Below are 44,099 nucleotides of genomic sequence, written 5' to 3'. Positions count from 1 at the left end.
ACCATCGCGCAGGGAAGGCCGTGTGTTGGGCTTCACCTGTATGCTGCTGTGCGGTCTCTTTGCGCTACCTTTCGCGCAGCAGACCGCGGGTGCCAGCCGGCACCCGGCCTTCCCTGCGCCCTCTTGGTCAAGAGGGTGGAGTGACCAAGCAAAGCTCGGGCGAAGTGAGCCGCGAGAGCGAGAAGGTGTGCCTTTGATGAACCGCGCACAATTCCATGACCGTCACCCCCGCGCAATGGCGAAGCCATTGTCGCTGGAGGCGCGCGCTCTGCGGCGCATCGCGCCGCAGAGCAAGCCTCGAAGGGCGACAGCCCGGCTGCATCGTGGCCGCTCATCCTTTGAGGCTCCCCATGGGACGCGTTGCGTCCCATGCCTCGCACCTCCAGCGACAACCGCTTCGCGGTTGCGCGAGGATGACAGGGCTGGTAGGGCCGTCATTGCGAGGAGCAAAGCGACGAAGCAATCCAGAATCCCTGCGGTCGGGCCAGGCGCCGTCATGAAATCAGCTATGAACGTCTGTCCATATGTTCTCACTACTGCGGCTCGATTCCGGCCGACTTGATGATTCGTCCCCATTTGCCGATTTCAGCTTTCAGGAACGTTTCGAGCGCTTCCGGGGTTGCGCGCTCGGTCTCGACCGGCGTCATGCTGAGTTCGGCGAAGCGGCTGATCAGGGCGGGATCCTTCAGGGCCGTCTGCAGCGCGCCGACGAGATGGTCGACGACGGGCTTCGGCGTGCCGCGTGGCGCATAGAGGCCATACCAGGTCGTGACATTGAATTCGGGAACTCCGGCTTCTGCCGAGGTCGGTACGTCAGGCAAGGTCGCGACGCGCGTCTTGCTGGTGATGGCGTAGCCCTTGATCGTCTTCGACTGGATGTACGGCGTAGGCCCGGTCGCGGGATCGCAATAGACGTCGATATGGCCGGCTATGACGTCGTTCAGCGCTGGTCCGCCGCCCTTATAGTAGATCTGCGAGAGCTTTGTATCGGTGGTGCTCATGAACATCAGGCCGCAGAGCTGCGAGGCCGAGCCGAGACCGACATTGCCGAAGGTCATCTTGTCGCCCTCGCTGCGGATGCGTGCGATCATCTCGCCGAGATCGTTGGCCGGAAAGTTCGGCCGGGCGACCAGGATCATGGGCACATCGGTCACGAGCCCGATCATGGCGAAGTCGCTGACAGGGTCGAACGGCAGTTTTGCGTAGAGCGCGGGCGCGGTGGCCTGGCCGACATGCATCAGCAGCAGCGTATAGCCATCGGGCGCAGCCTTGGCGACGCGGTTGGTGCCGAGCGTACCGCCGGCGCCGACGACATTCTCGATGACGATGGACTGTTTCAGCGTCGCGCTCATGGCGTTGCCGAGGATGCGCGCGATGACGTCGCCGGGGCCGCCGGCGGAGAACGGCACGATCATCGTGACCGGGCGGGAAGGGTAGTCGTCCGCGATCGCGGTGCCGCAAGGGGAGAGCAGGAACAACAGGATCAGCGATCGTACGAGATACGTCATCGAACACTCCCTGGCGGCAATTTTTTAGTCGTCGGAAGGCGCCGCCTCCTTGGCCGCCGACGATTTTTCAATCATGTCGAGCGCGGCCACGGCGGCCGCGTTGATATGGTCGACGCAGCAGCGCTCGGCGAGGTCCGCATCGCCGCTCTGGATCGCGCGCCAGATCGCGGTGACTTCGCGCAGGCTCTTGTTGATCCGCTTCGGCTGCGACATCGACGTGATCCGCAACAGCTGGATGCGGTCGTGGAGCGGCTTGAGCATGCGCTCGATGAAGGCGTTGCGGCAGCCGCCGATCAGCGCGCCGTAAAAATCTGTCTTTGCTTCCAGGCAGCCGACCAGATCCTGCTTGGCGGCGGCCGCCTTCAGCCGCGCGAGCGCATCACCGATTCGGCGCGCGACCTCGGGGTCGTTGAGCCGGGCGCATTCGCGGCCGGCGTATCCTTCGAGGACCGCGCGTGCCGCGTAGAGCTGCCGCGCTTCCTCCAGGCTGATCGTGGAAACCACGGGGCCTCGGTGGGGGACGGAATTGACCAGCCCGTCAGCCTCGAGGGCGCGCAACGCTTCGCGGATCGAGGGGCGGCTGACACCCATCATTTCGCAGAGCTCGCGTTCGACCAGGCGCTGGCCCGGTTTCAGCGTTCCAGACATGATCGCCTCGCGCAGCTTTTGCGCGACCATCGCCCGGACGGTCGGGACGTCCTCGATGCGGAGTGTCGACTGCAATTCGCTACGTCTTTCCATGTCCGGATCCTGGTTGGGAAAAGTCAGTACCGGTTTACAGGCAGAATCATCATTTCGGCAATTTGAACGTGCGGCGCCTGGTCAAGAGCAAAGACGATGGAGCGGGCGATATCGGCCGGATCGAGCGCCATCCTGAACTGGTCGAAATAGTCCTTTTCCTTCTGCTGATCGCCGCGATAGCGGGTCAGGATGATATTGGTCCGGGTCAGGCCGGGCTGGAGCTCGGTGACCCGAATTGCGGTTTCCGCCAGCTCGCCGCGGAGGGTCTCGGTGAACATGTGCACGCCCGCCTTGCTGGTGCTGTAGGCGGCCATGTCGGGCACGATCCGGACCGCATTGATGGAGCTGATGTTGACGACATGGCCGGTATTGCGCTGGACCATGTCAGGCAGGATCGCCCGCGTGACGCGCATCAGGCCGATCAGGTTGGTCTGGATGATGTTGGACCAGTCGTCCGCCGAGCCGATGTCGAAGCGGGTCCGCCCGCCGATATCGTGGCCGGCGTTGTTGATGAGAACGTCGACCGGCTTGAAATGACCGGGAATGGCGTCCGGGAGGCCATCCACAGCCTTTGCGTCGCTGATGTCGAGCTGGATCGGAAACACGGCGTCCCCGCAGGTCGCTGCCAGCTCCTGAAGTGCCTTGGCGTCGCGATCGACCAGCACGACACGGCGGCCGCTCTCCAGCAGCGCCTTGGTGATGGCGCGTCCCATGCCGCCGGCGGCGCCCGTCAGCACGACGGTCTGGCTCGATTGTTCAGTCATCGCAGCACTCCCATTCCAATGACTTCATGCGACGGACCAACCGCCATCGATCGGCAGGCTGGCTCCGGTGATGTCGTTTGCGGCCGGACCGCAGAGAAAGACGACCATAGCGGCAACGGCATTCATTTCGACGAAACGCTGCGTCGGCTGGCGCTCGCCGAGATATTCACGGGTCACGTCGTCGATCGGACGGCCGCTGTTCGACGCGATCGTCGCGATCTTGTTCAGGATGGCGGGCGTCGGCAGCGTGCCCGGGCAAAGCGTGTTGCAGGTGATGCCGCTACGGGCCGTCTCGATGGCGACGGCGCGGGTGATGCCCAAAATCGCCGTTTTGGTGGTGACGTAGTCAATGCGGTCCTCGACCGCACGGCTCGAATAGATCGAGCCCATATTGATGATCCGGCCCCAGCCCCGCTGCTTCATGGCCGGCAGCGCCAGGCGGATCAGATGGAACGGGGCCGAGAGATTGACGGCCAACGCCTGTTCCCATTTTTCGGGCAGAAACTGCTCGATAGCAGAGAAATGCCGGACCACGGCATTGTTGACGAGGATGTCGACGGAGCCGCAGCGGCCGAGCAGATCGGCCATCATGGCCTCGATCGGCTCGCGCTGGGCGAGGTCGACGCCGGCCGCGATGACCTCCACGCCGAAGCGGGCGCGCAGATCATCCGCGGCCTGCTTCGGCGCTATGAGATCGTGAAGGACGATGTTGGCGCCTGCGCCGGCGAGGCCTGTCGCGATCGCGAGGCCCAGGCCCGCTGTCGCGCCGGTCACGAGTGCCCATTTGTCCTTCATCGCAGCCACGCTCCGTTACTTCTTGTCGAGCTCGGCGAAGACTTCCCTGGCGTTCCGGAATGCGTCGACGCCGGACGGCACGCCGCAATAGATTGCGACCTGCATGAAGACTTCGCGGATCTCCTCGCGCGTTGCGCCATTGGCTAGGGCGCCGCGGACGTGGGTTTTCAGTTCGTGCGGACGGTTGAGTGCGCAGAGCATTGCAAGGTTAAGGAAGCTGCGGGTCTTGCGCGTGAGGCCCTCGCGGCCCCAGACGTAACCCCAGCAATACTCCGTGGTGAGGTCCTGCATCGGGCGATTGAACTCGTCGGCGGACGCGATTGCCTTGTCGACGAATTCGTTGCCGAGCACGCTCTTGCGGATTTCGAGACCGCGGTCGTAAGTCGCCTTGTCCATGATGTTCTCCGTTTCTTGTTAGGCGGTGTCAGTTCTTCGGCCAGAACGGTTTTGCCAGCGCGAGCTCCGGCGGGAACACCGTCACGGGCACGCCGGCCTGCCACTGCACGATGGTCATGCCGGCGCCGACGCGGCGGCCTTTCTCGTCGAACTTGATCTCGCCCAGCGGGTAATATTTTGACGGGCCGGCATCCATGGTCCGCAGCGCCTCGCCGACGGCGACGCGATCGACCTTGCCGGCCTTCTCCAGCGCGTCCTTGATCACCCACATGTCGCCATAGGTGGAGATCGCGTTCTGCGTCATCCACGGCTCATTGTAGCGGGTCTTCAGCTCGGCGATCAGCGCCTCGTGGCCCTTGGCGCCCCAGCTTGCGACGCAGGTCAGCACACCCTGGAGCAGTTCGGGGCTCACGGTCTGCAGCATGTCCGGCTCGGCGATCGCGATGCCGAACGAGATCGTCGGCACCTTGCCCTGGCCGAGGCCGAACTCGTTCATCTTCTCGAGCAGGAGCTTCGCGTCCGAGATCACCGTCGGCAGGAAGAACAGCAGATCGGGTTTCGCTGAGCGGATCTTCTGCACCAGTGACGTCGCGTCCGCCAGCGGCGGCGTGAATGTCTCGTCGACGATCAACTGCAACTGGTTCTCCGCCAGCAGGCCCTCGCGCATCGCTTTTGCGGAGGCGATCGAGGCTCCCGTGTTGTCGGTCAGGATCGCAACCGTCTTCGGCCGCTTGCCGGAGGCCGACTCCGCCAGCTTGATGAGCTGGGGCAACGCTTGCTTTGCCTGCGAACCCGCGGTGGCCGCGGTCTGGAACACGTATTTGAATCCGCGCTCGGTGATGAGGTCGGAGTAGGAGAGGGTGAGCATGGGCAGGTTGGCGCGTTCGGTCACCTCGGTTACGGCGAGCGTAAATGAGGACAGGTATGCGCCGCTGGCCGCGACCAGATCGGTCTCCTGCGCCACCATGCGCTGGGCGGCGTTCTTGGCCTTCTCCGTGGTGTCGCCGGAATCGAGCACGACCAGCTTCAACTTGGCGCCGCCGAGCGCCTTGACGCCCCCCTGCGCGTTAATGTGATCGACCGCCATCTCGGCGCCTTCGCGCATCACCGTGCCCGGCCGGGCATAGATCCCGGAGATCGGGACCAACAGGCCGACCTTCACTTCGGACGGTTGCTGCGCCCAGGCCGAGCGGGATGCGATCAGCGCGCCGGAGGCGCCGGCAAGCAATGTTCGGCGAGTGATCGTGATCTTGCTCTTTGCAGTCATGACAATTCCCCTCCCTGAAAAATCGCGCGACGCCTAGGATTTCTTCGGCCAGAACGGCTGGGCCTGCGCGAGCTCGGGCGGATAAACGGTGACAGGCACGCCCGATTGCCATTGCACGATGACGACGCCAGCGCCGACGCGACGGCCCTTCTCGTCGAACTTGAGCTGACCGCCCGGATAATATTTCGAATCCCCGGCATCCAGCGTCCGTAAGGCCTGCGCGACCGCGTTGCGGTCGGCCTTGCCGGCCTTTTCCAGCGCTTCCTTCATCACCCACATGTCGCCATAGGTCGAGATGACGTTCTGCGTGGCCCAGGGCTCCTTGTACTTGGCCTTGAGCTCGGCGATCAGCGCTTCGTGACCCTTCGCGCCCCAACTCGCGACGATGGTCATGATGCCCTGCACGATCTCGGGGCTCACGCTCTGGAGCATGTCGGGCTCGGCGATGGTGATGCTGAAGGACACCGTCGGGATCTTGCCCTGGCCGAGGCCGAACTCGCTGATCTTCTCCAGCCCGAGCTTCGCGTCCGACACCGCATTCGGCATGAACAGCAGCAGGTCGGGCTTTGCCGAGCGGACCTTCTGGATCAGCGGCGTCGCATCCGACAGCGGCGGGGTCCAGACTTCCTCGAGGACGAGCTGGAGGCCTTCCTGCGCCAACAGCTTCTCCTTCAGCGCCTTGGCCGTGGCGACCGAGGTCGCGGTGTTGTCCATCAGCATCGCCACGGTCTTCGGGCGCTTGCCGGACGCGTTCTCGGCGAGCTTCATCAGGGTCGGCAGGCCGAGCTCGGACTGGCGGCTCGCGGTCGCGGCGGTCTGGAAGATGTATTTGAAGCCGCGGTCGGTCAAAAGGTCCGAGTAGGACAGCGTCAGCATCGGCAATTCGGCGCGCTCGGTCACCTCGGTCACTGCGAGCGTGAAAGAGGAGAGGTAGGAGCCGGTGGCGGCGACGAGATCGGGCTCCTGTGCCACCATGCGCTGCGCCGCGTTCTTGGCCTTCTCGGTGGTGTCGCCGCAGTCGATTACGACCAGCTTCAGCTTGGCGCCGCCGAGCGCCTTGATGCCACCCTGCACGTTGATGTGCTCGATCCCCATCTCAGCGCCCATCTTCATCACCTGGCCCGGACGGGTGTAGATGCCGGACAGCGGTACGATCAGCCCGACCTTCACTTCGGCCGGTGTCTGTGCGCGTGCCACGCCGGCAAGGCCGACGGCGGCGGCGCCGGACAGTACGGTACGGCGCGAGAGTCCTTTCGATGTCTTCCGCATTATGTTCTCTCCCTTTGTCTTTGTTCTTATGTTGGTCACATGCCGAGATAGGCTTTGCGCACGCGGTCGTCGGCGCGCAGCGTGTCGTTGTTGCCCTCGAGCACGACGTGTCCGGCTTCGAGGACGTAGCCTTGGTCGGCCGATTCCAGCGCTTCCGCGACGCGCTGCTCGACCAGCAGCATGGTCAGCCCGGACTGGCGGCGGATCTCGATCAGCCGTTCGAAGATGAAGTCCGCGGTCGACGGTGCGAGCCCCATCGAGGGCTCGTCCAGCATCAGCAGCTTTGGCGAGGAGGCGAGGCCGCGGCCGATCGCGAGCATCTGCTGCTGTCCGCCGGACATCGTGCCGGCAAACTGACCGCGGCGCTCCTTCAGGACCGGGAGCCATTCGAAGATGCGCTCGATATTGGCTTGCCAGTTGCGCCGGCCGCTCTCGGTCATCGCGCCCATCTCCAGGTTCTCCATCACGGTCAGCGACGGGAACACCTGGCGGCCCTCGGGGACGTGAGCGATGCCGAGATGGGCGCGCTGCGGCGGCGGCACTGCGAGCAGATCGACGCCGTCAAACGTGATCTTTCCGCCGCTCGGCTTCACGATGCCGGAGATCGTCTTGAACAGCGTGGTCTTGCCGGCGCCGTTGGGGCCGACGATCGCCACGAACTGGCCGGCGCCGACATTGATCGAGACGTCGTTCAGGACGGGCTTTGCGGAGTAGCCCGCGCTCAATCCCTCAATTCGCAGCATGGCCCACCCACTTCTTGCCGAGATAGGCCTCGATCACGCGGCTGTCGCGCGTCACCACTTCCGGCAGGCCCTCGGTGATGACGGCGCCGTGGTCGAGCACGAGGAAGCTGTCGACCAGGCGGACCATCGCCTGCATGGTGTGCTCGATGATGGCGATGGTCATGCCATCGCGTGCGAGTTGCTGGATCACGGCGACGACCTCGTCCGCCTCGCCGTGCCCGAGGCCCGCGAGCGTCTCGTCGAGCAGCAGAATGCGCGGCTGGCCGGCGATCGCGCGGGCAAGCTCCATCAACCGCAGCTCCTTGGTCGAGAGCTCGCCGGCAACCCGATCGGCGACGGCGGAGAGTCCGACGCGCGCGACGGCGTCGGCGGCCATCTTGCGCGCCTCCTCGTCGGACCGCGCGCGCACATAGGCGCCGACCACGACGTTGTCGAGGATCGACATGCGCAGGAACGGCCGCATGACCTGGAAGGTGCGGCCGATGCCGGCCTCGCAGATCACGTGCGGCCGCTGGCCGGACATGTTGCGGTCGTCGATCAGCACTTCGCCCTGGCTCGGCTTCAGAAAGCCGTTGAGGAGGTTGAACAGCGTCGTCTTGCCCGCGCCATTGGGACCGATGATGCCGAGGATCTCGTTCCGGTGCAGCTTGAAGCTGACGTCCTGCACCGCCTTGAGGCCACCAAAGGAACGCGAGAGATTGCGGACCTCGAGCACGACTTGACCGGTGGCCGCGCGCTGCCGCGCGGCGGGCTTCAGCGTCGTGACGTTGGCGGCTGCCGCTGTTTCCGGCGCGTCGCTGACGGTCGCCTTCAATGCAGTTCGTTTGCGCAGGAGATCGCGCAGTTTCCAGAACAAGCCTTCCGGCGCGAGCAGGATGACGCAGACGATGGCGAGGCCGAAGATGACGCCCTGAATGCCGGGGATCCGCGCGCCGGCCTCGGCGTGCAGGATCTCGGCGAGCGGGATCAGGATCACCGAGCCGATGACCGGACCCCAGACCGAGCCGACGCCGCCGAACATCGCGACCGTCAATGCCTGCGCCGAGACCAGCATGCCGAACACCGATTGCGGGGTCACGACCAGCAGGACCTGCGCATAGAACCCGCCGATGGCGGCGGCGATTGCCCCGCTCAGCGTGATCGCGCGCAGTTTCCAGGCCAGCGTGTTGATGCCGGCGGCTTCGGCCGCGGCTTCGTTCTGCTTGATCGCAAGCAGCGCCATGCCGAAACGCGAGCGCTCGATCACTTGCGTCAGCACGATGGTGGCCAGCATGATGGCGAGCCCCAGCAGCGTGTAGATGTGGGGATCGGCGAACTGCATATAGGCGATGGGCGCGTCGCGCTTGATCGGGAGCGTCACCTCCTGGAAACCGAGCCACTCGAAGACGTAGAGAATGGCGAGCGGATAGGCGAGCATCGCCAGGGCGAAATAGTGGCCCTGCAGGCGGAAGGTCGGAAATCCGATCAGCAGCCCGGCGATGCCGCCGAGCATGGCTGCGATCGGGATCAGCAGCCAGGGGGAAATGTTGAAGTAGATCTGCCCGAGCGCGGTCGCATAGGCGCCGATGCCGAAGAAGGCGGCGTGGCCGAACGAGATCAGCCCGGTGTAGCCGCTGAGCAGGTTCCAGGACAGACCGAACACCGCCCACACCGGCACCAGCGTCAGGATCAGCTGATAGTAGGAGTTGGTGACGCCAAGCGAGATGCCGGCATAGGCGAGCGTGAAGAGCAGGGGAGGCAGAAAGGATCGGATCCGGAGCATGGTCATGTCCTCTCGACCATGCGTCCGAAGAAGCCTTGCGGACGAAAGAAGATGATGAGGAGGAAGACGGCGAATATCGCGGCGTTCTGCAATTGCGTCGGCAGGATCAGCGTCGACATCTGCTGTACGAGGCCGATGGTCATGCCGCCCCAGAAGGCACCGATGATGCTGCCCATGCCGCCGAGCACGACGCCGGCATACATGACGATGACGTATTCGAGACCGACGAAGGGATGAAACGGATAGTTGGTCGCGAGCAGGCCGCCGGCAATCGCGGTGATGCCGCAGCCGAGCGCGAAGGCGGTGCGGTGCGCGCGGTCGACGTCGATGCCCATATAGGTCGCGGCGGTCGGATTATCGGCGGCGGCGCGGAGCGACTTGCCGATGCGAGTGCGCGTGATCAGCAGCGAGAGCAGGATCATCATGGCCAGCGAGACGATCGCGTCGATGCTGCGGGCCTTGTTGAGGAAGATGCTCATGTCGAAGAAGGGGCCGAGTTCCCAGGCCGAGCTCGACAGCGGCGTGCGGATCGAGGCCAGTACCGAGCCGAATACGATGAGGCCGCCGTTCTGCAGGATCAGCGCGATGCCGAGCGTGAGGATGAGCTGGGCGTAGTGGCCTTCGCCTTCGAGCGAGGCGGTGCGCGTCCCCGACACGTGCGAAATCAGCGTCCGATGGACGAAATAGCCGAACACGGCGAGCACGGGGCCAGCCAAAAGAATGGCAACGAACGGTCCGGCCGTGTTGCCGAACAGCGCCTGCACGCCGGCAGCGGTGAAGAGATAGAAGGCGGTATACATGCCGAGCATCATGAAATCGCCATGGGCGAAATTGATGACGCGCATCACGCCGAAGATCAGTCCGAGCCCGACGCACATCAGGCCGTAGACGGCGCCGATCAACAGGCCCGCGGCGAGCGCTTGCAGAAATCCCTCCATCAGCCCCGCCTCCGCGCTGCCGACGATTCTAAGCTGGTCTCCAAGTCGACCATGTTTCCCCCGTACTCTCCGGCACTTCTTATGATGCCGATCGTAAGACCCGTTCCGTTTCCAGGCGGCACTGCGCCGCGATGGCGTCGGCATGACCCAGCCGTTCGCAGTCGTCGATGAGTTGCTCGAGCCGACGTGCGCGGTCCTCGCCGAGGACTCGGGCAGCGGCAGCGCGGAAGCGTGCGCGAATACCTGCAGGCGTTGCGGCGATGACGTCGGACAGGGTGTGCCGGATCGTCCGGCCATCGCGCAGATGAACGGTCACCTCCGCGCCCTGCTTGCCGGGAAAAGCGGCGGTGAAGCCGGCATCGGCCTTGAGGTCCGTCACCGCGACCAGGCGGTTGATGTCGGCATCGTCGAGCTCGGAGTAATTCTCTTCCTCGATCTCGCCCCGCGTCAGTGTCGCGGCGACGCTGAACGGAATGCTCATCTTGGCTTGAAGGGCGTTGCGGTAGGGTCCCATCGAGTCGCAGCCGGGATAGCGCACGGCCGCGTCGGGCACGCCAATGACGATGCGGTCGATCTCCTCGGCACTGGCGAGCTCGTGCGAGACGCGGAGCGCGGCTTGAGCGGCGGTCTGTGCGAAATTGCAGGCCGGGACCGGCTTGTTGTAGACGGCCATGATCTCGCAATTGCCATTCGGGAAGAGCGCGATGCTGTCTGGCGCGGCCTGGCGACGATAGGCGGCGAACAGGCCGGCTTCCCCTTCGAGGATCGTTTCCGAGCCGAAAGCCCCGGCCGCGGCAAGGCCGATCGCCTTGATCGCGTTGCTGGCGGCAAAACCGGGGTGGAAATACATGTCAGAGCCGCCGGCATGCGGCCACTCGTTGAGCCCGCTGGACGTGTTGGCTGCGATTGCGATGGCGCTGGTTGCGGCATCCTCGGACAGGCCGAGCGCGAAACTTCCTGCCAGCGCCGCGCCCGGAGGCGCCACGAGGCCCGTCGGGCGGTAGAGACGCGCGAGGTCGGAGGTCAGGAGCGCGCGGCCGATCCGCGCGCCGGTCTCATAACCGATGATGGCGGCCGCTAGCAGCCTGGCTCCGTGCAACGGCGCTTGTTCCGACAGCGCTAGCAGCGTCGGCCAGATCACGACGCCATGGTGCGCGATGCTCGCTGCATGCATATCCTCGCGGACGAGGCCATGCCCCATCACCGCATTGGCGAAGGCGGCGTCAGCCGGCGAGGAGAGTTGCGAAGTGCCGATGATCGTCGCGCTGCCGCCGGCTTGCGCGATCGCAACGGCCTGACGGCTCCAGGGATGGTTCCCTGCCTCGAAGGCGCAGGACAGGAAGTCGAGCAGGCAGAGCTTTGCCTTGGCGACGACTTCGGGCCCGAAATCTCCGAGATCCCGCGCAAGCACGCTCCGCGCCATCTGGCGCGCCAGCGAGACCTTGCCTGAACCGGTCGGGCCGATCGTCATCGCAATCGTTCCCCCTGACAGCTTGTGCGATTAGGCGCGCATCTCGACGCCAGCCCACTCCTCGAGCACCTTGGCGATCGAGGTGAAATCGGAAGACGCGCCATATTTGGCGTTGGTGATCGCAAGCATCTGCCGCACCACCGCGCCACAGACCATCGGCACGCCCATCGCCTCCGCCTCGTCCACACACAAGCGGACGTCCTTGTAGGAGAGGCCGGTGGCGAAGCCGAAGTCGAACGTGCCGGGCAGCACCGCGCGGGGGAATTTGTCTTCGGAGGCGCTGTTGCGCCCGCTGCTGGCGTTGATGATGTCGATCAGTACCTTCGCATTGACGCCGCCCTTGACGCCCATCGCGACCGCTTCCGAGGTGATCACCAGCGCCGCCGCCGCCATCAGATTGTTGGCGAGCTTGGCCGTCTGCGCCACGCCGGGCTTGTCGCCGGTGTAGAACAACTTGCCAAAGTTCTTCAGGATCGGCTGGACGGTGTCGTAGGTCGCCTGCGGGCAGGACACCATCACGGCCAGCGTACCGTTGACGGCGCCCTTGATGCCACCGCTCACGGGCGCATCGACCAGCGTCATGCCCTTGGCCTTCAGGCCTTCGGCGACGAGTTTTGCTGCGCCCGGACCCGAGGTCGAGAGATCAATCACGATCTTGGCGCGGTTGCCGCTGCTGATGCCGTCCTGTCCGAGCGTGACGGCCTTGACGATGTCGGGTGTCGGCAGGCTGACGAGCACGATGTCGGCGTGCGAGGCGACGTCGGCCGGCGATTTTGCGAGTTGCGCGCCGCGCTTGACCAGCGGCTGTACTGCCTCGGCCTGCGTGTCATAGACGACGAGCGAATAGCCCGCGTCGATCAATCGCCCCGCCATGGGGCCGCCCATGCGACCCGTGCCGATTACGCCGAGGATCTCTCCCGCCATCGTCTACTCCCTGTTGCGCGATCCCCTGCCGGGCGCGCCTTCTTGATCTCGTTGGTCAATCGTTATCGCCGGCCGGCCTCCCGCCGTCGTCGTGGCGGCGGGGTCCCGCGCCAACGGGGCGGATTGTTATGATTGTCAGACAAGCTGTCAAGCATAACATTTGGGGTCGACAGTTTGCCGCGGATCGGCATAAGGTCCGTGAAAACGAGGAAGACGCTCCGCGTGCCGCAAGACCCAACTCCGAGTGTGAGCAAGACGCTCGCCGACTTCGTCGCGTCCTCGTCGTGGGCGAACGTGGAGGCGCAGAGCGTCGAGGCGCGGCGATCGATCCTCAATTTTTTTGCAACTGCGCTCGGCTCAGCGCGCGATCCCGTCGTCATCGCGGCGATGCGCGCGCTGGCGCCGTTCAGCGGCGCCGCGACATCGACGGTGATCGGTCACTCGCAGCCGATGGATGCGCTGTGCGCGTCGTTCCTCAATGCTATCTCGGCCAATCTGCTCGACTTCGACGACACGCATCCCGAGACGATCATTCATCCGGCCGCGCCGGTCGCCGCTGCCATATTCGCGCTTGCGGAGACGCGAAAACTGTCGGGACGCGAGGTGCTGACGGCGTTCATCCTCGGCGTGGATGTGGAATGTCGCATCGGCAATGCGGTTTCGCCGCGTCATTATGCCCGCGGCTGGCACATCACTTCGACCTGCGGCATTTTTGGTGCCGCTGCGGCGTGTGCGAAGCTCCTGGGCTTGCCCGCAGAGGGGATTGCGAACGCGATCGGGATTGCGGCGAGCCAGTCAGCCGGCAATGTCGAAAACCTGCCGAGCGCAGCGAAGAATGTCAGCGTCGGCAACGCGGCGCGGAACGGGTTGTTCGCCGCGCTGCTTGCGCAGCAGGGCTATGAGGCGGCGCCACGCGCCATCGAAGGCCCGCTCGGCTGGGCGCGCACCATGGGCGACGAGCCGGACCTCCCTCGTCTGCTCGACGGTCTCGGCAAGCGCTGGGAGATCGCCAAGAACACCTACAAGCCCTATCCCGCCGGCATCGTGTTCCATTCCGTCATCGATGCCTGCCTGCTACTGCGCGAACGGATCGGTCGCAAGGTCGACCAGATCGAGTCCGTCACCGTGCAGGGCTCGGCGCTGCTGCTCGCGCGCGGCGATCGCCCCGTCAATAGCGAGCGCGATGCGCGCGTCAGCATTCATCATTGCGTGGCTTGCGGTTTGCTGCTCGGCACGGCCGGTGTGACCGAGTTCGCGCACGAAACCGTGGTCCGGCCCGATATCGCGCAGCTGCGACAGAAGGTGAGGGCGGCGCTCGACGCTCAGATGCCGGATGGCGCCGCGCGTGTCACCTTGCGTCTGCTGTCCGGCGAGATCCTGACCGAGACCGTCGTTTCGCCGCGCGGCAGCCAGGCTGCGCCGCTGTCGGACCGCGACATTGAGGAGAAGCTGCGCGAAGGCGTCCGCACCGGTCAAAGCGACTGGGATGCGGACCGCGTCATTGACGCGGTCCGGCGGTTCGATGCGGCGGACGACGTCGGTCATCTCCTGCAATCGCTGCGCCCGGCATTGGCCGTGTGCGATACTTCTTCCAACTAGACTCTCCAAGACCTGAAAGGGACGATCATGAGCAAGACCGAACTGTTCGAAAGGGGCCTCAAGGTTCGCAAGGAGGTGCTCGGCGAGGACTACGTGAACAGGTCGATCGCCGGCGCTGACGAGTTCACGCGCACCATGGCGGAATGGTCGACCGAATTCTGCTGGGGCGCGCTGTGGACCCGGCCCGGCGTTGATCGGCGCACGCGCTCGATCGTCAACCTGGCGATGCTCGGCGCGCTGAACCGCCCGCACGAATTGAAGCTGCACGTCAAGGGCGCCCTGAAGAACGGGCTCACCAAGGAGGAGATCAAGGAAATCCTGCTCCAGGTCGCCGTCTATTGCGGCGTGCCAGCCGGCATCGACGCCTTCCGCAACGCGCGGGAGGCATTTAACGAGGTCGACGCGGCCGGTTCCTGAGCGCGAGTCCCATGGCTGGCCCGGAATACGAGCTCTTCGCCATCCGCTATGCCACGCGGGATGCGCAGCGGAGCGAGCATTTCATCGGCGGCGACCCGCATGATGGGCCGATGCCGATGGACTATTTCATGTGGTTGGCGAGGGACGGCGGGCGGACCTTCGTCATCGACACCGGGTTCAATGCCGAGATCGCCAGGCAGCGCAGGCGGACATTCCTGCGCTGCCCCGTGGAGACGCTCGCGGCGTTCGGTGTTGACGTCGCCGACGTCAAGGACGTGATCCTCACGCATCTGCACTACGACCACGCCGGCAATTTCGACCGGTTTCCGAATGCGCGCTTTCACCTCCAGGAGCGCGAGCTCGCCTATGCCAGCGGGCGCTACATGCAATATCCGCGTCTGTCGCATTCCTTCGAGGTCGAGGATGTCTGCGGGCTCGTGCGGCTGAACTACGCGCGCCGGGTGCTGTTCTACGATGGCGACGCCGAGATCGCGCCCGGGCTTACCGTCCATGCAGCCGGCGGACATTCCGCCGGTCTTCAGTTCGTCCGCGTCAACACGCGCCGCGGCCCGGTCGTGCTCGCCTCCGACGTCAGCCATTTCTATGAGAACATGACCAGCGAGCGGCCGTTCACGACGGCGTTTCATGTCGGCGACATGCTGGTGGGCTTTGACAAGCTGCGTGCCGCAGCGCCCAGCGCGGACCACATCGTCCCCGGCCACGATCCGCTGGTCATGACGCTTTATCCGTCGCCGAGCCCGGACCTGACCGGTGTTGCTGTTCGCCTGGATGTGCCGCCATCCGGACCAGCTCATTCCTAGGACGCCGAGAGGGGCGTAGCGCAACTGGCAGAAAAATCGATTTTCGATTTTCTATTGACCCCCGCCCGCTGCCTTGCAATCATCCGGCCATGGGTCCGCTTCAGTTCCAGTTGTCCGGAAGCCCCGGAGAAGGTCCGCGCAGCCTGACGTCGGCTCTGCATGAGCGCCTGCGCGCTGACATCCTGGCGACGCGGCTGCTGCCAGGGCAGAAGCTGCATATTGCCGGTCTCGCAAAACAGTTTTCAGTGAGCCTTGCCGCCGTGCGCGAGGCGTTGTCGCGGCTCGTCGCCGACGGGCTCGTGCAGGCGTCCGACCAGCGCGGCTTTCGCGTAAGTCCGGTGTCGCTGGCGGATCTTGCCGACGTGACCCAGACGCGGATCGACATCGAGGGGCTTGCGCTGCGCCGCTCGATCGGACGGGGCGATGATGCCTGGCTCGCCTCGGTGAAATCGGCCTGGGCAGATCTGAAGGCCGTTCCTTATCATTATCCCGATGATCCTACCGTGCACTACGAGGAATGGGTGATCCGTCACCGCATCTTCCATCGAGCGCTGGTCAATGCGTGCGGCTCGCCATGGCTGCTCGGATTCCGCGATGTGCTGCACGAGCAGAGCGAGCGCTATCGCCGGCTCTCGATCCGCCGCGAGCTCGGCAGCAAGCCGCGCGACGTCGAAGCCGAGCACAAGGCGATCGTCGCCGCCGTCATCAAGCGCGATGCTCATGCGGCAGTTCGAGCCTTGTCAAAGCATTTCGGCATCACCAAAGAATTCGTCGAGCTCGCCGCCTCGCGTATTGCGGAGGTGAGCCGCACGACCTGACGATCCGGAAAAATCCGGCACACAAAAAACAGAGACCGGGAGGAACAATGAAGATCGATCGCCGTCACGCGCTCTTGTCGCTCGTAGCCGCCACAATTCTGGCCGGCCCCGCGAGCGGCGCCGAGACTGTTCGGGTTGGCTTACCCACGAAGACCTATTGGCCCACGACGATCGCCGAGACGGCCGTGCGGCAAAAGCTGTTCGAGAAGGAAGGCATCCAGGCCGAGCTGACCATCTATCGCAGCGGCGCCGAGACCTTCGAAGGCATGGCCGCGGGCGCGGCCGACATCATCCTCGATCCGCCGTCGCTGGTCTCGGCCGGACGCAAGAAGGGCGTGATGTCGCGGATCGTCGCCAACGCAGCGATGGGTAATTTCGGCTGGCAGTTGATGGTGCCGACCAAGTCGACGCTCGACGTCAAGGATCTCAACGGCAAGAAGGTCGCGATCACGGCGGCCGGCTCCGGCTCCGATCTGCTCGCGCTGTGGACCATCCAGGACAAGAAGATCGACTTCACCCGCGTTCCCGTCGGCGGTGGTGGCCTGGTGCCGAACCTGCTGGCCGGTAACGTCGAGGCCGCCGTGGTTTATTCGCCGCTAAGCTTCCAGATCTCGAAGTCCGGCGAGGCCAAGACCATCCTCGATTATGCGACCGCGGTTCCGCCGAACCTCACCGCCGGCTGGATCGTGCTTGACAAGTTCGCCGATGCGAAGCCTCAACTGGTGCAGAAGGCGGTGAACGCCCTCTACGGCGCCGTCGCGTTCATGCGCGCCAACCGTGACGTCACCGTCAAGCTGATCGCCGAGCTCTACGAGATGCCGCCGGAGATCGCCGGCCTCGAATACGACAACACTATCATGAAGATCGAGACCAGCGGTGACATGGGCGCGGCCAACGTGAACGCAGCCGTGCAGCTCTCGCTCGATCTCGCAAAGCTCGGCGGGCTCAAGGACATCGTGCCGGTCGAGGACGTGATCTCGACCAAGTTCAAGCCCGTCCCGACGAAGTAATAGCATGCAGGGCACGCTCGCCATCAACCTCGCGCGGATCGCGATCATCGTCGCGATCCTGGCGCTGTGGGAAATGTTGTCGCGCACCGGCATCGTCAATCCCCGCCTGCTGCCGTCGGCGTCCGACACGTTCGTGACGCTCGGCGATCTGCTGCAGCGCGCTGCCGTGCAGAAGGATCTGATGGTGACCGCGACCGAGGTGCTGGCCGCGTTCGCGCTGGCTGTTCCCTTCGGCGCGGTGATCGGCTTCCTGGTCGCGGAGAACCGCTACTTTGCCGATGTGGCCAAGCCACTGCTGTTCTTCGCCTTCAGCATCCCGAAGTCGATCTTCCTGCCGATGTTCATCCTCGTGTTCGGCGTCGGCTTCGCCCAGAAGGTCGGTTTCGGCTTCTTCTCGACGATCTTCATCGTGATCATGTCGACCACCACTGCGGTTGAATCAGTCAAGGTCGAGCATCTCACGGTGGCGCGCTCCTATGGCGCTACGCCATGGCAGACCGCGTTCCGCGTCTATCTGCCGAGCATGCTGCCGGTGCTGCTGGAGGCGTTGCGGATCTCCATGATCTTCAACCTCACCGGCGTCATCCTCGCCGAGATGTATGCCTCGCGCGATGGTATCGGCCACCAGATCGCGACCTGGGGCGAGAATTTCCAGATGAAGCAGCTCCTTGCCGGCGTCGTGATGGTCGCCGCGATCGCCATGACTTTCAACGAACTTGTCAGATGGGTGGAAACGCGATGCAGCCATTGGCGAACGTGACCCCGTTGAAGCCCGCCGCGCGGGCTGGCGCGATCGAGGTGAAGAATGTCGGACAGGTATTCAAGACCCGGTCGCAGGACGTCGTTGCGCTGGACGACGTCTCGCTCGAGATCAAGCCCGGCCGCTTCGTCGTGCTGGTCGGTCCGAGCGGATGCGGCAAGTCGACACTTTTGATGATGATGGCAGGCCTGCGCCAGCAGACCTCGGGCACGATCACCATCAACGGCGCGCCGATCCCGCAGCCCGACCCGGACAGGGTCGGTGTGGTGTTCCAGGAGGCCAGCCTGTTTCCCTGGCTGACGGCGGAGGACAACGTCGAGTTTCCGCTGGCGCTGCGCGGTGTGCCCAAGGCTGAGCGCCGCGCCAAGGCGCAGGATGCGCTCAAGCTGGTCGGCCTCGAGGGCTTTGGCAAGCGCCATCCGCATGAACTGTCCGGCGGCATGAAGCAGCGTGTCTCCATCGCGCGGGGGCTGGTGCAGGACCCGCCGGTGCTGCTGATGGACGAGCCATTCGCCGCCCTCGACGAGCAGACGCGCATGACCATGGGCGACGAGCTGTTGCGCATCTGGGCCGCGACCGGCAAGACGGTCGTCTTCGTCACGCACAGTCTCACCGAGGCCGTCTATCTCGCCGACGAGGTGATCGTGATGTCGGCGCGGCCCGGCCGGATCGTCGACCATCTCCAGGTTCATCTGCCGCGGCCTCGCACCTACGAGATGCTGAGTGGCGATGCCTTCGGCGCGCTGCGCGATCGCATCTGGCGGCACATCCGCAAATCGGCGTGAGGCGGAGATGAGCGCCAAAACGCTGCGATATCTGATCGTGATCGGCCTGATTGCGTTGTGGGAGCTCTTGCCGCGCACCGGTCTCATTCCCGAGTTGTTCCTGCCGTCGTTGTCATCGACGCTGATGGCCGGGTGGACGGATGCAGGCGAATACGGTCATGCGCTCGCGGTAACGCTTTACGAGGTTGTGGTGTCGATGGCGTTTGCCTGCGGCGGCGGCATTCTGCTCGGCGCGATCGTCGGCAGCCTCCCACGCCCGCGCGTGCTGATCATGCCGATGGTGTCGAGCCTCTACGCAGTGCCGCTCGTGATCCTCTATCCGGTCTTCACGGTATGGCTCGGTATCGGCTCGGAGTCCAAGATCGCCTTCGCCTCGATCTACGGCTTCCTGCCGACGATGCTCGCCACTGCCGCCGGCATCCAGACCATCGACCCGCAACTTCTGCTCGCCGCGCGCAGCATGGGCGCGACGCTGAGCCAGCGCCTGGTCCGCGTCATCATCCCTGCGGCGATCCCGACGGTGCTGTCGGGCCTGCGCGTCGGCGGCGCGCTTGTCATCGTCGGGGTCGTCGTTTCGGAGATGCTGATCTCCTCGGCCGGCATCGGCTACCTGATCTCGCGCTACCGCACCATCCTGGACAGTCCGCACGTGTTCGCGGGCGTGCTGCTCGTGCTGTTCCTCGCCATCGCCTTCAACGCCGCGATCCGCTGGATCGAGCGCAAGGCGGCGATCTGGCAAACCGGAACCCGCGCCGGCCAGGCCAATGACGAGATCGCGTCGGGCGGGATGCAGCCGGCGACCTGAGGTATCCGCGTGTACGATTTGACCCTGACATTCGACAACGGCCCCGATCCCGACGTGACGCCGCGTGTGCTGGACATCCTCGGCGAGCGCGGGATCAAGACCACATTCTTCGTGATCGGCGAGAAGCTGGCCGACCTCGAGCGGCGTAGCCTTGCGATGCGTGCGCACGGGGAGGGCCACTGGATCGGCAATCACACCTTTACGCACAGCATTCCGCTCGGTCAGCAGAAGGACAGCAAGACGGCGGAGAACGAAATCGGCCGCACGCAGGAAGCGATCGGCGCTCTCGCGCATCCGCAGCGCTGGTTCCGGCCGTTCGGCGGCGGCGGTAATCTGGATGCAAGGCTGTTGAAGCCGTCCGTCGTCGAGCATCTCGTCCGCAACAGGCACAGCTGCGTGCTCTGGAATTCCATTCCGCGCGACTGGGAGGATCCTGACGGCTGGACCGAGCGCGCGCTGGACCAGTGCAGCCAGCAGCCCTGGACGCTGATGGTGCTGCATGACCTCCCGACCGGCGCGATGGACCATCTCGGGCGGTTCCTCGACCGTGCCGAGGCGGCCGGCGCGTGTTTCCGCCAGGAGTTCCCGCCGCAATGCGTTCCGATCCGCGGCGGCGAGATCGCACTTCCGATCAACGACTATGTTTCCTCCATCGAAGAGAGTGTTTGACCAATGAAAGTCGCGAGCTTCACAATCGCCGGCACCGCGAGCTATGGCATCGTCACCGACAAGGGCGTGATCGATGCCGGCCGGCGCCTGAAGGCCTATCCGACGCTGAAGGCGCTGCTTGCAAAGGGCTCGCTCGATGAGTTGAGGAAGCTGGCCGGTGAGACACCCGACTACGCGCTGCGGGATGTCGCGCTGCTGCCGACGGTGCCCGACCCTGACAAGATCTTCTGCATCGGCGTCAATTACGCCACGCATCTGGCGGAGAGCGGCCATCCGACGCCGGCGCATCCGATGATCTTCACCCGCTTCGCCAACAGCCAGGTCGGCCATGGCCAGCCGATGATCCGGCCGCTGGAGTCAGAGCGTTTCGATTACGAAGGCGAGATGGCCGTCATCATTGGCAAGGCCGGTCGCCGCATTTCGCGCGATGCCGCGCTCAGCCATGTCGCCGGCTATGCCTGCTACAATGACGGCAGCATCCGCGACTGGCAGCGCCACACTTCGCAATTCGCGCCGGGCAAGAACTTCGCCGGCACCGGCGGCTTCGGGCCCTGGTTGGTCACGACGGACGAATTGACTGACGTCACCAGGCAGACGCTGATCACGAGGCTCAATGGCGTCGAGGTGCAGAAGGCGCCGATCTCCGATCTCGTCTTCGACGTACAGGCCCTGATCGCCTATTGCTCGACCTTCACCGAGCTCGCGCCGGGCGACGTCATCGTCACCGGCACGACGGGCGGCGTCGGCGCCTATCGCACGCCGCCGCTGTGGATGAAGGACGGCGACACCGTCGAGATCGAGATTTCCGGTATCGGCATCCTCCGCAATCCCGTCAAGGACGAGGAACGCGCGGCGTGAACCGTCGCGCCCAACAACAATAAGAAGGAGAACCCCATGCCCATGCCAACGCATATCCTGCCGACCACGGTGGTCGGAAGCTATCCGCAGCCGGAATGGCTGGTGAATCGCGCCATGCTGTCGAAGGTGGTGCCGCGCACCCGTCTCCACGACATGTGGCGGCTGCCGGCGGAGCATCTGGAGGAGGCGCAGGACGATGCGACCATCGTCGCGATCCGCGACATGGAGCGCGCCGGCATCGACATCGTGACCGATGGCGAGATCCGCCGCGAGAGCTACTCCAATCGTTTCGCGACCGCGCTCGACGGGGTCGACGGCGACAATCCCGCAATCATCGTGGCGCGTACCGGCAACACCCAGACCCCGGTGCCGCGCGTCGTTGGCCCCGTGAAGCGCAAGGGCCCGGTGGAGCTGCACGACATGCAGTTCCTGCGCAAGAACACCGGCCGCGCCGCGAAGATCACACTGCCGGGCCCGTTCACGATGAGCCAGCAGGCCAAGAACGAGTTCTACAAGGACGAGGAAGAACTCGCGATGGCGCTCGCCGAGGCTGTAAATGCGGAGGCGCTCGATCTGCAAAAGGCCGGCGCGGATGTGATCCAGCTCGACGAGCCCTGGGTGCGCAACAATCCCGAACTTGCCAAGCGCTATGCGGTCAAGGCGATCAACCGCGCGCTGAAGGGTGTCACGGTGCCGACCGTCGTGCATCTCTGTTTCGGCTATGCGGCGGTCGTGCCGGGCTCGAACAAGCCGGCTGGCTATTCCTTCCTCGCCGAACTCGACGACACCATTGCAGACCAGATCTCGATCGAGGCGGCGCAACCGAAGCTCGACCTCGGCGTGCTCAAGGATCTCTCGTCGAAGAAGATCATGCTCGGCGTGCTCGACCTCGCGGATCCCGGCATCGAGAGCGTCGAAACCGTGGCCGGCCGCATTCGCAACGGTCTGAAATACGTCTCGCCCGATCGTCTGATTCCAGCGCCCGATTGCGGCATGAAATACATGCCGCGCGCAACCGCATTCGGAAAACTGAAGGCGATGTGCGACGCCGCGGCCAAGGTGCGGCAGGAGATCGGCTGAAGAAGCGCCAGGCTCGGCTACGGCTTCAGGTATCACAGGACGGAAGCAGCCATTTGCGCCGGTATCGAAGAGGCCCAGTTAGGTGTCTCCCGTAAGCCCTGCGGACGCAGCGGAAGCTGGCTGCTCAAGCGGCGGAAGCTGCTCGCGACGTGGCTTGAGGTGGAAGTGATGCGGTGAACGTGGTGATTGAGGCTCAGCCGAAAGGCAGTTAAGGGAAGCCGGTCGGTTTACGCTTCCGTGCAGGAAGCTGTCGAAGCGATCGAGCCACTAAGCTCAAGGCGGCGTCTTTTGGTGATGTCTTCGAGCGCTGGCTCGAGAACTGTCATGTCCGCAGCTGAAGCATTTCATTGAATCGAGCGTGCGCCGCGGTCATTTTCGAGAACCCGGCGCCCATGGTCGCAGGCCCTCTATTGCTCGGGCGTATGACGGCCTGCCGCCGCGCAGGAGGCGTCGCCGCGAAAGGATCTGAGGATGCGGCTGGAAAGCAACGCGTGCTGCATGTGCGCGAGGCTTCGTGGGATCCCAGACCAACACAAGCTCGAGCGCTGGATCAGACGCCGTGTCGAAGAACCCGCCGACATCACTTGCAATGTTTAGTAATTAGTGGTTCACTAAACAAATCGAGCCTGCCGGGCCTATAGAATCCGGGTGGCGCGAGGAAACGCCAGTTTAGTTGTTCAGCTCGTCATGGACTGTGTCGCTCTGCTCGAAGCATTCGAGCGGGTTGGAAAGCCGCGCCATGTCGATGGCCGGCCCACTCGGAGGGAACGTGTAATGAAACAAACGATGAAGACGCTTGTAGTGGCATGCGGGGCTGTTGCCGCCGCGCTCAGTGTCGGAGCGGAGATTTCACCCGCGCAGGCGCAAGGCAAGACCATCACGCTCTGCTGGGCCGCATGGGACCCGGCCAACGCGCTGGTCGAATTGTCGAAGGACTTCACCGCCAAGTCGGGCATCGGCATGAAGTTCGAATTCGTGCCGTGGACCAATTACGCTGATCGATTCCTGAACGAACTCAATTCGCACGGCTCGCTGTGCGACCTCATCATCGGCGATTCACAATGGATCGGCGGCGCCGCGGAGAACGGCCAGTACGTCAAGCTCAACGATTTCTTCAAGAAGGAAGGAATCAGCATGGACGACTACATGCCGGCCACGGTGGTCGGCTATTCCGAGTGGCCGAAGAACACACCGAACTACTGGGCGCTGCCAGCGATGGGCGATGCGGTCGGCTGGACCTATCGCAAGGACTGGTTCGCGCGGCCCGACGTGCAGAAGGACTTCAAGGCCAAGTATGGCCGCGATATCGGCGTGCCGAAGACGCTCGATGAGCTCAAGGACATCGCACAGTTCTTCCAGGGCCGCGAGATCGACGGCAAGAAGGTCTATGGCGCCTCGATCTACACCGAGCGTGGCTCGGAAGGCATCACCATGGGCGTCTCGAACTACCTCTACGACTACGGCTTCAAATACGACGATCCGAAGAAGCCTTATGCGATGGACGGGTTCGTGAACTCGGCCGGCGCCGTGAAGGGGCTCGAGGCCTACAAGGATCTCTACAAGTGCTGCACGCCGCCCGGCGCCTCCAACTCCTACATGTCGGAGGGACTTGATGCCTTCAAGTCCGGCCAGGTCGCGCTGCAGATGAACTTCTTCGCCTTCTTTCCGGGCCTCTACAAGGACCCGAATGTCGGCGGCGACAAGATCGGCTTCTTCGTCAATCCGGCCGGTCCCGCCGGGCAGGCGACGCAGCTCGGCGGACAGGGCATCTCGGTGGTCTCCTACTCCAAGAACCAGGCCGAGGCGCTGCAGTACATCAAGTGGTTCTCCGGCGGCGACGTCCAGAAGAAGTGGTGGGCGCTCGGCGGCTATTCCTGCGCCAAGTCCGTGCTGAACGATCCGAGCTTCCCGAACAGCGCGCCCTTCGCCCAGGAGTTTTTGCAGTCGATGGGAATGGTCGTCGACTTCTGGGCCGAGCCTTCCTATGCCCAACTTTTGCAAGCCGAGCAGAAGCGCGTGCATGACTATGTGGTGGCCGACAAGGGCACCGCGCAGGGAGCGCTCGACGGTCTGGTGAAGGACTGGAAGGCGATTTTCAAGGAAGAAGGCAAGAAGTTCTGATGCAAGCTGCCCGGAGCGCGCGCGCTCGCGCTCCGGGTTTCCTTCGAGACGACCGGAACCGTCGTATCGTCGACGCCGGGTGCCAGGATCGGTCGCTGCAATGAACGAATTGAGTGCCTCTTCGCGGATCACCTATCGGGCCGTCATGGTCCGCCCAGGCGTGGCGCGTCGTATCCGGGGCCTGTCGGACAAGACGCTCGCTTGGCTGTTCATCACGCCGACGATCGTGCTGCTGCTCGCGATCAATATCTTCCCGCTGCTCTGGACGATCTATCTGTCGTTCACAAACTACCGCGCCAACCGGGCCAACGTGCCGACGATCTGGCTGGGCGCCGACTGGTACCAGTCGATCCTGACCGATCCCGACATCTGGGCCGCGATGCAGGTCACCGCGCATTTCGTGATCTGGACGGTGGTGATCGAGACCGTCCTCGGATTTGGCCTCGCCTATCTCATCGACAAGAAGTTCCGCGGCCACGGGATGTGGACCACCATCATCCTGCTGCCGATGATGCTGTCGCCGGCAGTCGTCGGAAATTTCTGGACGTTCCTGTATCAGCCTCAGATCGGATTGTTCAACTACGTGGTCGCCTTCTTCACCGGCCGCGCCGCCTCGTCCTTCCAGATGCTCGGCGACGTCACGCTGAGCCCCTGGGCCATCGTCATCGTCGATGCCTGGATGTGGACGCCCTATGTGATGCTGATCTGCCTCGCAGGCCTGCGTTCGATCCCGGACTACATCTATGAGGCGGCCGAGGTCGATCGCGCGTCGAAATGGCGGCAGTTCTGGTCGATCACGCTGCCGATGGCGCTGCCGTTCATCATGCTGGCGGTGCTGTTCCGCGGCATCGAGAATTTCAAGATGTTCGACATGGTCAATTTGCTCACCGGCGGTGGGCCGGGATCGACCACGGAAGTCGCCTCGATCACGCTCAAGCGGGCGGCGTTCGAGAGCTGGCGCACCGGCTACTCCTCGGCCTTCGCGATCATCCTGTTCGTGACGGTCTTCGGTCTCGCCAACATCTATGTGAAGGCGCTGAACAAGGTGAAAAGCCGATGACATCAGCCACCACAGCCCATTCGGTCGTCGAGCCGTCGGCCACGACGCGGCGCTTTGCCGGCTCACTCGTCGTGCTCTACGCCATCATCACCATGATCCCGCTGGTCTGGATCATGCTCACCGCGTTCAAGTCGCCGGACGATGCGATCTCCTATCCGCCCAAGGTGATGTTCAAGCCGTCGCTCGAAGGCTTCTGTAACCTCTTCACGACCCGGTCGCGCCAGACGCCGGAGTTCATCCGTTCGCTCGGGCCTCCGCAGGGGCTTTGCGACGACATCGCGCGCAGCCGCAACATGGTGGTCGCCGGCCCCTCGAACTACGTGCCGCGCTTCGTCAACTCGCTCATCATTGCGTTCGGCTCGACTGTGCTCGCCGTCGCGCTCGGCACCTTGTCGGCCTATGGCTTCTCGCGGTTCCGCGTGCCTCTGAAAGATGACCTGCTGTTCTTCATCCTGTCGACCCGGATGATGCCGCCGATCGCGGTCGCGATTCCGATCTACCTGATGTACCGCACCGTCGGTTTGTCGGACACAAGACTAGGGATGATCTTGCTCTACACCTCGGTCAATGTCTCGCTCGCGGTCTGGCTGCTCAAGGGGTTCATCGATGAGATCCCGCGCGAGTACGAGGAGGCCGCGATGATCGACGGTTACACCCGCTTCCAGGCTTTCGTGAAGGTAGTGCTGCCGCAGGCCACCACGGGCATCGCGGCAACCGCAATCTTCTGCCTGATCTTCGCCTGGAACGAATACGCCTTCGCGGTGCTTCTCACCTCGGGCAACGCGCAGACCGCGCCGCCGTTCATTCCGATCATCATCGGCGAGGGCGGACAGGACTGGCCCGCAGTGGCCGCCGGCACGACGCTGTTCCTGGTGCCGATCGTGGTGTTCACGGTGCTTCTGCGCAAGCATCTGCTGCGCGGCATCACCTTTGGAGCTGTCCGCAAATGAGTGTCGATCTCGTCCCTACCATCGTACGTCGTGGTCTCGCCGATCGCGTCTTGCGCCGCGGTCCGCTCGAAGCCATCGCGACGACGATCATCGCCGCCGGCGTGGTGATGCTGATGCAGCCGCTGTCTCTGACGCTGTATTCCTGGTCGTTTGCGACGACCCTGTTCGGCACGGTGATGTTCACCATCGTGTCCAAGGTCCGGGAGTAGGGCGCGGTGGCACAGATCAAGGTCGAGGCGCTCGACAAGTCCTTCGGGACGTTTCATGCGGTCAAGTCAGCCAGCTTCACGGTGGAGGACGGCCAGTTCCTTTGCCTGCTCGGACCGTCTGGCTGCGGCAAGACGACTACGCTCCGCATGATCGCCGGCCTGGAGCTGCCGACGGCGGGCACCATCCGGCTCGACGGCGAGGACGTGACGATGAACCGCGCATCGGCGCGCGATATCGCCTTCGTGTTCCAGCTCTTCGCGCTCTATCCGCACATGAATGTCCGGCGCAACATCGGCTTTCCCCTGAAATGCGAGGGCATCGGTGCGGCCGAGCGCGACCGTCGGGTCGTCGAGGCTGCGCGCATCCTGCGGATATCGCACCTTCTCGACCGCTCCGTCTCTGGCCTTGCCGGCGGCGACCGGCAGCGTGTCGCGCTTGGACGAGCCATTGTACGCAAGCCAAAATGCTTTCTGATGGACGAGCCGCTCGGTGCGCTTGATACAGAGATGCGCGAGGCCATGATTCATGAACTGCGGGCCCTGCATGATCGGCTCGGCGCGACAACCGTCTACGTCACCCATGACCAGCTCGAGGCCATGGCGATGGCTGACAGGATCGCGGTGATGAACAATGGCGTCGTCGAGCAGGTCGCGAGCCCGCGCGACATCTATGACCGGCCAGCGTCGCTGTTCGTTGCCGACTTCATCGGCTCGCCGCCCATGAATTTCCTGCCGTTCCGTGGCGGCCTGCAGACTGGCGCGGAGGCGATCAGGCTTGGCGAGCGCGATGTGGTCATTCCTGCGGCGCGCGAAGCGATGGCGGAGGGTGAGCTCGTGCTTGGGGTGCGGCCCGAGCATGTGCGTTTCACCGATCGCGGCATGGTGCGCGGCGAGGTCTATGGCACGGAATATCTGGGTACGACGCAGATCGTGACCGTGACGACGCATTACGGCGCGCTCAAGGCCCGCTCACCCAGCAGTAGGTCGTTCCGGACCGGCGAGACAGTCGGGCTCGACTTCCGGCCCGATACGCTGTCGATCTTCGACAAGGCATCCGGCCGGGCGATTCGCACCGCGCTGCATGAAGGAGGCGCGCATGGCTGAAGTCGAGATCAACGCCGTCTCGAAGGCCTTCGGCAAGACTCGAGCCCTGAGCGATCTGTCGCTGACCGTCGGCGACGGCGAGTTCGTGGCATTGCTCGGGCCGACCGGTGCCGGCAAGACCACGGCATTGCGCTTGATCGCCGGATTGGAGCAGCCGGACTCTGGCTCGATCCGCATCGCTGGGCGCAACGTGACCGGCGATGCGCCGGCCGATCGCGACGTTGCCTTTGTCTTCCAGCAATATTCGCTGTATCCGCACCTCACCGTGTTCGAGAACATGGCTTTCGCGCTGCGCGCGCCGACCCGCCGTGTGCCCGAAGCGGATATCCGCGCGAAGGTGCAGGAGGTGGCGCGTCTGCTCCACATCGAGACCAAGCTGGACAACAAGGCGACGCAGCTGTCGGGCGGGCAGATGCAGCGCGTCGCGATCGGCCGTGCCCTGGTCCGTTCGCCCTCGATCTATCTGATGGACGAGCCGCTCTCCTCGCTGGATGCCAAGCTGCGCGGCGAGCTCCGCCTCGAGCTCAAGCGGATCCAGGTCGATCTCGGCGCGACGATCCTCTACGTCACCCATGATCAGACTGAGGCGATGACGATGGCGTCGCGCATCGGTGTGATCGAAGGCGGACGGCTGATGCAGATCGGCACGCCGCGGGAGATCTACGAGAACCCGATCAACGCGCATGTTGCGGCCCGGCTGGGCCAGCCGGTGATCAATCTGCTGCCGGCGGGCCTGTTCGCCGGCGCGCCAACCGGTGTCGAGATCATCGGCGCGCGGACCGAGCACCTGACGATCGCGCGCGGTGGCGGCGACGTCTCTGCGACCGTCAAGCGGGTCGAGCATCTCGGCGACCAGAGCCATCTCCATCTCGACCTCGCCGGTCGGCCGGTTGTGACGCTGGCGGATCCCGAGGCGGGCTTTGGCGCCGGAGACGTCGTGTCGCTCCGTTTGAACAAGCCGCTGTTTTTCGATGCGAAGGGCTGGAGGGTAGCGGCATGAGCCTTGATCGGGTAGCCAGGGAAAGATTGGTGCAAGCGCTGGCAAGGTCAGTGATCGAGCACGCGGACGAGCTGACGAGCCTCGATCAGGCGATTGGCGATGGGGATCACGGGCTCAACATGAAACGCGGTTTCGAGGCTGTGCTGGCAGCATTGCCGGGCCTTGCCGACAAGTCGCTCCCAGAAATGCTGAAGGCGATTGGAATGACATTGGTGATGAAGGTCGGCGGTGCTTCGGGGCCGCTGGTCGGAACGTTCTTCATGGAACTGGGGAAGGCGCTTCCGGAGCAGCCCAGCCGGGCCGATCTGGTCGCGGCGACGGAGAAAGCGATCGAGGCCGTGAAGGCGCGCGGCCGCTCGGAGGCAGGGCAAAAAACACTGCTGGATGTCCTGGTGCCGGTGCACGCCGTTCTCGCGGGAGGCGGCGACGCCAAGGCGATCGCGGCGGAGGCAGTGCAAGCGGCCGATCGCACCACGCCGATGCAGGCGATCCGCGGCCGCGCGTCGTTTCTGGGCGAACGTTCCATCGGTCATATGGACCCGGGCTCGCGCTCGGCGTCCCTTTTGATCGGCGCAGCGGTTGAGACACTGGAGTTCGAGGTCAATACATGAGCAACGTCGGAATTGTCATCGTGTCGCATTCGCCGAAGATCGCGGAAGGCGCGGCCGATATGGTGCGCCAGATGGTCGGGGACGCAGTGCCGCTGGCCTGGACCGGCGGCGATGTCGACGGCGGCCTGGGTACGAATGTTGCAGGAATCCTCGAGGCGATCGAGACGGCCTGGTCACCGGCGGGTGTTGCGATCCTCGTCGATCTCGGCGGTGCCGAGACCAATTCGGAGATGGCGGTCGAGATGCTCCCGGAAGACCGGCGCGCGCGCGTGCTGGTCTGTAATGCCCCGGTGGTCGAGGGGGCTGTGATCGCTGCGACCGAATCTTCGGGCGGCTCATCGCTTGCCGCCGTCAAGCGCAGTGCGGAGGAATTCTATGCATGATGCCAACGCCAACCGGGCGGCTCAGACGTTTGCGCCGCTGACCGCTTCGGCGGTCCTCGTCAATCCGGTCGGCCTGCACGCGCGGCCGTCGGTGAAGCTCACGCAATGTGCGAAAGGCTTTGTCGCCAAGATCGAAATTGCGCTTGCGGCCGAGGGACCCTGGACCGATGCCAAGAGTCCGGTGAAGGTGATGCGTGTGAAAGCGCCGCAGGGCGCGACGCTGCATTTCCGTGTCGCCGGTCCCGATGGCGATGCGGCGCTCGCGGCCATGCTGGCGCTGGTGCATGACGGTTTCGGCGAGGCGTAGAATCGTGGGCGAGATTTACCTCACCGGCCATCCCGCCTCGCCAGGCCTCGCCATCGGCCCGGTCTCCGTGCTGAGGACCGAAGTGGCGAGCAGGGCGGCGAGGGGCGATTCCGCGCAGGAGGCCGCAGCGCTGAAGGCGGCGATCGAGGGGGCAGCAGCCGAGCTTGCCGAACTGATCGCGACGGTTCATGGCGAAGCCGCGGAGATCCTGGAGTTCCAGGTCGCGATGCTCGGTGACGATGCGCTTGCGGAGGGTGCTTACGAAGCTATTGCGGCCGGCACGGCTGCCGATGAGGCCTGGCGCACAGCCCTCGATGCGGAGATCGCCGGCTATCGCGCCGCGGATGAGGAATACTTCCGGGCTCGTGCTGCCGATCTGGTCGACATTCGCGATCGCGTGCTTGCCGGGCTGACTGGCGCAAACACGACCGCAAAGATCTCCGGCGATTCCGTCGTCACGGGTGATGATATTTCGCCATCGACGTTTCTCGCCGTTGACTGGACCCGCGGCGGTGCCATTGCGCTCGCCAGCGGATCGCCGTCGTCGCATGTCGCGATGCTCGCGCGATCGCGTGGCGCTCCCATGGTGGTCGGACTGGGGCCATTGCCATGGAACGGACAGCCGCCGTCGCTGGCGCTGGTCGATGGCGATACCGGCACCGTGATCTTCGATCCCCAGCCCGAAACGCGCCGCCTGTTCGAGCGCCGCATGGCGGCAGCGAATGCCGCGCAGATTGCTGCCGACGCTGGTCGTCTCAAGCCGGCAGCGACGGCCGATGGCCGACGTATCGCCGTCCTTCTCAACGTCGCTGCGCCCGAAGATCTCGCGAGCCTTGATCCCGCCATCTGCGACGGCATCGGCCTCGTACGGACGGAGTTTCTGTTCGAGGGGTCGAGAGGTCTGCCCGGCGAGGATGCGCAATACGCGGTTTACCGCCGCATTCTCGAATGGGCCGCAGAGCGGCCAGTGACGATCCGCACGCTTGATGCCGGCGGCGATAAGCCAATTCCTGGCGTGACGGTCGACGGCGAGCGCAATCCATTCCTGGGCATGCGTGGGATCCGGCTCTCTCTGGCGCGGCCGGAGGTGTTTCGCGTGCAGTTGCGGGCGCTATGCCGCGCGGCCGTGCATGGGACGCTGAAGGTGATGCTGCCGATGGTCGCGATCCCCTCGGAGCTCGATCGTGCCAACGCCATGCTGGACGCGGAATTCGTGGCACTCAGGGCGGAAGGGATCGCCTGCGCCCGGCCGCCGCTCGGTATCATGGTCGAGATCCCGGCGGCAGCGCTATGCGCCGAGGACTTTGGCGCGGCGTTCTATTCCATAGGGTCGAACGACCTGACCCAATACACGATGGCGGCGGCGCGCGATATCGGTGCTGTCGCCGACCTCAACGATGCCAGCCACCCGGCGGTGCTGGCGCTGATTGCACGGACGGTGGAGGCCGGGCGAAAGCGCGGTGTCGAGGTCTCGCTCTGTGGCGATGCGGCGGCCGACACGCGCCTGACGAATGCGCTGCTGGCGACGGGCCTGACGACCCTCTCGGTCTCGCCGATTGCGGTGGCGCGGCTCAAGGCTGCCATCGCCGGGGTGACCGCATGACGGACGATGCAGGCGAGGACACAAGCCGGCCGGGCGACAGCAATGTCGCGGACTACAAGCTCATCCTGCGGCGGGCCCTCGACAACCGGCCATCCGGGACGCGATTGAAGCTCGCGGCGGCGCTCGGCAAGAACCGCTCCTTCGTCAGCCAGATCACCAATCCGGCCTACCTGGTGCCGATCCCGGCCAAGCATGTCGCGATCATCTTCGAGGTCTGCCATCTCTCCGGTACCGAGCGGGCCGCTTTCCTCGAAGCCTATGGTCGCGCGCATCCGGGACGGCTGCGCGGCGCCCATCGTGAGGCGCGCACGCGCGTTGTTACCGTGACGGTGCCAGATCTCGGTGACGACAAGAAAAACCGCGCGCTGGAGCAACTGATCGTCGACTTTGCTGCTCAGCTCGCCCGCTACGCCGAAAGCATCGGCTGACGAATTCGAAACGCAAAAAAGACAACCGGGAGGACGCCATGAAAAAGCTGATCAACAGCACCGACACGGTGCTCGAAGAGAGTCTCGACGGCTTGGCAGCCGCCCATGCCGATATCCTGCTTCTCGGCGCCGAGCGGAAGTTCGTGCGCCGCCGCACCCTGAAGCCGGGCAAGGTCGCGCTCATCTCGGGCGGCGGCTCCGGCCATGAACCGCTTCATGCCGGCTTCGTCGGCCACGGCATGCTCGATGCCGCCTGTCCGGGCCAGGTCTTCACCTCGCCGACGCCGGATCAGATGATCGAGGCGGCCGAGGTCGTCGACACCGGAGCCGGCGTGCTCTTCATCGTCAAGAATTACGAAGGCGATGTCATGAATTTCACGATGGCCGCCGAGATGGCCGGGCGTGAGGTTGCAAGCATCGTGACCAACGACGATGTCGCGGTCGAGAAATCGACCTACACCACCGGGCGTCGCGGCGTCGCAGGCACGCTGATCGTTGAAAAGATGGTTGGTGCAGCAGCCGAAAAGGGCCTGCCACTGGCCGCGCTCAAGACGCTCGGCGATGACGTTAACAGGCGCACCCGATCGATGGGGGTGGCGCTGCTGCCGTGCACGGTTCCGGCGGCGGGCCGGCCGAACTTCACACTTGCCGACAATGAAATGGAAATGGGCGTCGGCATTCATGGCGAGCCGGGACGCCGCAGGGTGCCGCTGGCCTCCGCCGATGCGATTGCTGCCGAGATGCTCAACGCGATCCTGGGTGATCTCGCGCCGAGCAAGGGCAGTGAAGTGCTTCTTCTGATCAACGGGTTTGGCGCGACGCCGCTGATCGAGCTCTATCTGATGGCCAACAGCGCTAAGCGCATTCTGGACGGAGCGGGGATCGCGGCCACGCGTTTCTTGACCGGCTCCTACGTGACGTCCCTCGACATGGCTGGTGCGTCGATCACCGTCTCCGTGCTCGACAGCCAGTCAAAGGACTTGTGGGACGCGCCGGTGCATACCGCCGCGCTACGCTGGGGTATCTGATGGACGGGAACGAAGAATCAACAATGAAGGACAAAGAGATACCCCTGAGATCGCGGTCTTCACGCGCAGGGCGGACCCTCTTAGAGACGGACACCGGTTGTCGCGAACGCCTGCTCGACGGGTTCCTGCACCTCGTTCAAGACAGCCATTGCTGCAATTGCAATCACGACGGCTGCCGCGCAGCCGAGCAGGAAAGCCTTCATCTGCAAACTCCATTCTTCAACGGCGGCGCGTATCTCACGATGTAGCCTGTGGTGAGCACCTCCGATGATCGATTCAAAGTTCGCCCCAGTTCGACCGGCTTAAGGACCTCTAAACATCGGGGCCGCCGAAAACGAATCGCCCATCAACCCCCAGGACTCGAGGTCGGCGCTGTGCAGGTCCACTTCCAGGATAGCCAGCAGCAGCGCGAGCACAACCATTGTGAAGACCAGGAGAGGCGAAGCTTCTCGCGCGGCCGGATCCGGCGCGGTCATGAACGCGTGAGCGGCGCATAGCCGCGCGATCATCCGCAGCAATGGTCTCGATCGCCCCTGCATGTCGTCTTCCTTGACGCGACGAGCAAAGACGTAACGTGCAAAGGCTAGGACTCGCGCCGCCGGCATTCAAGCGAAGAATGTCTGAACGGGTCCTGATGCAGCGCACACAATAGGCGTAATCGCCGCGGACATTTATCTTGGTTATCCTGTCGGGCACTCTCAAGACCATGGACCAGGGCCGGCAAAGGTCGATCGCATGGGCTTCGGGCGCATGGGCTGCGGCCGCCCTCTTAGTGACTGTTTTTGCTGCGTCAGCGGCGCAGGCGCAGCTGGCAGGTCACGGCGGACCCATCCGGGCGCTGGCGGTTTCGCCTGACGGTGACAGTCTGCTGTCAGGGAGCTTCGACACGGCTGCCATTCGCTGGTCGCTGAAGAGTGACGCGGCCACTGAGGTGCTGCGGTATCATGCTGATGCCGTTAATGCGGTCGCCTTCCTGAAGGATGGTCGGATGGTAACCGCCGGTGCCGACGCCCGGATCGCGGTCTGGACCGCAGGCCAGCAGCAGCCCGACCTCGTCCTGGAAGGGCATTCCGGCCCGATCGTCGCCCTGGCGGTCTCACCGGACGGATCAAAGCTCGCCTCGGCCTCCTGGGACCACAGCGTGCGACTCTGGTCACTAGCGGATGGTGCGGCCCGCGTGTTTGAAGGTCACCGGCAGAATGTGAACGGTGTCGCGTTCGCGCCAGACGGCATGTCACTCGTAAGCGTCGGCTATGATCTTGCGTTGCGCATCTGGCACCTGCGGGATGGTCAGCCCGAAGTGGTGACGTTGCCCGCGCCGTTGAATGCGGTCACGGTCGCGCCCGATGGCGAGATCGTCGCGGGCGGATCGGATGGCAAGCTGCGTATGCTGACGATGGATGGAAAGCTGTCCGGTGAAATTGCGGCAGGCTCGAAACCGATCGTTGCCTTGGCACTTTCCGATGATGGGGCACTGATCGCCGCCGCGGGCATCGACGGCACGGTCACCATTGTCGAACGCAAGTCCCGGAGTGTACTGCGGACACTCGTGGTCCCTGGTTCCCCGGTCTGGTCACTCGCCTTCCTCCATGATGCCGCGACGCTCGTGACCGGAGCCGCGGACGGGAAGATCCGGCGATGGAATGTGCCGAGCGGCGAGCCGGTCGGTTCGAACCGGTTCGGGACGCCGGTGGATCCGCTCGCCGCCTATGCGGGAGACCACGGTGCCGAGGTCTTTCGCGCCTGCGTGGCCTGTCACACGCTCTCGTCGAAGGGGATACAACGCGCGGGGCCGACGCTTGCCGGCTTGTTCGGCCGGAAGATAGCTTCACTTCCCGGCTATCGGTTTTCCGAGGCTCTCAAGAAGATGGATATTGTCTGGACGCCCGAGACCGTCGCAAAGATGTTTGAAGTGGGCCCCAATGCCTACACGCCGGGAACGAAGATGCCGGAGCAGCGTATCGGCTCGGCCGAAGACCGCCGTGCGCTAACGGACTTCCTGGCCCGGGCGACCTCGCAATGAGAGAGGTGCAATCGGATCGAGCAGGTTCGCATCCTAAGACTTGCCGTTCCTCCCTCGCAGATAGTCCTCGGTGGTTCGAGGCGGCGCGCGTTCCGGAACGGACTGGAACGGATCGAACTGCCGCTCGCTCATCACGGTCACGCGGCAATCTGCGCACATCCTGATTGCGTCGAGACGCTCGTCGCCGGCCGGATACATCCAATGCCGGCCCTCCAGCTTCGCCGCGATCCGATCGATCGTACTCTTGACGCCGAATGCGGCACCGCAGCGGATGCAGAGCGCAGGCTCCTCCTCCTTGATCATTTGTGCCGGCGCGCGGCCGGCGCGGAAATCGATCTGCGGCTTGAGCGTGATAACCTTCTCGGGGCAGGTGCTCTGGCACAGCCCACATTGCACGCAGGCATCTTCGACGAATCTGAGCACCGGACGCTCGGGATCGTCGCGCAGCGCGCCGGTCGGACAGGCGGAGACGCAGGAGAGGCACAACGTGCAACCATCCGTATCGACGCTTACCGCGCCGATCGGCGCGCCTGCTGGCAGGGCGATCACGTCGACGGGCTTGGGCGCCAGGCGATGCAATTCGCTCAAGGCAAATCGCAGCAGGTCGCGCCGCTTTCCGACTGTCTTGAAGGTTGCCGGCGTCGCGACCGCGGCAAGCATATCGAGCCCGCGCAGTTGCGCGCCGAGCGCGTCGGGATCGTCGGTTTCGATCGTGGTCACACGGTGCCCGTCAAATCCGAGGCCCGCAAGAATGGCCTCGGCGAAGGCGATCGTCTGCGACAGCCCGGTCACCTCGTGCCGAGGCTTTGCGCGCAGCAGGAACCGCACGGCGGACGCGCCATAGGCGAACGCGGCGATGACCGCTTCCAACCCGACTTGTGTCAGCTCATTAACGGCGAGGGGAAGCACGTTGGCCGGCAGTCCGTCGCCGTGCCGGGCGAGCGCGTCGATCAGCGCCGTGCCGTGTGGACCGTCATGGAGCAGCAGCACCGGATGCGTGCCGCCGGCCTCGCGATAGGCGAGCAAGATGGCGCGCATGATCTGCAACTGGGTGTCGGGCGGTGGCAGCGCGTAGGAGGCAGCGCCCGTGGGGCAGGCGGCTGCGCACTGCCCGCAGCCCGCGCAGATTTCCGCATTGACAGCGACATGGTCGCCGGCAGGCGTGATCGCGCCGGTAGGGCACAGATCGAGGCAGCGGTGGCACCCGGTCAGCTTCGAGCGCGAATGCGCACAAAGGCTGGGCGTGAAGTCGACATATTTCGGCTTGTCGAAGTTGCCGACGAGATCGCGCGCGGCGAGCACGGCGCGCAGCACAGCGGCGGGATCTCTGGGGTCTGCCCGCAGGTAGCCGTCGCGCAGATCGTGCGCGGAAAACAGCGGCATCTCGCCAGAGAGGTCGAGCACGAGATCGCAGCGCGAGGTCGCCCCGTTGCGCGGAGCTTCGAATACGAAGCGGTCGCGCGAAGAGGGGCGTGGCTGCGCGTAGTCGTCAATGGTGAGTTCGAAGGCGCCAAAGTGTCCGCGCGCGTTGCGGATCGTGCCCTTCACGATCGGGAAGACCGTCGCCGCAGGCGGCGTGATGTCTGACGGCAGCTTGAGCATGACGGTGACATCGAGGTGGTCCGCGAGCAGCCGGCCGGCGTCGATCGCGGCGTCGTCGCGCCCGTAGATCAGGATGATGCCGTCGCTCGACAGCGTGACCAGCGGATAGTCTGGCCTGGGAACAGCAGCCGCCGCAAGCAGCGCAGCCATCTTCGCGCCCGCATTCGCGCTGTCGCGCGACCAGCCCGCCGTCTCGCGGATGTTGACGAAGGTGATCCCGTCAGGGCGCTCGCCGGCCTCATCGGTGAACTGCGCCGCCTGCTGCGTGCAGGCGACGGTCAGCGCGCCGTCCGCCTTTGCTGCATTGCGGAAATGATCGAGCTCCGCGCCGCAGAGGTGACGAAAATTCCTGATCTCGCAGTTGGGGCAGCCACGGCGGATCGCGGCCGTGTCGAGGCGCATCGTGTCCTCGCACGAGCAGATCAGGACGGTCTTCGCTGGCTGCTGCTCCAGGTGAATCCCTCCGTCAATGCGGCGCAGACCGGACTCGCGCCGTCTCTGCACCTCGTATAGATATTCCCTATCGGGAAGAAAAGGAAAGTGGAGGCGGCCTTGCCGTCGACCCCTGCCATCCATGTTTCCCTGGCGGAACCGATCCATCTGCCGCCGCCGTTCGCGCTCGTCCGGCTGCGCGAGCGTGGAGACGCCTTTGCGCACGCTTGCCGCATTGCACACGATAGCGGCGCCGGCACGCTGGTCTATGTCGGGCGGTTCGATCTTGCCGAATTTGCCGTGGTGCTCGAGCCGGGCGAATCCTTCAGCACAGCGCGGCGCGCCTTCTATGCAGGCATGGTCGCACTCACCGACGCGCTTCGCGCCTATGCGCAACCGAACAAGACGGTGGCGATCGACTGGCCCGACGCGGTCCGGATTGATGGCGGCCTGGTCGGTGGCGGACGGCTGGGATGGCCGTCGTTCGCGCGCGAGGACGATCCGCCGGCCTGGCTCGTGTTTGGCGCCATGATCCGGACCGTTGCGATGACGGACCAGGGAGGAGGTGTTTACCCGCTTGCGTCCGCGCTGGACGAGGAGGGGTTTGGCGAAGCTGGGGCCGTGCAGGTCACCGAGAGTTTTGCGCGGCACCTGATGCGGGCGATCGACACCTGGCGGGTCGATGGTTTTGACAGCGTTGCGCGCGACTATCTGAGCCGCTTGGCTCGCCAGCGGCAAACGCTGCAGCGGATCGACGATCGCGGCGATCTCCTCACACGGCGCATCGGCACCGACAGGACCGAGCGGGGCGAACTCGTCGAAGCACTCGCTACGCCGTCCTGGCTCGATCCGAAGCTCGGAGGACCGCGGCTGTGAAACTCATGCGCACCATCGCACTAGATCCCTCCGACACTTTCGTGTTCGACGCGGCAGCCGAGCCTGGCGAATGGGCCGTCTCCGGCGCCTTCCGCTTCTGCGATCAGGATCCGGCGAAGCTGGCCGGCAAGGCGCGCGCCGCCTTCCGGAGTGGCTTCCTCGGCGTGAAATCCTGGGGCTGGTCGACACTGGCGCAGATTGTCCCGGCGACAGAGGACGATTGCCGGGCCCTGATCGAACTCCTCGCCAAGCAACTCGTCGATCGCCTCGGCGCGCCGGACATTGTGACCGCGAGAGCTGCTGCGGAGGAGGAAGTCGCGTTCGTGCAATCGCTCTGCGTCCACCCGATCAGCTCGCTGATCGCTGTCTACCGCTCGGCAAGCGGTGGCGAGGTCCGCGAGGCGTTCCGCAGGTTGCAACTGCGCGAAGGCCAGAGACACAGCAAGGCATTCTCGTTCATGGAAGTGGAGGATGACGTAGAGCCGGACCATGATCTCCACCTTGCCGATATGGGGCGGGAGCCGCGGCCGCGATGAAGGATTTCTGGATCGCGTGCGGCCACCATCTGCTCGATCGCGACGAGAGCGGCGGGCTTTGTGTCACCGATGAGTTCCTCAAAGCCTGTTTTGCCCGTCCGGAGCTGATGCCGCCGCGCGATGCATGTCCGGTCGAACGAAGGCTGCACCGCGAGCTGCTCGGCGACCCACGCCAGGTTGTCAGCGCAGACGAGGTCGCGGCCGTCGCCGATGAGGACGCACGCGAAAATTGGCGGTTCGTGCTCGCCTTTCGCGATCTGCTCTTGCGGCATCCAACGCTTGAGGCGTCCTACCTCGCAACCGTCCGGTCGCGCGCCAACGATCTGCCGCCGCTATTCGTCAATCAGCTCGTCCATGTGATCCTGCGCAATGCGCTCGATGGCTGTGACGACCCCTTCGTGCTGCGTGCGGCCGAGCTGTTCTTCCGTCCGCAGCGCATCCTGCCGCATGAGCAGGCATTGCTGCTCGGCGACGAAGAACTCGTCGGTGGGCAGAGCCCGACGCCTGTGCTCTCGCTGATGTCGATGCTGGGGGCAACGACCGATGCCCAGCTTGACGCGCTACGCGACGAGAATGCCGGCGATTATTGGCAACGAAGCGACCATTTCGACATGGCGTTCGACCTCACCGCGGGTGGCCGAGGACCAATTGCGCTGGCGCAGGTGATGGCGCGCTGGATCTCCCATTTGCTGGCGGTCGATGTCGCCGTCGAGCCGCTGAGCGAGCTGCATGATGCGCGGCTCACCTGGTATGTCGGGCTCGACGCCGATGCCACGAGAATAGGCGACCGTCTCTGGCACGGCGAGCGGCTCGACGAACACAGCGCCGGGCGCGTGCTCGCGCTGTTCCGCCTGACGTTTGCGGACACGAGCGCGGCTATGGACGATCTGCGAGGCGAGCCGGTCTATCTCATCCTCGCGATGACGCCGGACCAGAAGCTTCGGATGAAGCCGCAGAATCTGCTGACGGGACTACCGATCAAACGCCTGGAGATGGTGACGTGAACCCCGCTGCGCTGCCGCTTCTCCGCTTTCCCGTCGGCATCGTGGTCGAGCGGCGCAACGCGGGCTCGCCGTGGACCGACTTCGTCTGGCGAGCTGTTGCTGTGCTGCCAGACGAGCTGGGCACAATGCCGTGGACGGTTCTCCGCGAAGAGGACGGGACGACGCTTTTCTACGCCGGGAGTGCCACGGTCGATCTCTATCCGTCAGAGACGGCGCGCTATCGCGACAATCTCGCTTCGGGCAGTCCGAGCATTTGGACTGTGTTGTCGCCCGCAGAAGGCGCCTGGCCCTATTCGGTGACCGCCGCCACCGCAGATCCCTCGGAAGGCGAGGCATTCACCGAGGCCGGCGCCAATCTCGTCGAGGCGGTGCCCATGCCGGAGATGCTGCGCGAGGCGATTGAAAATTTCGTCGCCGAGCACCACGTCGAACGGGAGTTCTTCAAACGCAAGCGACGGCAGGCCGATCCGGAGGCGCTGGCGCGCCGTCAGCATGAAGGCGGAGGCGAATGAGTGAGGACGAGTTCCTAGTGCGGTGGTCGCGCCGCAAGCAGGAGGCGAAGGCGAACGCCACGCCGCCGGACAAGGTAATGCACGACGACGTGCAGTGTGTACCAGAGCCCGCCGTCAAGGACGACGAGATGGAAGTGGACCTGTCGAGCCTGCCTTCGATCGAGTCGATCACATCAGCTACGGACGTCAGAGCCTTCCTGCGCAAAGGGATTCCGCGGGAGCTAACGCGCGCGGCGCTTCGTCGCGCCTGGAGTGCTGATCCCACCATTCGCGACTTCGTAGGGCTTGCGGAGAATGCATGGGACTTCAACGATCCGGCGGCGATGCCGGGCTTTGGTCCGCTGGATTGCTCCGAGGGAGATCTGGCCGCGCTCGTTGACAGGATCGTCGGCGGCCTCGGCAGGTCAGCCGAGGCGCGGTCCGAGACGCCGGCTGAAGTTGCGGATTCTTCGCGGGAATTGCGCCAAGCCGAGACGCCAGACGTTGAGATCATCGCCGAAGAGGCCGCGACCACCGAACCCGCTGTTCCTTCCGCAGCGCAACCAACGAACGTTGAAAGCCCCGAAAGCGAACGAGTCTCGGTTCGGCGTCGCACGCATGGTCGTGCATTGCCCCGCCGGGCACCCGACGAAAGACCATAGCCTCAGGCTATGGGAGGCGATTGACCCTCCGCGGAACCGGGACTACGCTTCGTCTAGCGCTTTGTAACAAAAGCAAAATCGAGCACCTGGGACTTTGATGGAGGTCCATGTGCGTGATGATGGTCTCGATCGCGCCATTGACGCCGCTGGCGGCGTTGCCCAGCTTGCGCGCAAAATCGGGATCAGCCAGCCGTCCGTTTCGAACTGGAGCAAGATACCCGCACAACGGGTGATTGCAGTCGAAGCTGCTACCGGCGTATCGCGCAGTGACTTACGGCCAGATCTGTATGGCGAGCCGCTCTTGTCCGAAGAGTCGATTGACCCCGTCGATGCGGCGCGTGCGCAGGAATATCGGTTGCTGGCGACACTCTTGTCCGCGGCGCCGTCAGAACGGCTCCTCGACCAGCTGACCACATTGTCCGGTGACGCAACGCCGCTCGGGCGCGCGCATGCTGCGCTAGCCGCAGCCGCCGCCGAGCCCGACGCAGCGAAGGTCGAACGCGAATATTTCGACCTGTTCGTCGGGCTCGGCCGCGGCGAGGTCTTGCCCTATGCCTCCTACTACCTGACCGGCTTTCTCAACGAGCGGCCGCTGTCACGCCTGCGCGCCGATCTTGCTGCGTTGGGAATCGAACGCGTCGCGAACAATTCGGAGCCGGAAGATCACGCGGCCATCCTGTGCGAGATCATGGCAGGCTTTGCCGGCGGCCGCTTCGAGGCGTCGTCTGACGTACAGCGCGTCTTCTTCGAGAAACACGTTGCTCCCTGGATGGGGCGGCTGTTCGCCGATATCGAGAGAGCAGAGAGCGCCACCTTCTATCGTGCGGTCGGCGCGTTGGGTCGCGCCTTCATCGAGATCGAGACGGAGGCATTCACGTTCGCCAACTGAGCCGCACGCGCGGGTCCAGGAGAGATGCGATGAGTGAAGACGGGAAAACCACAAACGGGCGCCGTGCCTTCTTGCGCAAGGTCGGAATCGGCACGGTCGGCGCCGGTGCGACGTTCGCGATGCCGCTGGTCGGCTCCGCGCAGGCCGATAGCGAAACCAACGATGAGAAGCGAAAGGCACGCTACAAGGAAACTGATCACGTCAAGGCCTTTTACCGCGTCAACCGTTATCCGGCCAAGGGAGGCTGACCGTGCTGATCAGGCGAACACACCAGCATTCTTCACGCCACGGCTCCGTCGCGGAGTCCCTTGCGGGTGAGGCTCGCGGTCTCGACCGCCGCAGCTTCCTGCGCAAATCCGGTCTTGCCGGCGGCGCGCTCGCTGCACTCGGCACCCTGCCGGTCGGCGGCGTGCGCAAGGCGGAAGCGGCGATGGCCGGTCCACTTACCGCGGGCGCGAGCGTCCGCAAGAGCGTCTGCACACATTGCTCTGTCGGATGCACGGTGACGGCGGAGGTCCTGAACGGGGTGTGGATCGGCCAGGAGCCGAGCTGGGATTCCCCGATCAATCGCGGCTCGCATTGTGCCAAGGGCGCCTCCGTGCGCGAACTCGTGCACAGCGAGCGGCGGCTGCGCTATCCGATGAAGCTCGTGGGCGGGCAGTGGACCCGCGTCTCCTGGGACACCGCGATCAACGAAATCGGCGACAAGCTTCAGGCCGTGCGTGAGAAGTCCGGTCCCGATTCCGTCTACTGGCTCGGCTCGGCAAAGATGACCAACGAGGGAGCCTACCTGTTCCGCAAGCTCGGCGCGTTCTGGGGAACCAACAACACCGATCACCAGGCCCGCATCTGCCATTCAACCACCGTCACCGGCGTCGCCAACACCTGGGGCTACGGCGCGATGACCAACAGCTACAATGATATCCGCAATGCGAAGACGCAGGTCATCCTGGGCGGCAATCCGGCCGAGGCGCATCCGGTTTCGCTGCAACATCTGCTCGAGGGCAAGGAGCTGCAAAAGGCGAACTTCATCGTCATCGACCCGCGCCTGACGCGCACGGCCGCACACGCGACCGAATATGTGCGGATGCGGCCGGGCACCGACATCCCGGTGCTCTACGGCATGATGTGGCACATCCTCCAGAACGGCTGGGAGGATAAGGAATTCATTCGGCAGCGCGTCTACGGGTTCGACGACCTCAAGAAGGAGGTTGAGAAGTGGCCTCCGGAAGAAGTCGAGCGCGTCACCGGTATTCCCGGTGAGCAGCTCAAACGCGTCGCCAAGATGTTTGCCACCGAGAAGCCGGCAACGCTGATCTGGGCCATGGGCCAGACCCAGAAGACCGTCGGTACCGCCAACGTGCGCGCCAGTTGTATCTTGCTGCTGATGACCGGCAATGTCGGCGGAGCGGGCATGGGAGCCAATATCTTCCGAGGCCACGACAACGTGCAGGGCGCGACCGATGTCGGGCTCGATATCGTCACGCTGCCGTTCTATTACGGCCTCGCCGAAGGCGCCTGGAAGCACTGGTCGCGGGTTTGGGAGGTCGACTACGACTTCCTGAAGTCGCGCTTCGATACCAAGCAGATCATGGAAACCCCCGGCATCCCGCTGACCCGCTGGTTCGAAGCGGTGACGCTGCCGAAGGATCAGGTCGCGCAGAAGGACAATGTGAAGGCGGTGTTCGTGCAGGGACATGCCTCCAACAGCATCACCCGCATTCCTGAATCCCTCAATGGCCTGAAGGCGCTCGAGCTGCTTGTCATCGCCGATCCGCATCCGACGACCTGGGCCTCGCTCGCAGTCGAGGCGGGGCGCAAGGATGGCGTCTACATTCTGCCGGTCGCCACGCAATTCGAGTGCAAGGGGTCGCGCGTCGCCTCCAACCGCTCGCTGCAATGGGGCGAGCAGATCGTGAAGCCGATCTTCGAGTCGAAGGACGATCTCGAGGTCATCTATCTCCTGGCGAAGAAGTTTGGCTTCGCCGACCAGATGTTCAAGAAGATCAAGGTCGAGAACAATCTTCCTGAGGCAGAGGATGTCCTTCGCGAGATGAACCGCGGCAGTTGGTCGACCGGCTATTGCGGGCAATCGCCCGAGCGCCTCAAGGCGCACATGAAGAACCAGGCGAAGTTCGACATGCTGACGATGCGGGCGCCAAAAGACGATCCCGAGGTCGGCGGCGACTATTACGGCCTGCCCTGGCCGTGCTGGGGATCACCGGAAGTCAAGCATCCCGGCACGCCGCTGCTCTACAATACCAATCTGCACGTGATGGACGGCGGCGGCACGTTCCGGCCGCGCTTCGGCCTCGAGCGGGAGGAGAAGCTGCCGGACGGCACGACGCGGAAAGTGAGCCTGCTCGCCGATGGCTCGTACTCGCTGGGATCGGGGATCCAGGACGGCTATCCGGAGTTCACGCTGGCAAGTCTGAAGAAGCTCGGCTGGGACACCGAACTCACCGAAGCGGAAATGGCCGTGATCAACAAGGTCAATCCGGCCAATCCGGACACGGTGTCATGGTCGCTGGACCTGTCGGGCGGCATCCAGCGCGTCGCGCTGGCGCATGGTTGCGTACC

Annotated in this window: 47 protein-coding genes (1 of these 47 cut by a window edge); 32 read left to right on the top strand and 15 right to left on the bottom strand. The window is 64.5% G+C overall.

The window, feature by feature from the left end:
• Positions 1 to 533: 533 nt before the first annotated feature.
• From RAD16_RS27390 to RAD16_RS27335, 12 genes are all read right to left on the bottom strand, one after another.
• Positions 534 to 1,508, bottom strand: a complete 975-nt coding sequence (locus tag RAD16_RS27390) for a tripartite tricarboxylate transporter substrate-binding protein (protein ID WP_458160941.1) — start codon at positions 1,506 to 1,508, stop codon at positions 534 to 536.
• Positions 1,509 to 1,532: 24 nt separating this feature from the next.
• Positions 1,533 to 2,249 (bottom strand): GntR family transcriptional regulator, encoded by a 717-nt coding sequence (locus tag RAD16_RS27385; RefSeq protein ID WP_458160940.1) that lies wholly within the window; start codon positions 2,247 to 2,249, stop codon positions 1,533 to 1,535.
• A 23-nt stretch (positions 2,250 to 2,272) separates the two neighbouring features.
• Entirely contained in the window at positions 2,273 to 3,013 is a 741-nt protein-coding gene (locus tag RAD16_RS27380; RefSeq protein WP_458160939.1) for an SDR family oxidoreductase, read from the bottom strand.
• A 24-nt stretch (positions 3,014 to 3,037) separates the two neighbouring features.
• A complete protein-coding gene (locus tag RAD16_RS27375; RefSeq protein WP_458160948.1) occupies positions 3,038 to 3,808 on the bottom strand; it encodes an SDR family oxidoreductase in 771 nt (256 codons plus the stop codon).
• Positions 3,809 to 3,823: 15 nt separating this feature from the next.
• Positions 3,824 to 4,204 (bottom strand): carboxymuconolactone decarboxylase family protein, encoded by a 381-nt coding sequence (locus tag RAD16_RS27370; RefSeq protein WP_458160938.1) that lies wholly within the window; start codon positions 4,202 to 4,204, stop codon positions 3,824 to 3,826.
• 28 nt (positions 4,205 to 4,232) lie between these two features.
• The gene (locus tag RAD16_RS27365) at positions 4,233 to 5,471 is read right to left on the bottom strand and encodes an ABC transporter substrate-binding protein (RefSeq protein ID WP_458160937.1); all 1,239 of its coding nucleotides are present in this window, start codon (positions 5,469 to 5,471) and stop codon (positions 4,233 to 4,235) included.
• Positions 5,472 to 5,504: 33 nt separating this feature from the next.
• Entirely contained in the window at positions 5,505 to 6,740 is a 1,236-nt protein-coding gene (locus RAD16_RS27360; protein ID WP_458160936.1) for an ABC transporter substrate-binding protein, read from the bottom strand.
• Between the two features lie 35 nt (positions 6,741 to 6,775).
• Positions 6,776 to 7,483, bottom strand: a complete 708-nt coding sequence (locus tag RAD16_RS27355; protein ID WP_458160935.1) for an ABC transporter ATP-binding protein — start codon at positions 7,481 to 7,483, stop codon at positions 6,776 to 6,778.
• Positions 7,470 to 9,251 carry a branched-chain amino acid ABC transporter ATP-binding protein/permease gene (locus tag RAD16_RS27350; protein ID WP_458160934.1) on the bottom strand — a complete coding sequence of 594 codons (1,782 nt, stop codon included), beginning with the start codon at positions 9,249 to 9,251 and terminating at the stop codon, positions 7,470 to 7,472. The genes RAD16_RS27355 and RAD16_RS27350 overlap by 14 nt, the downstream gene beginning before the upstream one ends.
• Positions 9,248 to 10,183 carry a branched-chain amino acid ABC transporter permease gene (locus tag RAD16_RS27345; protein WP_458160933.1) on the bottom strand — a complete coding sequence of 312 codons (936 nt, stop codon included), beginning with the start codon at positions 10,181 to 10,183 and terminating at the stop codon, positions 9,248 to 9,250. The genes RAD16_RS27350 and RAD16_RS27345 overlap by 4 nt, the downstream gene beginning before the upstream one ends.
• 79 nt (positions 10,184 to 10,262) lie before the next feature.
• A complete protein-coding gene (locus RAD16_RS27340; protein ID WP_458160932.1) occupies positions 10,263 to 11,654 on the bottom strand; it encodes an MmgE/PrpD family protein in 1,392 nt (463 codons plus the stop codon).
• 30 nt (positions 11,655 to 11,684) lie between these two features.
• Positions 11,685 to 12,578, bottom strand: a complete 894-nt coding sequence (locus tag RAD16_RS27335; protein ID WP_458160931.1) for an NAD(P)-dependent oxidoreductase — start codon at positions 12,576 to 12,578, stop codon at positions 11,685 to 11,687.
• 246 nt (positions 12,579 to 12,824) lie between these two features.
• Between RAD16_RS27335 and RAD16_RS27330 the strand changes: the two genes are divergently transcribed.
• The 23 genes from RAD16_RS27330 (at position 12,825) to dhaK (ending at position 33,004) form a co-directional block, all read left to right on the top strand.
• Positions 12,825 to 14,177, top strand: coding sequence for an MmgE/PrpD family protein (locus RAD16_RS27330; protein WP_458160930.1), 1,353 nt, complete (start codon positions 12,825 to 12,827; stop codon positions 14,175 to 14,177).
• Between the two features lie 27 nt (positions 14,178 to 14,204).
• Positions 14,205 to 14,594 carry a carboxymuconolactone decarboxylase family protein gene (locus RAD16_RS27325; RefSeq protein WP_458160929.1) on the top strand — a complete coding sequence of 130 codons (390 nt, stop codon included), beginning with the start codon at positions 14,205 to 14,207 and terminating at the stop codon, positions 14,592 to 14,594.
• A gap of 11 nt (positions 14,595 to 14,605) precedes the next feature.
• Positions 14,606 to 15,415 (top strand): N-acyl homoserine lactonase family protein, encoded by an 810-nt coding sequence (locus RAD16_RS27320; protein WP_458160928.1) that lies wholly within the window; start codon positions 14,606 to 14,608, stop codon positions 15,413 to 15,415.
• 89 nt (positions 15,416 to 15,504) lie between these two features.
• On the top strand, positions 15,505 to 16,233 hold the full coding sequence (locus RAD16_RS27315; protein ID WP_458160927.1) for a GntR family transcriptional regulator: 729 nt from the start codon (positions 15,505 to 15,507) through the stop codon (positions 16,231 to 16,233).
• A gap of 47 nt (positions 16,234 to 16,280) precedes the next feature.
• Positions 16,281 to 17,243, top strand: a complete 963-nt coding sequence (locus RAD16_RS27310) for an ABC transporter substrate-binding protein (protein WP_458160926.1) — start codon at positions 16,281 to 16,283, stop codon at positions 17,241 to 17,243.
• Between the two features lie 4 nt (positions 17,244 to 17,247).
• The gene (locus RAD16_RS27305; protein ID WP_458160925.1) at positions 17,248 to 18,003 is read left to right on the top strand and encodes an ABC transporter permease; all 756 of its coding nucleotides are present in this window, start codon (positions 17,248 to 17,250) and stop codon (positions 18,001 to 18,003) included.
• A complete protein-coding gene (locus tag RAD16_RS27300; RefSeq protein WP_458160924.1) occupies positions 17,982 to 18,788 on the top strand; it encodes an ABC transporter ATP-binding protein in 807 nt (268 codons plus the stop codon). Before RAD16_RS27305 ends, RAD16_RS27300 begins: the two co-directional genes overlap by 22 nt.
• 7 nt (positions 18,789 to 18,795) lie before the next feature.
• A complete protein-coding gene (locus RAD16_RS27295) occupies positions 18,796 to 19,593 on the top strand; it encodes an ABC transporter permease (RefSeq protein ID WP_458160923.1) in 798 nt (265 codons plus the stop codon).
• Between the two features lie 9 nt (positions 19,594 to 19,602).
• A complete protein-coding gene (locus tag RAD16_RS27290) occupies positions 19,603 to 20,262 on the top strand; it encodes a polysaccharide deacetylase family protein (RefSeq protein WP_458160922.1) in 660 nt (219 codons plus the stop codon).
• A gap of 3 nt (positions 20,263 to 20,265) precedes the next feature.
• Entirely contained in the window at positions 20,266 to 21,120 is an 855-nt protein-coding gene (locus tag RAD16_RS27285; protein ID WP_458160921.1) for a fumarylacetoacetate hydrolase family protein, read from the top strand.
• Positions 21,121 to 21,156: 36 nt separating this feature from the next.
• The gene (locus RAD16_RS27280; protein ID WP_458160920.1) at positions 21,157 to 22,200 is read left to right on the top strand and encodes a uroporphyrinogen decarboxylase family protein; all 1,044 of its coding nucleotides are present in this window, start codon (positions 21,157 to 21,159) and stop codon (positions 22,198 to 22,200) included.
• Between the two features lie 774 nt (positions 22,201 to 22,974).
• Complete coding sequence (locus RAD16_RS27275; protein WP_458160919.1) at positions 22,975 to 24,321, top strand: ABC transporter substrate-binding protein; 1,347 nt, start codon at positions 22,975 to 22,977, stop codon at positions 24,319 to 24,321.
• 100 nt (positions 24,322 to 24,421) lie between these two features.
• Positions 24,422 to 25,381 carry a carbohydrate ABC transporter permease gene (locus tag RAD16_RS27270; protein ID WP_458160918.1) on the top strand — a complete coding sequence of 320 codons (960 nt, stop codon included), beginning with the start codon at positions 24,422 to 24,424 and terminating at the stop codon, positions 25,379 to 25,381.
• Positions 25,378 to 26,331, top strand: coding sequence for a carbohydrate ABC transporter permease (locus RAD16_RS27265; protein ID WP_283080231.1), 954 nt, complete (start codon positions 25,378 to 25,380; stop codon positions 26,329 to 26,331). The genes RAD16_RS27270 and RAD16_RS27265 overlap by 4 nt, the downstream gene beginning before the upstream one ends.
• Positions 26,328 to 26,540, top strand: a complete 213-nt coding sequence (locus RAD16_RS27260) for a hypothetical protein (protein WP_458160917.1) — start codon at positions 26,328 to 26,330, stop codon at positions 26,538 to 26,540. Before RAD16_RS27265 ends, RAD16_RS27260 begins: the two co-directional genes overlap by 4 nt.
• 6 nt (positions 26,541 to 26,546) lie before the next feature.
• The gene (locus RAD16_RS27255) at positions 26,547 to 27,644 is read left to right on the top strand and encodes an ABC transporter ATP-binding protein (RefSeq protein ID WP_458160916.1); all 1,098 of its coding nucleotides are present in this window, start codon (positions 26,547 to 26,549) and stop codon (positions 27,642 to 27,644) included.
• Positions 27,637 to 28,644: an ABC transporter ATP-binding protein gene (locus RAD16_RS27250; RefSeq protein WP_458160915.1), complete on the top strand. Its 1,008-nt coding sequence runs from the start codon at positions 27,637 to 27,639 to the stop codon at positions 28,642 to 28,644. The genes RAD16_RS27255 and RAD16_RS27250 overlap by 8 nt, the downstream gene beginning before the upstream one ends.
• Positions 28,641 to 29,255: a dihydroxyacetone kinase subunit DhaL gene (dhaL, locus tag RAD16_RS27245; protein ID WP_458160914.1), complete on the top strand. Its 615-nt coding sequence runs from the start codon at positions 28,641 to 28,643 to the stop codon at positions 29,253 to 29,255. The genes RAD16_RS27250 and dhaL overlap by 4 nt, the downstream gene beginning before the upstream one ends.
• Positions 29,252 to 29,638, top strand: coding sequence for a dihydroxyacetone kinase phosphoryl donor subunit DhaM (gene dhaM / locus RAD16_RS27240; RefSeq protein ID WP_027557143.1), 387 nt, complete (start codon positions 29,252 to 29,254; stop codon positions 29,636 to 29,638). The genes dhaL and dhaM overlap by 4 nt, the downstream gene beginning before the upstream one ends.
• On the top strand, positions 29,631 to 29,945 hold the full coding sequence (locus tag RAD16_RS27235; RefSeq protein ID WP_458160913.1) for an HPr family phosphocarrier protein: 315 nt from the start codon (positions 29,631 to 29,633) through the stop codon (positions 29,943 to 29,945). Before dhaM ends, RAD16_RS27235 begins: the two co-directional genes overlap by 8 nt.
• A 4-nt stretch (positions 29,946 to 29,949) precedes the next feature.
• Positions 29,950 to 31,548: a phosphoenolpyruvate--protein phosphotransferase gene (gene ptsP / locus RAD16_RS27230; protein ID WP_458160912.1), complete on the top strand. Its 1,599-nt coding sequence runs from the start codon at positions 29,950 to 29,952 to the stop codon at positions 31,546 to 31,548.
• Positions 31,545 to 31,976, top strand: a complete 432-nt coding sequence (locus tag RAD16_RS27225; RefSeq protein WP_458160911.1) for a hypothetical protein — start codon at positions 31,545 to 31,547, stop codon at positions 31,974 to 31,976. The genes ptsP and RAD16_RS27225 overlap by 4 nt, the downstream gene beginning before the upstream one ends.
• A gap of 38 nt (positions 31,977 to 32,014) precedes the next feature.
• A complete protein-coding gene (dhaK, locus tag RAD16_RS27220; RefSeq protein WP_458160910.1) occupies positions 32,015 to 33,004 on the top strand; it encodes a dihydroxyacetone kinase subunit DhaK in 990 nt (329 codons plus the stop codon).
• A gap of 80 nt (positions 33,005 to 33,084) precedes the next feature.
• Here the strand turns inward: dhaK and RAD16_RS27215 are convergent, their stop codons facing one another.
• Both RAD16_RS27215 and RAD16_RS27210 read right to left on the bottom strand, forming a co-directional pair.
• Complete coding sequence (locus RAD16_RS27215; protein ID WP_458160909.1) at positions 33,085 to 33,207, bottom strand: hypothetical protein; 123 nt, start codon at positions 33,205 to 33,207, stop codon at positions 33,085 to 33,087.
• Positions 33,208 to 33,306: 99 nt separating this feature from the next.
• Positions 33,307 to 33,543, bottom strand: a complete 237-nt coding sequence (locus RAD16_RS27210; RefSeq protein ID WP_458160908.1) for a hypothetical protein — start codon at positions 33,541 to 33,543, stop codon at positions 33,307 to 33,309.
• 137 nt (positions 33,544 to 33,680) lie between these two features.
• Between RAD16_RS27210 and RAD16_RS27205 the strand changes: the two genes are divergently transcribed.
• On the top strand, positions 33,681 to 35,027 hold the full coding sequence (locus RAD16_RS27205; protein ID WP_458160907.1) for a c-type cytochrome: 1,347 nt from the start codon (positions 33,681 to 33,683) through the stop codon (positions 35,025 to 35,027).
• Positions 35,028 to 35,060: 33 nt separating this feature from the next.
• Here the strand turns inward: RAD16_RS27205 and RAD16_RS27200 are convergent, their stop codons facing one another.
• Complete coding sequence (locus RAD16_RS27200) at positions 35,061 to 37,031, bottom strand: 4Fe-4S binding protein (RefSeq protein ID WP_458160906.1); 1,971 nt, start codon at positions 37,029 to 37,031, stop codon at positions 35,061 to 35,063.
• 138 nt (positions 37,032 to 37,169) lie between these two features.
• On the opposite strand from RAD16_RS27200, the gene RAD16_RS27195 reads away from it, so the two are divergent.
• From RAD16_RS27195 to RAD16_RS27160, 8 genes are all read left to right on the top strand, one after another.
• On the top strand, positions 37,170 to 37,937 hold the full coding sequence (locus RAD16_RS27195; protein ID WP_458160905.1) for a biotin/lipoate--protein ligase family protein: 768 nt from the start codon (positions 37,170 to 37,172) through the stop codon (positions 37,935 to 37,937).
• Positions 37,934 to 38,473, top strand: a complete 540-nt coding sequence (locus RAD16_RS27190) for a DUF6505 family protein (RefSeq protein ID WP_458160904.1) — start codon at positions 37,934 to 37,936, stop codon at positions 38,471 to 38,473. Before RAD16_RS27195 ends, RAD16_RS27190 begins: the two co-directional genes overlap by 4 nt.
• Positions 38,470 to 39,477: a DUF6352 family protein gene (locus RAD16_RS27185; RefSeq protein WP_458160903.1), complete on the top strand. Its 1,008-nt coding sequence runs from the start codon at positions 38,470 to 38,472 to the stop codon at positions 39,475 to 39,477. The genes RAD16_RS27190 and RAD16_RS27185 overlap by 4 nt, the downstream gene beginning before the upstream one ends.
• Positions 39,474 to 39,989 (top strand): DUF3305 domain-containing protein, encoded by a 516-nt coding sequence (locus tag RAD16_RS27180; protein WP_458160902.1) that lies wholly within the window; start codon positions 39,474 to 39,476, stop codon positions 39,987 to 39,989. Before RAD16_RS27185 ends, RAD16_RS27180 begins: the two co-directional genes overlap by 4 nt.
• A complete protein-coding gene (locus tag RAD16_RS27175; RefSeq protein WP_458160901.1) occupies positions 39,986 to 40,630 on the top strand; it encodes a DUF3306 domain-containing protein in 645 nt (214 codons plus the stop codon). Before RAD16_RS27180 ends, RAD16_RS27175 begins: the two co-directional genes overlap by 4 nt.
• Positions 40,631 to 40,727: 97 nt before the next feature.
• Entirely contained in the window at positions 40,728 to 41,519 is a 792-nt protein-coding gene (locus RAD16_RS27170) for a molecular chaperone TorD family protein (protein WP_458160900.1), read from the top strand.
• Between the two features lie 29 nt (positions 41,520 to 41,548).
• Positions 41,549 to 41,767, top strand: coding sequence for a formate dehydrogenase (locus RAD16_RS27165; protein WP_458160899.1), 219 nt, complete (start codon positions 41,549 to 41,551; stop codon positions 41,765 to 41,767).
• Positions 41,764 to 44,099: the 5' portion of a formate dehydrogenase subunit alpha gene (locus RAD16_RS27160; RefSeq protein WP_458160947.1), read on the top strand. Its footprint extends 613 nt past the window's final position; the window shows 2,336 of its 2,949 coding nt (coding positions 1-2,336); the start codon lies at positions 41,764 to 41,766; its stop codon lies off the right edge, out of view. The genes RAD16_RS27165 and RAD16_RS27160 overlap by 4 nt, the downstream gene beginning before the upstream one ends.

The sequence above is a fragment of the Bradyrhizobium sp. 18BD genome (assembly GCF_054185225.1).
Note: the sequence above shows the minus strand (reverse complement) of the source record. Positions and strands in the feature narration are given on the sequence as shown.

What these genes read in the sequence shown, in the direction of transcription:
- RAD16_RS27390 (WP_458160941.1), bottom strand. Translation starts at nt 1,508, where the DNA reads ATGACGTATCTCGTACGATCGCTGATCCTGTTGTTCCTGCTCTCCCCT.
- RAD16_RS27385 (WP_458160940.1), bottom strand. Translation starts at nt 2,249, where the DNA reads ATGGAAAGACGTAGCGAATTGCAGTCGACACTCCGCATCGAGGACGTC.
- RAD16_RS27380 (WP_458160939.1), bottom strand. Translation starts at nt 3,013, where the DNA reads ATGACTGAACAATCGAGCCAGACCGTCGTGCTGACGGGCGCCGCCGGC.
- RAD16_RS27375 (WP_458160948.1), bottom strand. Translation starts at nt 3,808, where the DNA reads ATGAAGGACAAATGGGCACTCGTGACCGGCGCGACAGCGGGCCTGGGC.
- RAD16_RS27370 (WP_458160938.1), bottom strand. Translation starts at nt 4,204, where the DNA reads ATGGACAAGGCGACTTACGACCGCGGTCTCGAAATCCGCAAGAGCGTG.
- RAD16_RS27365 (WP_458160937.1), bottom strand. Translation starts at nt 5,471, where the DNA reads ATGACTGCAAAGAGCAAGATCACGATCACTCGCCGAACATTGCTTGCC.
- RAD16_RS27360 (WP_458160936.1), bottom strand. Translation starts at nt 6,740, where the DNA reads ATGCGGAAGACATCGAAAGGACTCTCGCGCCGTACCGTACTGTCCGGC.
- RAD16_RS27355 (WP_458160935.1), bottom strand. Translation starts at nt 7,483, where the DNA reads ATGCTGCGAATTGAGGGATTGAGCGCGGGCTACTCCGCAAAGCCCGTC.
- RAD16_RS27350 (WP_458160934.1), bottom strand. Translation starts at nt 9,251, where the DNA reads ATGACCATGCTCCGGATCCGATCCTTTCTGCCTCCCCTGCTCTTCACG.
- RAD16_RS27345 (WP_458160933.1), bottom strand. Translation starts at nt 10,183, where the DNA reads ATGGAGGGATTTCTGCAAGCGCTCGCCGCGGGCCTGTTGATCGGCGCC.
- RAD16_RS27340 (WP_458160932.1), bottom strand. Translation starts at nt 11,654, where the DNA reads ATGACGATCGGCCCGACCGGTTCAGGCAAGGTCTCGCTGGCGCGCCAG.
- RAD16_RS27335 (WP_458160931.1), bottom strand. Translation starts at nt 12,578, where the DNA reads ATGGCGGGAGAGATCCTCGGCGTAATCGGCACGGGTCGCATGGGCGGC.
- RAD16_RS27325 (WP_458160929.1), top strand. Translation starts at nt 14,205, where the DNA reads ATGAGCAAGACCGAACTGTTCGAAAGGGGCCTCAAGGTTCGCAAGGAG.
- RAD16_RS27320 (WP_458160928.1), top strand. Translation starts at nt 14,606, where the DNA reads ATGGCTGGCCCGGAATACGAGCTCTTCGCCATCCGCTATGCCACGCGG.
- RAD16_RS27315 (WP_458160927.1), top strand. Translation starts at nt 15,505, where the DNA reads ATGGGTCCGCTTCAGTTCCAGTTGTCCGGAAGCCCCGGAGAAGGTCCG.
- RAD16_RS27310 (WP_458160926.1), top strand. Translation starts at nt 16,281, where the DNA reads ATGAAGATCGATCGCCGTCACGCGCTCTTGTCGCTCGTAGCCGCCACA.
- RAD16_RS27305 (WP_458160925.1), top strand. Translation starts at nt 17,248, where the DNA reads ATGCAGGGCACGCTCGCCATCAACCTCGCGCGGATCGCGATCATCGTC.
- RAD16_RS27300 (WP_458160924.1), top strand. Translation starts at nt 17,982, where the DNA reads ATGCAGCCATTGGCGAACGTGACCCCGTTGAAGCCCGCCGCGCGGGCT.
- RAD16_RS27295 (WP_458160923.1), top strand. Translation starts at nt 18,796, where the DNA reads ATGAGCGCCAAAACGCTGCGATATCTGATCGTGATCGGCCTGATTGCG.
- RAD16_RS27285 (WP_458160921.1), top strand. Translation starts at nt 20,266, where the DNA reads ATGAAAGTCGCGAGCTTCACAATCGCCGGCACCGCGAGCTATGGCATC.
- RAD16_RS27280 (WP_458160920.1), top strand. Translation starts at nt 21,157, where the DNA reads ATGCCCATGCCAACGCATATCCTGCCGACCACGGTGGTCGGAAGCTAT.
- RAD16_RS27275 (WP_458160919.1), top strand. Translation starts at nt 22,975, where the DNA reads ATGAAACAAACGATGAAGACGCTTGTAGTGGCATGCGGGGCTGTTGCC.
- RAD16_RS27270 (WP_458160918.1), top strand. Translation starts at nt 24,422, where the DNA reads ATGAACGAATTGAGTGCCTCTTCGCGGATCACCTATCGGGCCGTCATG.
- RAD16_RS27265 (WP_283080231.1), top strand. Translation starts at nt 25,378, where the DNA reads ATGACATCAGCCACCACAGCCCATTCGGTCGTCGAGCCGTCGGCCACG.
- RAD16_RS27260 (WP_458160917.1), top strand. Translation starts at nt 26,328, where the DNA reads ATGAGTGTCGATCTCGTCCCTACCATCGTACGTCGTGGTCTCGCCGAT.
- RAD16_RS27250 (WP_458160915.1), top strand. Translation starts at nt 27,637, where the DNA reads ATGGCTGAAGTCGAGATCAACGCCGTCTCGAAGGCCTTCGGCAAGACT.
- dhaL (WP_458160914.1), top strand. Translation starts at nt 28,641, where the DNA reads ATGAGCCTTGATCGGGTAGCCAGGGAAAGATTGGTGCAAGCGCTGGCA.
- dhaM (WP_027557143.1), top strand. Translation starts at nt 29,252, where the DNA reads ATGAGCAACGTCGGAATTGTCATCGTGTCGCATTCGCCGAAGATCGCG.
- RAD16_RS27235 (WP_458160913.1), top strand. Translation starts at nt 29,631, where the DNA reads ATGCATGATGCCAACGCCAACCGGGCGGCTCAGACGTTTGCGCCGCTG.
- RAD16_RS27225 (WP_458160911.1), top strand. Translation starts at nt 31,545, where the DNA reads ATGACGGACGATGCAGGCGAGGACACAAGCCGGCCGGGCGACAGCAAT.
- dhaK (WP_458160910.1), top strand. Translation starts at nt 32,015, where the DNA reads ATGAAAAAGCTGATCAACAGCACCGACACGGTGCTCGAAGAGAGTCTC.
- RAD16_RS27215 (WP_458160909.1), bottom strand. Translation starts at nt 33,207, where the DNA reads ATGAAGGCTTTCCTGCTCGGCTGCGCGGCAGCCGTCGTGATTGCAATT.
- RAD16_RS27210 (WP_458160908.1), bottom strand. Translation starts at nt 33,543, where the DNA reads ATGCAGGGGCGATCGAGACCATTGCTGCGGATGATCGCGCGGCTATGC.
- RAD16_RS27200 (WP_458160906.1), bottom strand. Translation starts at nt 37,031, where the DNA reads ATGCGCCTCGACACGGCCGCGATCCGCCGTGGCTGCCCCAACTGCGAG.
- RAD16_RS27185 (WP_458160903.1), top strand. Translation starts at nt 38,470, where the DNA reads ATGAAGGATTTCTGGATCGCGTGCGGCCACCATCTGCTCGATCGCGAC.
- RAD16_RS27175 (WP_458160901.1), top strand. Translation starts at nt 39,986, where the DNA reads ATGAGTGAGGACGAGTTCCTAGTGCGGTGGTCGCGCCGCAAGCAGGAG.
- RAD16_RS27170 (WP_458160900.1), top strand. Translation starts at nt 40,728, where the DNA reads ATGGAGGTCCATGTGCGTGATGATGGTCTCGATCGCGCCATTGACGCC.
- RAD16_RS27165 (WP_458160899.1), top strand. Translation starts at nt 41,549, where the DNA reads ATGAGTGAAGACGGGAAAACCACAAACGGGCGCCGTGCCTTCTTGCGC.